The organism is Streptomyces sp. NPDC047453 (genome assembly GCF_040643155.1).
Taxonomy (GTDB): domain Bacteria; phylum Actinomycetota; class Actinomycetes; order Streptomycetales; family Streptomycetaceae; genus Streptomyces.
The window spans coordinates 1-57,671 of the sequence record NZ_JBEYTS010000039.1 but is presented as its reverse complement, the minus strand read 5'-3'; the positions used below and the strand labels follow the sequence as shown (position 1 = coordinate 57,671).

41 protein-coding genes and 12 pseudogenes (1 of these 53 running past the window's edge) are annotated in these 57,671 nt (G+C 70.8%); 26 read left to right on the top strand and 27 right to left on the bottom strand.

Translation table 11 applies throughout. The features are described from left to right. From ABZ818_RS28010 to ABZ818_RS27995, 4 genes and pseudogenes are all read left to right on the top strand, one after another. Positions 1–467 (top strand): annotated as a pseudogene (locus ABZ818_RS28010) (iron ABC transporter permease) (it extends 501 nt beyond the left edge of the window). Further along, entirely contained in the window at positions 464–1,618 is a 1,155-nt protein-coding gene (locus ABZ818_RS28005) for an iron chelate uptake ABC transporter family permease subunit (protein WP_361420239.1), read from the top strand. The pseudogene ABZ818_RS28010 and the gene ABZ818_RS28005 overlap by 4 nt, the downstream one beginning before the upstream one ends. Then, positions 1,615–2,175: pseudogene (locus ABZ818_RS28000) on the top strand (ABC transporter ATP-binding protein); the annotation flags it as partial. The gene ABZ818_RS28005 and the pseudogene ABZ818_RS28000, both read left to right, overlap by 4 nt. Positions 2,176–2,177: 2 nt before the next feature. Next, a pseudogene (locus tag ABZ818_RS27995) lies at positions 2,178–2,588 on the top strand (ABC transporter substrate-binding protein); the annotation flags it as partial. A gap of 134 nt (positions 2,589–2,722) precedes the next feature. On the opposite strand, the gene ABZ818_RS27990 reads toward ABZ818_RS27995, so the two are convergent. After that, positions 2,723–4,423 carry a kelch repeat-containing protein gene (locus tag ABZ818_RS27990; protein ID WP_361420236.1) on the bottom strand — a complete coding sequence of 567 codons (1,701 nt, stop codon included), beginning with the start codon at positions 4,421–4,423 and terminating at the stop codon, positions 2,723–2,725. A gap of 35 nt (positions 4,424–4,458) precedes the next feature. After that, positions 4,459–8,946: a S8 family serine peptidase gene (locus ABZ818_RS27985; protein WP_361420233.1), complete on the bottom strand. Its 4,488-nt coding sequence runs from the start codon at positions 8,944–8,946 to the stop codon at positions 4,459–4,461. A gap of 177 nt (positions 8,947–9,123) precedes the next feature. Here ABZ818_RS27985 and ABZ818_RS27980 point away from each other — a divergent pair, with 177 nt between their 5' ends. Beyond that, a complete protein-coding gene (locus ABZ818_RS27980; RefSeq protein WP_361420230.1) occupies positions 9,124–9,654 on the top strand; it encodes an adenylate kinase in 531 nt (176 codons plus the stop codon). A gap of 31 nt (positions 9,655–9,685) precedes the next feature. On the opposite strand, the gene ABZ818_RS27975 is transcribed toward ABZ818_RS27980, so the two are convergent. The 4 genes from ABZ818_RS27975 to ABZ818_RS27960 form a co-directional block, all read right to left on the bottom strand. Continuing rightward, entirely contained in the window at positions 9,686–10,102 is a 417-nt protein-coding gene (locus ABZ818_RS27975; protein ID WP_361420227.1) for an SsgA family sporulation/cell division regulator, read from the bottom strand. A gap of 232 nt (positions 10,103–10,334) precedes the next feature. Beyond that, positions 10,335–10,676, bottom strand: a complete 342-nt coding sequence (locus ABZ818_RS27970) for a hypothetical protein (protein WP_361420224.1) — start codon at positions 10,674–10,676, stop codon at positions 10,335–10,337. A gap of 481 nt (positions 10,677–11,157) precedes the next feature. Further along, the gene (locus ABZ818_RS27965; protein WP_361420221.1) at positions 11,158–11,760 is read right to left on the bottom strand and encodes a hypothetical protein; all 603 of its coding nucleotides are present in this window, start codon (positions 11,758–11,760) and stop codon (positions 11,158–11,160) included. A gap of 279 nt (positions 11,761–12,039) precedes the next feature. Next, positions 12,040–12,414 (bottom strand): nuclear transport factor 2 family protein, encoded by a 375-nt coding sequence (locus ABZ818_RS27960; RefSeq protein WP_361420218.1) that lies wholly within the window; start codon positions 12,412–12,414, stop codon positions 12,040–12,042. Positions 12,415–12,626: 212 nt separating this feature from the next. On the opposite strand from ABZ818_RS27960, the pseudogene ABZ818_RS27955 reads away from it, so the two are divergent. Then, positions 12,627–12,971, top strand: a pseudogene (locus ABZ818_RS27955) (ATP-binding protein); the annotation flags it as partial. Positions 12,972–13,092: 121 nt separating this feature from the next. Here ABZ818_RS27955 and ABZ818_RS27950 read toward each other — a convergent pair. After that, complete coding sequence (locus tag ABZ818_RS27950; protein ID WP_361420215.1) at positions 13,093–13,575, bottom strand: GNAT family N-acetyltransferase; 483 nt, start codon at positions 13,573–13,575, stop codon at positions 13,093–13,095. A 343-nt stretch (positions 13,576–13,918) separates the two neighbouring features. On the opposite strand from ABZ818_RS27950, the pseudogene ABZ818_RS27945 reads away from it, so the two are divergent. Next, positions 13,919–15,122, top strand: a pseudogene (locus ABZ818_RS27945) (globin domain-containing protein). A 79-nt stretch (positions 15,123–15,201) separates the two neighbouring features. Here the strand turns inward: ABZ818_RS27945 and ABZ818_RS27940 are convergent. From ABZ818_RS27940 to ABZ818_RS27925, 4 genes and pseudogenes are all read right to left on the bottom strand, one after another. Beyond that, positions 15,202–15,804 carry a vitamin K epoxide reductase family protein gene (locus ABZ818_RS27940; RefSeq protein ID WP_361420212.1) on the bottom strand — a complete coding sequence of 201 codons (603 nt, stop codon included), beginning with the start codon at positions 15,802–15,804 and terminating at the stop codon, positions 15,202–15,204. Continuing rightward, positions 15,801–15,986, bottom strand: a pseudogene (locus ABZ818_RS27935) (respiratory nitrate reductase subunit gamma); the annotation flags it as partial. The pseudogene ABZ818_RS27935 and the gene ABZ818_RS27940, both read right to left, overlap by 4 nt. A gap of 2 nt (positions 15,987–15,988) precedes the next feature. Further along, positions 15,989–16,358 (bottom strand): annotated as a pseudogene (gene narJ / locus ABZ818_RS27930) (nitrate reductase molybdenum cofactor assembly chaperone); the annotation flags it as partial. Positions 16,359–16,378: 20 nt separating this feature from the next. Continuing rightward, positions 16,379–17,529: pseudogene (locus ABZ818_RS27925) on the bottom strand (molybdopterin-dependent oxidoreductase); the annotation flags it as partial. A 473-nt stretch (positions 17,530–18,002) separates the two neighbouring features. On the opposite strand from ABZ818_RS27925, the gene ABZ818_RS27920 reads away from it, so the two are divergent. The 12 genes and pseudogenes from ABZ818_RS27920 (at position 18,003) to ABZ818_RS27865 (ending at position 27,601) form a co-directional block, all read left to right on the top strand. After that, a complete protein-coding gene (locus ABZ818_RS27920) occupies positions 18,003–18,788 on the top strand; it encodes a DUF2249 domain-containing protein (protein ID WP_361420210.1) in 786 nt (261 codons plus the stop codon). A gap of 789 nt (positions 18,789–19,577) precedes the next feature. Next, on the top strand, positions 19,578–20,798 hold the full coding sequence (locus ABZ818_RS27915) for an MFS transporter (RefSeq protein ID WP_361420207.1): 1,221 nt from the start codon (positions 19,578–19,580) through the stop codon (positions 20,796–20,798). Positions 20,799–20,818: 20 nt separating this feature from the next. Further along, the gene (locus ABZ818_RS27910; protein ID WP_361420204.1) at positions 20,819–21,292 is read left to right on the top strand and encodes a hemerythrin domain-containing protein; all 474 of its coding nucleotides are present in this window, start codon (positions 20,819–20,821) and stop codon (positions 21,290–21,292) included. Between the two features lie 176 nt (positions 21,293–21,468). Then, positions 21,469–21,630 carry a hypothetical protein gene (locus ABZ818_RS27905; protein ID WP_361420201.1) on the top strand — a complete coding sequence of 54 codons (162 nt, stop codon included), beginning with the start codon at positions 21,469–21,471 and terminating at the stop codon, positions 21,628–21,630. Positions 21,631–21,752: 122 nt separating this feature from the next. Then, positions 21,753–22,382: a class I SAM-dependent methyltransferase gene (locus ABZ818_RS27900; RefSeq protein ID WP_361420198.1), complete on the top strand. Its 630-nt coding sequence runs from the start codon at positions 21,753–21,755 to the stop codon at positions 22,380–22,382. A 15-nt stretch (positions 22,383–22,397) separates the two neighbouring features. Next, a pseudogene (locus ABZ818_RS27895) lies at positions 22,398–22,613 on the top strand (transposase); the annotation flags it as partial. A gap of 327 nt (positions 22,614–22,940) precedes the next feature. Continuing rightward, complete coding sequence (locus ABZ818_RS27890; protein ID WP_361420195.1) at positions 22,941–23,825, top strand: glycoside hydrolase family 19 protein; 885 nt, start codon at positions 22,941–22,943, stop codon at positions 23,823–23,825. A gap of 371 nt (positions 23,826–24,196) precedes the next feature. Continuing rightward, positions 24,197–25,132, top strand: coding sequence for a DUF4232 domain-containing protein (locus ABZ818_RS27885; protein WP_361420192.1), 936 nt, complete (start codon positions 24,197–24,199; stop codon positions 25,130–25,132). A 368-nt stretch (positions 25,133–25,500) separates the two neighbouring features. After that, entirely contained in the window at positions 25,501–26,007 is a 507-nt protein-coding gene (locus tag ABZ818_RS27880) for a suppressor of fused domain protein (RefSeq protein WP_361420189.1), read from the top strand. Positions 26,008–26,116: 109 nt separating this feature from the next. After that, positions 26,117–26,284, top strand: a pseudogene (locus tag ABZ818_RS27875) (IS630 family transposase); the annotation flags it as partial. 21 nt (positions 26,285–26,305) lie between these two features. Further along, positions 26,306–26,743, top strand: a complete 438-nt coding sequence (locus ABZ818_RS27870; protein WP_361420186.1) for a cytidine deaminase — start codon at positions 26,306–26,308, stop codon at positions 26,741–26,743. Between the two features lie 183 nt (positions 26,744–26,926). Next, positions 26,927–27,601 (top strand): SUMF1/EgtB/PvdO family nonheme iron enzyme, encoded by a 675-nt coding sequence (locus tag ABZ818_RS27865; protein WP_361420183.1) that lies wholly within the window; start codon positions 26,927–26,929, stop codon positions 27,599–27,601. Positions 27,602–27,821: 220 nt separating this feature from the next. Here the strand turns inward: ABZ818_RS27865 and ABZ818_RS27860 are convergent, their stop codons facing one another. The 5 genes from ABZ818_RS27860 to xylB all read right to left on the bottom strand — a co-directional run bounded on the left by ABZ818_RS27860 (position 27,822) and on the right by xylB (position 34,747). Continuing rightward, positions 27,822–29,345, bottom strand: a complete 1,524-nt coding sequence (locus ABZ818_RS27860; protein ID WP_361420180.1) for an aldehyde dehydrogenase family protein — start codon at positions 29,343–29,345, stop codon at positions 27,822–27,824. A gap of 134 nt (positions 29,346–29,479) precedes the next feature. Then, positions 29,480–30,793, bottom strand: a complete 1,314-nt coding sequence (locus ABZ818_RS27855; RefSeq protein WP_361420177.1) for a GAF domain-containing protein — start codon at positions 30,791–30,793, stop codon at positions 29,480–29,482. 48 nt (positions 30,794–30,841) lie between these two features. Then, positions 30,842–31,441: an N-acetylmuramoyl-L-alanine amidase gene (locus ABZ818_RS27850; protein ID WP_361420174.1), complete on the bottom strand. Its 600-nt coding sequence runs from the start codon at positions 31,439–31,441 to the stop codon at positions 30,842–30,844. Positions 31,442–31,995: 554 nt separating this feature from the next. Further along, the gene (locus ABZ818_RS27845; RefSeq protein ID WP_361420171.1) at positions 31,996–33,204 is read right to left on the bottom strand and encodes an ROK family transcriptional regulator; all 1,209 of its coding nucleotides are present in this window, start codon (positions 33,202–33,204) and stop codon (positions 31,996–31,998) included. Between the two features lie 97 nt (positions 33,205–33,301). After that, positions 33,302–34,747, bottom strand: a complete 1,446-nt coding sequence (gene xylB, locus ABZ818_RS27840; RefSeq protein ID WP_361420168.1) for a xylulokinase — start codon at positions 34,745–34,747, stop codon at positions 33,302–33,304. A gap of 179 nt (positions 34,748–34,926) precedes the next feature. On the opposite strand from xylB, the gene xylA reads away from it, so the two are divergent. Continuing rightward, positions 34,927–36,093 carry a xylose isomerase gene (xylA, locus tag ABZ818_RS27835; RefSeq protein ID WP_361420165.1) on the top strand — a complete coding sequence of 389 codons (1,167 nt, stop codon included), beginning with the start codon at positions 34,927–34,929 and terminating at the stop codon, positions 36,091–36,093. Between the two features lie 242 nt (positions 36,094–36,335). Continuing rightward, a complete protein-coding gene (locus tag ABZ818_RS27830) occupies positions 36,336–36,662 on the top strand; it encodes a hypothetical protein (protein ID WP_361420163.1) in 327 nt (108 codons plus the stop codon). A gap of 103 nt (positions 36,663–36,765) precedes the next feature. On the opposite strand, the gene ABZ818_RS27825 is transcribed toward ABZ818_RS27830, so the two are convergent. Continuing rightward, positions 36,766–38,031 (bottom strand): SWF or SNF family helicase, encoded by a 1,266-nt coding sequence (locus ABZ818_RS27825; protein WP_361420160.1) that lies wholly within the window; start codon positions 38,029–38,031, stop codon positions 36,766–36,768. Continuing rightward, positions 38,028–40,901 (bottom strand): DEAD/DEAH box helicase, encoded by a 2,874-nt coding sequence (locus ABZ818_RS27820; protein ID WP_361420267.1) that lies wholly within the window; start codon positions 40,899–40,901, stop codon positions 38,028–38,030. Before ABZ818_RS27820 ends, ABZ818_RS27825 begins: the two co-directional genes overlap by 4 nt. Before the next feature lie 285 nt (positions 40,902–41,186). Between ABZ818_RS27820 and ABZ818_RS27815 the strand changes: the two genes are divergently transcribed. Next, positions 41,187–41,369 carry a hypothetical protein gene (locus ABZ818_RS27815; RefSeq protein ID WP_361420157.1) on the top strand — a complete coding sequence of 61 codons (183 nt, stop codon included), beginning with the start codon at positions 41,187–41,189 and terminating at the stop codon, positions 41,367–41,369. 4 nt (positions 41,370–41,373) lie between these two features. On the opposite strand, the gene ABZ818_RS27810 is transcribed toward ABZ818_RS27815, so the two are convergent. The 4 genes from ABZ818_RS27810 to ABZ818_RS27795 form a co-directional block, all read right to left on the bottom strand. Further along, complete coding sequence (locus tag ABZ818_RS27810; RefSeq protein WP_361420154.1) at positions 41,374–42,762, bottom strand: tannase/feruloyl esterase family alpha/beta hydrolase; 1,389 nt, start codon at positions 42,760–42,762, stop codon at positions 41,374–41,376. Between the two features lie 180 nt (positions 42,763–42,942). Continuing rightward, on the bottom strand, positions 42,943–43,827 hold the full coding sequence (locus tag ABZ818_RS27805; RefSeq protein WP_361420151.1) for a hypothetical protein: 885 nt from the start codon (positions 43,825–43,827) through the stop codon (positions 42,943–42,945). A 127-nt stretch (positions 43,828–43,954) separates the two neighbouring features. Next, positions 43,955–44,554, bottom strand: coding sequence for a class I SAM-dependent methyltransferase (locus ABZ818_RS27800; protein ID WP_361420148.1), 600 nt, complete (start codon positions 44,552–44,554; stop codon positions 43,955–43,957). A 170-nt stretch (positions 44,555–44,724) separates the two neighbouring features. Continuing rightward, a complete protein-coding gene (locus tag ABZ818_RS27795) occupies positions 44,725–45,153 on the bottom strand; it encodes a PPOX class F420-dependent oxidoreductase (RefSeq protein WP_361420145.1) in 429 nt (142 codons plus the stop codon). Between the two features lie 93 nt (positions 45,154–45,246). Between ABZ818_RS27795 and ABZ818_RS27790 the strand changes: the two genes are divergently transcribed. Both ABZ818_RS27790 and ABZ818_RS27785 read left to right on the top strand, forming a co-directional pair. Further along, on the top strand, positions 45,247–45,660 hold the full coding sequence (locus ABZ818_RS27790; RefSeq protein WP_361420142.1) for a roadblock/LC7 domain-containing protein: 414 nt from the start codon (positions 45,247–45,249) through the stop codon (positions 45,658–45,660). Positions 45,661–45,787: 127 nt separating this feature from the next. Then, positions 45,788–46,798: a DUF6397 family protein gene (locus ABZ818_RS27785; protein ID WP_361420139.1), complete on the top strand. Its 1,011-nt coding sequence runs from the start codon at positions 45,788–45,790 to the stop codon at positions 46,796–46,798. 87 nt (positions 46,799–46,885) lie between these two features. Here ABZ818_RS27785 and ABZ818_RS27780 read toward each other — a convergent pair whose 3' ends face one another. Together ABZ818_RS27780 and ABZ818_RS27775 are read right to left on the bottom strand one after the other, a co-directional pair. After that, positions 46,886–47,170, bottom strand: coding sequence for a hypothetical protein (locus tag ABZ818_RS27780; RefSeq protein ID WP_361420136.1), 285 nt, complete (start codon positions 47,168–47,170; stop codon positions 46,886–46,888). Positions 47,171–47,352: 182 nt separating this feature from the next. Continuing rightward, positions 47,353–48,030: pseudogene (locus ABZ818_RS27775) on the bottom strand (ISAzo13 family transposase); the annotation flags it as partial. 296 nt (positions 48,031–48,326) lie between these two features. Here ABZ818_RS27775 and ABZ818_RS27770 point away from each other — a divergent pair. Then, the gene (locus tag ABZ818_RS27770) at positions 48,327–49,571 is read left to right on the top strand and encodes an IS110 family transposase (RefSeq protein ID WP_361420133.1); all 1,245 of its coding nucleotides are present in this window, start codon (positions 48,327–48,329) and stop codon (positions 49,569–49,571) included. A 36-nt stretch (positions 49,572–49,607) separates the two neighbouring features. Here ABZ818_RS27770 and ABZ818_RS27765 read toward each other — a convergent pair. The 3 genes and pseudogenes from ABZ818_RS27765 to ABZ818_RS27755 form a co-directional block, all read right to left on the bottom strand. Then, positions 49,608–50,615, bottom strand: a pseudogene (locus ABZ818_RS27765) (ISAzo13 family transposase); the annotation flags it as partial. Positions 50,616–50,710: 95 nt separating this feature from the next. Then, positions 50,711–55,666 carry an ATP-binding protein gene (locus tag ABZ818_RS27760; RefSeq protein ID WP_361420130.1) on the bottom strand — a complete coding sequence of 1,652 codons (4,956 nt, stop codon included), beginning with the start codon at positions 55,664–55,666 and terminating at the stop codon, positions 50,711–50,713. 62 nt (positions 55,667–55,728) lie between these two features. Continuing rightward, on the bottom strand, positions 55,729–56,637 hold the full coding sequence (locus tag ABZ818_RS27755; RefSeq protein WP_361420128.1) for an S-4TM family putative pore-forming effector: 909 nt from the start codon (positions 56,635–56,637) through the stop codon (positions 55,729–55,731). An 849-nt stretch (positions 56,638–57,486) separates the two neighbouring features. Here ABZ818_RS27755 and ABZ818_RS27750 point away from each other — a divergent pair. Further along, positions 57,487–57,671, top strand: a 185-nt coding sequence (locus ABZ818_RS27750; RefSeq protein WP_361420264.1) for a transposase, incomplete at its 3' end; no start/stop codon positions are given.

The following is a 57,671-nucleotide window of genomic DNA, read 5'->3' as shown; positions in this document are numbered from 1 at the left end:
TTCCGGTTCTGGGACGTCGGTTCGATCAGCGGCCGGGACGCCACGATCGCCGGGCAGGTCTGGCCGTTCCTCCTCGCCGGCCTGCTGCTGGTGCTGGCCATGGCGCGAGGCCTCGACGCGCTCGCGCTCGGCGACGACATCGCCCGGGGCCTTGGCCGCAACGTCGCGCTGCTGCGAGCAAACGGCGCCCTGGGCGCGACCGTTCTGACCGGCGCCGCGGTCGCGGCGGCGGTCCCATCGCCTTCATCGGCCTCGCCGTGCCGCACCTGGCCTGTGCCCTCGTCGGACCGGGCCACCGCTGGCTGCTGCCGGTGGCCGCGCTGCTCGGGCCGGTGATGCTGCTGCTGGCGGACGTGCTCGGACGGGTCGTGGTGCGGCCCGCGGAGGTGCCCGGGGCCGTGATGACCGCGCTGGCCGGTGTGCCGTTCCTGATCGTGCTGGTCCGGCGGAAGGCGGTGACGGCATGACGCGGTTGAGTCACGGGGAGCGCGCGGCGCACCTGGAGCAGACAGAGCACGCGGGGCACGGCGCACACGATGCCGTCGGCGGCAACGGCGGCGGGCGTCCGCCCGGCCGGCCCGCCGGACATGCCGTGCTGCGGGCCGGGCGGGGCAGTTTCCTGGTGCACCGCAGGGCCCTGGTGGTGGGTGCCGTCCTCACCGTGCTGCTCGCGGCTGCCGTGGTGACGTCGCTGTGCGTCGGCGAGTCGTTCGTCGCGCCGAGCGAGGTGGTCCGCGTTCTGCTGGGACTGCCGAGCCCCGACCGGCTGGTGGTCGGCACACTGCGGTTGCCGCGCCTGATGACGGGCCTTCTGGTGGGCATCGCCTTCGGCCTGTCCGGCGCGCTGATCCAGACCATGGCCCGCAACCCGCTCGCCAGCCCGGACGTCATCGGCGTGACGCACGGCGCGGGAGCGGCGACGGTCGCCGCGATGACGTTCGGCCTCACCTCGTACGCCGTTCTGCCGTACGTGTCCGTGGCGGGCGGTCTGCTCGCCGCACTGCTCGTCTACCTGTTCGCCTGGCGGGGCGGGCTGGCCGCCTCCCGCTTCGTCCTGATCGGCATCGGCATCTCGGTCGCGCTCGGTTCGCTGACCCGGCTGTGGGTGACCAAGGGCGACTATCTGGTCGCGCAGCAGGCCAAGACCTGGCTCACCGGATCGCTCAACGGCCGCGGCTACGACCAGGCGGCACCGCTCGCGACGGTCCTGGTGCTGCTGGTGCCGTTCCTGCCGTGGGCGGCCCGCGCGCAGCGCGGCTCGGCCTTCGACGACGACACGGCCGTCGCCCTGGGTGTCCGGCTCGGCCGCGTCCGGGTCGGGCTCAGTGTCCTCGGTGTCGTGCTGGCGTCCGTCGCGACCGGGGCGGCGGGGCCTGTCGACTTCGTGGCCCTGCTCGCCCCGCAGATCGCCCGCCGGCTCACCCGTGCCCCGCACATTCCGCTGGTGTGCTCCGCGCTGACGGGCGCGCTGATCGTGGTCGTCGGAGATCTGCTGGCCCGCAGGCTCTTCTCGCCGCTGGAGCTTCCGGTCGGCGTGTTCACCGCCCTGGTGGGCGCCCCCTATCTGATGTGGCTGATCGTCCGTACCCGTAGCAGCCGTTCCGGAGGAACCGCGTGACCGGCAACCATCCCACCGCCCCGGGGACTTCCCGTCTTGCCGCGCGGGGGCTCACCCTCGCCTACGAGGACCGAACGGTCGTCGAGGAGCTGGACCTGGACGTCCCGGACGGCAGGGTCACCGTCATCGTGGGCCCCAACGCCTGCGGCAAGTCCACCCTGTTGCGCGCCCTGGGCCGACTGCTGAAGCCGCGGCGCGGGGCCGTCCTGCTGGACGGAACCGAACTGGCCCGCCTGCCCACCAAGCGGATCGCCCAGGCGGTCGGGCTGTTGCCGCAGACCCCGGTGCCGCCGGAGGGGATCACGGTCGGGGATCTGATCGCGCGCGGGCGCCAGCCGCACCAGAAGTGGTGGCAGCAGTGGTCCGAGACGGACGAGGCATCCGTCTCGCAGGCCATGGAACGCACCGGGACGGCCGATCTCGCCGAGCGTCCGGTCGACGAACTGTCGGGCGGGCAGCGCCAACGGGTGTGGATCGCCATGGCCCTTGCCCAGGACACCGATCTGCTGCTGCTCGACGAGCCGACGACGTATCTGGACATCGCCCACCAGGTGGAAAGAGGGCCGGGGCCCTCGGCGAGAAGCTCGGTACCGACAAGCCGACCGTCTCGATGGTCCGTTACCTGCCCGACGGCGTCATCCGCCTGTACGCCAACGCCTCGTTCATCGGCACGATCCTCAAGGACGCCGGCATCCCCCGGCCGAAGAACCAGGACATCGACGACCTCGCCGCCGAGGTCAGCGCCGAGAACATCGACCAGGCCGACGCCGACTACATCTTCACCGGCGTCTACGGCGACGTGAAGGCGACCGACAAGTCCAAGGCGCAGAGCAACCCGCTCTGGAAGGGCCTCGGCGCCGTCAAGGCGGGGCACGCCTACGACGTTCCGGACGAGACCTGGTACCTCGGCCTCGGCGTGACGGCCGCCCAGGAGGTGCTCGGCGACCTGGAGACGCACCTCACCAAGTAGGCCCCGGCCGCGAGGGCCGAAGGCGAACGGCGTGTGGACCCTCGGCGGCGGTCTCGCGCCCATGATCGCCCTGGCCCCCGGCCGGGCGGTTGGGGAAGGAACCCGCGCGGCCGGGGGTGTCGGTGCGGTGGCGACTACCCCTTCGGGCAGAAGGGGTACGGCTCCAGGGCGAAGGAGACGTCGCTGGTCTCGCCACCCTTGAGACGGACGTCGGTGGTCCGCGCCCGCCACTGGTCCTTGGCGACGATGACCGTCAACGGCCCGGAGTGCTCACCGATCCACAGGGCGTACGTACCGTCGCGACCGGTGCGCAGGACCCGGTGGAACCCGTCCGCCGAGAGCGTCACCGTGGCCGCGCCGATCGCTCCGGCGCCGCCGTCGGCGCAGGTGGCGCTGGTGACGGTGCCCTTGACCTTGCCCCACTGACCGGGCGCGGTCACCTTGAAGATCACCCGCACCGGGTCGACGCGGTCGCCCCGGTCGGTGCCGACGGTGAGCGAGGCGGTGTAGCTGCCGGGCTGGGCGAGGTTCGCGCTGTCCATGGTGACGGTGACCGCGCGCTCCTGGCCGGGTTCGAGCACGAACTCGGCCGGGTCCGGCGTCAGCCAGTCGACACCGCTGCCGCAGGAGTCGTGACCGGGCAGGAGCTCGGCGTACGTCGTCCCCGCGAAGCCGCCCGTGGAGCCGCCGATCCGGTAGAGGCCGCAGGCGCTGCCGCCCCGGTAGGAGGCCTGCCCGGAGTTGGGCAGCGCGCTCCAGGCATCGGCCGCCGGGTCGTACTGGTAGCCCGCGTTGGTGTACACCTCGCCACTGGAGCCGCCGGAGACCAGCAGCCTGCCGCCCGCGGCCGTGAACCCGGAGGCCCACAGCGACTCGGGCATGTCCCTCAGCTTCGCCCAGCTGTCGGTGCCCGGGTCGTAGGTGTACGTGCCGGCGGTGGCCCCGCCCGCGTCGGTGAAGCCGCCCGCGCAGTACAGCCGTCCCGCGATGGCGCCGCAGGACGTCCAGGACACCGGCTCCGGGTAGGGGGCGTGGGCGCTCCAGGTGCCGGCGGCCGGGTCGTAGGACTGGACGGTGGTGTGCCCGCAGACGTTCTTGTCGCAGCCGCCGACGGTGTACAGCTTGCCGTCGAGCACGGCGGACGCGGCGGCGGCCAGCGGCTCGGGGTTGGCCGCGGCCTTGCTCCAGGTGTCCTGCTGCGGGTCGTAGACCTCGGTGGTCTCGACCGGGGAACCGGAGTTGGTCCAGCCGCCGGTGACATAGAGCTTGCCGTCGACGAATCCCCCGGTGGGCTTCTCACGGACCGTGCTCATCGGCGCGACGGTGTTCCAGACGCCGCTGACGGGGTCGTAGGCGCGCACGGTCGCCACCATGGCGGCGTTGCTGACGCCGCCCGCCGAGTAGACCTTTCCGCCCGGTCCCACGGACACCAGGTTGTCCATGACGGGTTCGGGGTGGGCGGTGATCGACTCCCAGGGTGCTTCGGCGAGTTGAGCCTCGGTTCCCTTGTCGGCGGTGCCGTCGCCCCGGTCGGTGCCGGCGGTGAGGCGGTGCGGGTTCGCGGCGCCCTTCACGTCCTTGCGGGCGGCGCCCGCCCGCTGCATGGTGAAGTCGCCGGCGGACTCGCCGAGGATCACCTTGCGGGCCTCGGTCCCGTGGTTGGCGAAGGTCAGGGCGGCCTCGGCGGAGCCGCCCAGCTCCGCGGTGGCCGTCAGCTCCGAGGTGCTGACGGTGACATCGGGCGCCTCGTCGGCCTGGGCCGAGGCACCGGTGACAAGCCCGGCGGCGAGTACGACGACCGCCGCCGAGATGCCGAGGAGGGATCTGCGGCGCATGGGAATCTCCCTGCTGTGTGCGTCGTGGAGTGGTGTCACTGTCCCGGGCACCCGCCCGCCGGCTTGAGGGTCAGCGTGATGTGCGCGGACCCGGACCGCTTGACGGTGGACACGTCGGTGGCAGAACTGAGGCCGTCCTTGGACGCGATGACGGTGATCCGTTCGCTCTGCCCGTCGACGGGCAGCCACACGGCGGCCTTTCCGCCGCGGTCGGACTTGCGGGCCAGCGGGACACCGCTGCCGCCGACCTCCAGATAGGCCCCCTTGAGCGGGTCGCTGCCGCCGGTGCACGCGGCCTGCTCGACGTCCACGGTGACCTTCGCCCAGCCGGGCGGCGGGGTGACCTGGGCGTTCAGCGGTATGGAGAGGGAGGCGTACGGGCTGTCGGTGCGCAGTTGGACGGCGGCGGAGTAGGCGCCGGGCTGGGTCAGCCTGCTGGTGTCCAGGTGCACGGGCAGCGTGGTCCGCTCGCCGGGCTTGAGAGTGACGGTGTCCTTCCCGGTGGACGCCCAGCCGAGGTCGGCGGTGCCGCAGTCGTCGTATCCGGTCAGGGTCTGCACCCTCGGCATGCCGGGCCAGCCCTGCCCGGCGCCGCCGACGACGGTCAGGCCGCAGGTCGAACCGGCCCGGTACAAGGGATACTTGGTGTCGGGCAGGGGAGACCAGGCGTTGCCGGCGGGGTCGTAGGCGAAGCCCTTCGCGGTGGTGCGGCCGTCGTCGCCGATGCCTCCGGTGACCAGGAGCTTTCCGCCGCCGGTGTAGTAGGAGGCGGCCCAGGTGCCGGCCGGCACGTCGGCGATGCGCGACCAGTGGTCGTAGGCCGGGTCGTAGACGAAGGCGTCGGTGCGGATGCCGGTGCGTACGTCGATGCCGCCCGCGCAGTAGAGCTTGCCGGCCAGGGCGCCGCAGGACGACCAGGAGACGGGCACCGGGTAGTCGGCCGCGGTGCCCCAGAGGTCCTGCTGCGGGTCGTAGACCTGGACGTCGGTGCGGCCGCAGTCGCCCTGCAGGGTGCCGTTGTCGACGCAGCCGCCGATCACGTAGAGCTTGCCCTGGAGCACGGCTCGGGACATGCCGCCGTACGCCTTGGGCAGTGTGGCCGCCTGGGTCCAGGTGTTCTTCCCCGGGTCGTAGATCTCGGTGGAGGGCAGCTCCCGGACACCGGCCGACCAGCCGCCGGTGACGATGAACTTCCCGTCGATGAACGCGGACGCGCCGGCCTGCCGGGCGGTGTTCAGCGGGGCGAGTGCGGTCCAGGTCCGCGCGACGGGGTCATAGCGGTAGGCCTTGGCGGTCGTACCGGACCCGTCGTAACCGCCGGCCGTGTAGATCTCGCCCCGGTACATACCGGTCGCGGGGTCCATGATGCCGGTCGGGTACGGGGCGAGGGTGGTCCAATCACCGTTGGCGGCAACGGAGTTGTCCGGCGTCGCCGTGGGCTGCGGCCCTGCGGCCGCCCGTCCGGCGGTGTCGGCGGACAGGAACCCGGAGACGGGCTTGCCGCCGGGGACGGCGCGCGCCGAGGCGGCGGAGTCGCCGGCGGCGCCGGCGGCCTTGGTGACCTTCGTGGCGGCCTTGGGCTGGGCGGGCTCGGCCTGGCCGCCACCGCCGGTGGCGGTCGCGGTGAGCCCGTCGCCGGACAGGCCGGTGCGCACGGTCAGCGGCGCCTTGCCGGTGTTGGTGAGCGTCAGGGTCTCGCCGGTGCTGCTGCCCAGGCGCACGGTCGGGTCGAGCGAGGACTGCTTGACGTCGAGCCGTCCGGCCTGGAGCGTGAAGTCGGCCGTGGACACCTGGTCCTTGTGCACGGTGACGGTCTTCTCGGCCGAGGCGTAACGGTCGTGCCCGGCCGAGACCTGGTGTGTGCCCGCGGGCAGGAACGCGGTGTACAGGCCGTCGCCGGTCTTCGGGTCCTCGGTGGTGGGCACCGAGCGGGCGTCGCCCGCGCCGGGCGCGGTGACGGTGGCGGCGGCGAGAGGCCCGCCAGTATTGCCGTCCTGCACCTGGCCCACAAGGAGGCCGCCGTCGACGGCGGCGCAGGCCGGGTCACCGACGAGCACGTCGTCGATCATCCACCACTGGTCGAAGGAGCCCTTGTAGTTGAAGCGCACCCGGACCTTGTCGTGGCCGGCGGCCTGCGGCAGCGGGAGGCTGACCGAGGCGACCAGATTGGACTTCTGCCGGGTCCACAGCTGCGTCCAGGTGGTGCCGTCGTCGGTCGACAGGTGGATGGTGGCGACGGAGCGGGTCCAGGAGGGGCCCTGGTACTGGGTCTCGAACTGCAGGACCGGCTTGTCGACCTGGGTCAGGTCGACCGCCGGGGTGATCAGGTCGGAGTCCTGGGTGCGCTGGTAGCCGTAGAACTCGCTGTTGACGGAGGCGAAGTTGCCCTCGCCCTTGGGGGTGCGGTTGCCCAGCGGGTCGGGGTCGTCGAACTCCCAGCCGCCGCCGTCGGCGTGCTGGACCACCGTCCAGCCCTTGGGCTTCTCACTGGAGTCGAACGGTTCGAAGAGGCCGCCGACGGAGTAGCCGGGCGCCACACAGCGCTCGGCGACCACGGCGAGTGCGAGGTCCACGGTGTCGTCGGCCGTGAACGGCACCTCGCGGGTCAGGGACCGATAACCGGCCGACCGGGCGTCGACGCGCAGCGTGTACCGCGCGGTGGCCGGCAGCGTGATCTTGTACGCGCCGGTCGCCGGGTCGCTGAACCAGGGGCCCGCGCCGGTGACACCGACCGCGCTGATCTTGGCGTAGAGGCCCCAGCCGTGCCCGGAGGCGTCGCTGACCTTGCCGTGGATGGTGGTGGTCGGTGCGGCCTTCAGGGCGATGTTCTCGGTCACCGTCCTGTCGGCGACGGCGGTGACGGTGCGCTGGACGTCCTGGTAGCCGAAGGCGGTGACGGCGACGGTGTACTCGCCGGCCTGGAGGCGCAGCCGGTAGCCGCCGTCGGCGTCGGTGATCAGCCGTCGGTCGTTGATGTGCAGCTCGGCGCCGGCGACGGGTTCTCCGGTCGCGGCGTCGGTGACCTTGCCGGTGACGATGCCGGTGCCCTCGCGGGGCGCGGCGGTGATGGCGGCCAGGGCGTCGAGCTTGCCCTCGCCCCAGACGTTGTTGTTGCCCGCGGTGCCGCCGCAGCTGGTGTCGTTGACGTCGACGGCGGTGGAGTCCAGCAGCTCACGCGTGGCGGTGATGTCCCCGGCCAGGGCGGGCGCCGCCGACCAGAGCAGCGCGACCGCGCCCGCGGTGTGCGGGGCCGCCATGGAGGTGCCGTTCATGTACGCGTACGAGTTGCCGGGAGTGGCCGAGCGGATGCTGACACCGGGCGCGGCGATGTCGGGCTTGATCGCGCCGTTCTCGCCCTGGCCGCGGGAGGAGAAGGAGGCGATGACGCCCTTGGAGTCGAAGGCGCCGACGGCGTACGAGATGGCGTAGTCGCCGGGGCTGCCCGCGGTGTTGCAGGCGGGTCCGGCGTTGCCGCCTGCGAACACGGGGAAGATGCCGGCGGCGATCCACGCCTTCACGGAGTCCTGGTACCAGTCCTCGACGGCGATGCCGTTGTCGTTGCCCCAGGAGTTGTTGATGATGTCGGGCCGCAGCTCGGGGCGCGGATTGTTGCCGCTCAGGTCCGTGGGGGCGAGCATCCACTGCGCGGAGGCGAGCAGCGCGGACTCGGAGCAGGTCCGGCCCTCGCAGCCCTTGGCGGAGATCCACTTGGCGCCCGGGGCGACACCGATACGGGCGCTGCCGGCCAGACCGCCGGTCATGGTGCCGATGGTGTGGGTGCCGTGTCCGGCGTTGTCGCACGGCGCGAGCGAGGGGGTGCCGCAGACGCCGCTCGGGTCGAACCAGTTGTAGTTGTGGTCGTAGCTGCCGTCGGCGCGGGCGCCGCGGTAGGAGTCGCGCAGCGCCGGGTGGTCGTACTGGGCTCCGGAGTCGATGGAGCCGATGACCACGCCGTCGCCGCGGCTGCCGAACTCGGCCCAGGCCTTGTCGGCGCCGATCGCGTCGATGCCCCACTCGACCGGCTCGGCGTCGTCGGCCGCCGCGACGACCTTGACCTTCGGGCCCTCGGTCGTGTCGGGCAGTTCGTAGACATGATCGCTACGCAGCCGTACGACATTGCCGTCCTCGGCGAGCGACTTCGCGAGTTCGGCTGAACCGCGGGCCACGTAGACGGTGTTGGAGGCCCAGAACGTCCGGTACTCGGCGCCGGACTTCTTCAGCTTGGCAAGAACGCCGGACTGCTGGTCGCGGGCCGTCCCGCGCAGCGCGTCGACGACGTTCCGGCCCTGTTTCTCGCGTCCCTTGGCGGAGCGGGCCGCGCTCAGGTCGGCCTTCTCGCCGAAGCGGATCCAGAACGGGGTGGCCGGGTCCTTCTGCAGAGCGGCGGCGAGATCACTGTCGATCTTGTCGGTCGCGTCGGCCTGCTGGGTCCCCAGGGTGGCGAGCAGCGCGACCATGAGGGCCACGACGAGGGCGAGGGCGGGACCGGTTCGCCACCGGCCCGTGAGGTGCGCTCTGGGCATTGCTTTGTCAACTCCCGTTCATCACAGAGCAGCTGCATGCACAAAAAAGCGCTGCTGACGCTCGCAGTACGGTGACGGACAGGCAATGTGCGCCCTGATACGGGTTTACGCCTTGGCGTGTATCCGCCATAGATAATGAAGGACGCTCCTCATCGGGTGCCGGGATAAGGTGCACCCGTGGAACGGATCTTGGTGGTGGGCGTCACCGGCGCGGGCAAATCCACGCTCGCCCATGCCCTGAGCGGTCGACTTGGCCTGCCCTACCACGAGATGGACGCGCTGTACTTCAACGGTCCCGACTGGGCCGTCAACGACCAGCTGACCGAAGACGTTTCACGGCTCACCAAGGAGCCTTGCTGGATCATCGACTCGCTCGGCTATCCGGAAGTCCGCGACCTGCTGTGGGACCGGGCCGATACCGTGATATGGCTGGACTATCCCAAACGCGTCATCATGCCCCGCGTCCAGCGCCGGTCCTTCCGGCGCACCGTGACACGCGAGGTTCTGTTCGGCGGCAACAGGGAGACCTGGAGGGACTGGCTGAGCAGGGAGCACCCGGCCTGGTGGCCATGGTCCCAACACGGGCCCCGCCGCCGTGAGATCGAGCGCCGTGCCGGCGATCCCCGCTTCGCCCCTCTCGACACTCTCCGCTTCGGCCACCCCAACGACACGGCGGCCTGGCTGGCATCCCTCCTGCGCGGGAAATGAGGCGTCGCGGGAGTTCCAGCGGCGGGCACCTTCAGGGTGACTCGTTCAGAAGCCGTTCGAGGTGGCTTTCGAGGTCCAGTGCCTCGGTCTCATGGGCGGCCGGCACCATCTGGTAGGTGCGGTACAGCCAGTGCGTGAGGGTCGGGAGCGCGGCGATGAGGTGGGCGGAGCCGCCCGGTGGACTGAGGAGAATGTGCAGGAGGGCTTCCGGGCCAGTTCCGGTCGGCCACACCCTCACGTCGCCCTCTCCGCTGTCCGCCAGCATCCCTCGGGCAAGCAGCTCGCGTGAGATGACCCAGGACACGGGGCTCAGGGCGAGGCCCTGGAAGAGGAACTCCACCACGAGTGGGTCCTGCGACCTGTAGAGCAGGTGGGTCGGTACCGGGAGCCGTGTGCCCTGGGGTGACACGAGCTCCATGCCGAGCATGTGGTCTACGCAAGTGATCATGGCTCTGTGTGCGTCTGGTCGACGGAAGGGGCGGCGGTGGCCGCCGAACCTTCGCTTGGGGCGCGTGGGAGGCATTCGGTCCCGTGGTCGCCGCTGTCCCTTGAGCGACCCCGAACGCCGCCCCCGCCGTTCTGTGACATCGGCCCGCAACGGGCCGGGGTGGCTCGAGCTGCGTCACTTGCCCGCAGACGTACGGCAGCCCGAGCGGTGGCGGTCCTGGTGGCCGCGGTCCTCAGCGGTGTGAAGCGTCGTGGTGCTTCAGGCCGCCCCGGTAGGTGTGCCCGTGGCCGTCGGCCCAGCGGAGCTGGTCGAGAACCCACTGCCGACGGCCTTCGTCGATGTGCGCCCGGTCACCGTCATGCTTGTCGTGCCGGATCCAGTGGCGGCCACCGTGGTGGTTGTGCCGGTCCTCTTTGTGGTGGTCGGAGATGCGGACCGCCGAGACGACACCCGACCGGCTGCTGCTCGGGTACGTCGCAGCCGATGCGGAGCCGCCGGTGGCGAGAAGCCCGGCTGCCGCGACGACGGTCGAGATGATCGCGACGACAACCCCACGAACAGTCCTGCTTGCCATGGTGTTTCCTCTCTTTCCTCGCTCCACGATGCGAACGGGAAAATTGGTGCTTATCTGCCTCACTGGGCACTGAAGACCCTAACCCTGACTTGTTGAACGGTGAACTAAGTCTGGCGTGAGGTGCACCACGCGCCGAGGAGTCGTCGCGCCGGAATATTGCTACGGCCCCCGCTGTTTTGAGCCGTTTCTCGGCCGGCGGCCGGCGGCCCGCTGCCTTCGGCGCCTTGTGCCACGTCATGGCGAGCAACTCGCCGAATCCACGGGCGCATTGGAATACCGCGCAAAACCAGGCCCTGCCGTGAGCGTGGTCGCACAAGAGGCGCCTGACGGTCGAAAGACCAGGTCAGGCGCCGTTTTCTGGTGTCTGGAAGAATCCGGGCTCCGGGACGGCTCGGAGCCTCGTGTCAGACCTGGAGCGGTTCGGGGAGTGTCGGCCCGATTACGGCGGGCCGGGATCCTCCCTGTGCTCCGGGTGGCGCTGTCACCAATCGTCGCCGTCGTCGGTGAGCACCAGGAAGCTGCCCACGACGCCATCGTCACCGAACAGGCCGCCTTCGACGGTGCGGGTCACAACGCCATTGGTGGCGCCGTGGGGACCCACGGTGGCGACCGGAGCGCCGTTGTCACAGGTGAAGCCACGGAAGACCTCGATGGTCCTCCGGCTGTCGTTGAAGACGTTGAAGCTGCTGGAACCCAGTCCGCTGGCCGTGGTGATGCAGCCCTCGGCGGCAGCGGAGTACACGCGGTCGTTGAAGTAGATCCTTCCCTCTCCCTTGCGGCCGAAGTCGCGTCCGCCCCCCTCGCGTCCGCCGCCCTCGCGGTCGCCCCCCTCGCGGCCGCGGCCCCCGTCCTTCTCTCCGCCTGGGCCGCCGCCGCTCTCGGGAGCGGCGGCAGGGGCGGCCCGCTGGTCGGGCTGGGCGGCTGGTTGCTGAGGCTTGGCCGCCCGTTGGACAGCTGCGGCCGGCTGGTGGACAGATGGGGACGCCGGGGAGGATCCGGAGGTCGCGGCGTAGGTGATACCGGTGGCTGCAAGGACCGCCGCGCCTACGCCGGCAGCGGCCACAGCAAAGGTACGCGTGGGCATGTCACTTCTCTCTGTCTCACGGACGTCGGTCGAGTGACCGACCTGAGATGAACGTAATGACACCCCTCGTAACTGTCATTTCGGACATGTTCAATGCGTGACATCATGAGCCCAGCCGGGGGAAAACGCGGCCCTCACCGCATAGAGGAAGACGCCGAACGCTCGTTGTCCTTCTCGGCACCCACGTGCCGCTCCGCGGTCGACGACGTACGTGCCCGTCGGTACCGGCTTCTCCGCGACGCCGACGATGCCCCCGGTGGGGGTGCCGGGGGAGGAAGTTCAGGAAGAAGGCTTGATCTCTCCTGCGAAGACGATGATCTGATCGATGAGGTTTCGCCGCAGGTGGACGACGTCCGTCCCCGCCAGGCGAGGGCCATCGTCCGGTGTGGTGAAGACCCACCGGTACCGGGCCCACTCATCGGGCATATCCACCCCCGAGCAGCGGACCATCGTGCCACTTCCTGCCGGGTGGCGCCGGATGTCCAGCACAAAGCGCTCGACGGACTCGATCCCCTCGCTGCGCCCCAATGGTCCCCAAAAGATCACATCCGAGGTCAGGGACTGGGACAGCAGAGCCGTCACATAGCTGTCGTCCGCGGCGTTGAAAGCGGAGATGAACGTATCGATCGCGGACTGAGCGGTCTCTTCGTGCATGCATCAGTCATACCAGGTGGTTCACGCAACGGGGCCTTTCACGAGCGTATTTGGGGACCATCCGCCGGGCCGGCGTGAGCTCGCATTCCTCACGCCGGTTCCGTGCTCCGCCCGTCAGCGCCGGACCGTCCGTCAGCGGGTTGTGCCGCCGAAGGCCACGTCGCCCGCGCGGATGATGGCCACCATGCCGGCCGAGGTGACGTGGAGCGAAGCGCCAGATCGTGGGCAACCTGGTGTCCAACGCCTTCCGCCACACCTCCGCGGGCGGCACGATCACCCTCACCGCAGAGCAGACCGACGACCACGTCCTGCTCATGGTGCGCGACACCGGAAGCGGCATCGCCCCGGAGGATCTCCCGCACATCTTCGACCGATTCTGGCGGGCGGAGAAGTCACGCAGCCGGCGGACGGGCGGCAGCGGCCTGGGGCTGGCCATCGTGCGGCAACTCGTCACCGCCCACGGCGGCACCGTCACGGCAACGAGTGACCCCGGCGTCGAAACGGTGTTCACGCTGCACCTGCCGAACCCGCGGCGAGCGGAGCGGCCCCGAGCGTGAACCAGGCACCGCACATCGCGTCCTCGTCCGGCACGGCCTGCCCGCACTGGCCGCCTGCGACCGGGCCACCCGCGAACCTTCGGGGCTCTGCGCCACTGTCTGTTCGAGCCCGCCTGCTGCGTCACGTGTCCCCGGGGTGCGCGGACAAGGTGAGCCGCAAGACGATCTCGCCGTCGTAGATCTCCCCGGTGGGCTCGAACCCGAGCTTCTGGTAGAAGGGCAACGGTTCGCCGTCGCCGGTCTCGTAGCTGGTCAGCAGCTCGGTGCCGCCGTCCGCGCGCACCAGGTCGGCGATCTGCGTGAGCGCGTCCCGGCCGATCCCTCGCCCCTGGTACCGCTTGTCGACGAGGAGGCGCCAGATGAAGTGCCGTCCTTCGAAAGGACCGGTCGGCGGCTTCCAGGACAGCATCACGAAGCCGACGGGCTCGTCACCGCGGTACACGGCCCGGTACCAGGGATTCGCCTCCGCGCCCTTTGTCGCGTCCTTGAGCGACCTGGACACGGAGGCGACGAACTGCTTCTGGTCACGGCGGACGCGCAGGGCGCGAACGGCATCCCGGTTGTCGTCGGTGATCTCCCGTAGGTGCACGCCTGGGGACCTCATGCCACACCCCTTCCTGGATCCGGCAACCGCGCCGTCCGGGCCGATGTGAAGAACCGCCGCCGCAGCGTATGCGACACAGGCGATCCGGAGCGCGACCGGCGCGCCGGGCTGTGTTCGGCATGGTGGCGTTCCCGGCCCAGTCGCATGGCAGTACCTCTGACGCGGCAGGAGTGACAGGGCTCACACCAACCCTGCCCAACAGGCCCAGACATCGGGGAAGTTCAGCCCTACTTGAGCTCCGGGAGGACCGGCACGATCGATGTGCCGGCCGTGTCCGCACGGCGGACCACCGGCTGCGACGGCGTGTGCCGTCCCCTGTCTGCCCGCACTGCAAAGGAGAGCCATGCTTTCGCCCGAGTCGGCCGCCGTCGTCCGTGCCACCCTGCCCGCCGTCGGCAGTGCACTGGACGAGATCACGACCCGCTTCTACGGCACCATGTTCTCCGATCAGCCCGAATTGCTGGATGGCCTGTTCAACCGCGGCAACCAGGCAAGCGGCGAGCAGCGTCAGGCGCTGGCCGGGTCCATCGCGGGCTTCGCCACGGCGCTGCTGGCCGACCCCGACACCCCCGGACGCCCTGCTTGCCCGGATCGCCCACAAGCACGCCGCTCTCGGCGTCACCGAGGACCAGTACACGATCGTCCACAAGTACCTGTTCCGCGCGATCGGTGACGTATTGGGTGAGGCGGTCACCTCGGAGGTGGCCGCGGCCTGGGACGAGGTGTACTGGCTGATGGCCGGCGCCCTCATCGCCCGGGAGGCCCGCCTCTATCAGGAAGCGCAGGTCGACCCGCGCAAGCCGTGGCGTCAGTGGACCGTCGTGGAGCGGCGGGAGGAGACCCCGGACGTGGTGTCCTTCCTGCTGCGCCCGGCCGATGGCGGCCCGCTCCCCGCGGCCCGCGCCGGCCAGTACGTCAGTGTCCGGGTGCTCATGCCCGACGGCATCCACCAGACCCGCCAGTACACCCTGTCCAACGCCCCCGGCGACCGCCTGCGGCGCATCACCGTCAAGCGGGTGGCGAGCGTCGCCGACGCCCCCGAGGGCGAGGTCTCCAACCAACTGCACCGTGATGTCCGGGCAGGCGCCGAACTCACCCTGTCGGCCCCGTTCGGCGACGTGGTCCTCGACGACGCCGACACCCCGCTCGTGCTGGTCTCCGCCGGAATCGGCTGCACCCCCATGGTCGCCATGCTCGAACACCTCGCCGCCACGGGTTCGGCTCGACCGGTTCATGTCCTGCACGCCGATCTCACCGCGGCCGCTCACGCCCTGTGCGCCGAGACCCTGCGCCTCGTGGACCAACTTTCCGACGCGCGAACGGAGTTCTGGTACGAACGGGACACCGCCGAGGAAGCCGGTTTCCGCGCGGGTCTGATGGACCTCGCCGGTCTGGACCTCCCCGCCGACGCGGACGTGTACCTGTGCGGCTCCCTCCCCTTCATGCGCGCCGTCCGCACCCAGCTCCTCCAGGCCGGCATCCCCGCCCGCAGCATTCGCTACGAGGTCTTCGGCCCCGACCTGTGGCTGGCTGACGCCGAAGGCTGAGAGCCGGACCGCCGTACGCCGCACGACAGCATGGCGCCCCGGGCCGCCAGGTCCTGGCCTCAGGGACGTGGCGGCCCGCTCACAGCAGGCTGCTCCAGTAGGGACCGAACCGGGTGAGGATCAGGACGGTGATCACGCCGTACCAGGCCGCGAGGAGTATCCAGTGCGTCTCCAGGACCAGGGTGAGCGCGCTCCGGCCGGCCGCCGGAACCGGGATGACTCCGTGTCTGAGGTTGCGCAGGGTGACGTACCAGAACAGGGCGATGGTGACGACCCAGACCACGGCGCAGTAGGGGCAGAGCCGGCCCAGGCCGAACAGTGACCGGTGAATCAGCCAGTGCACGAACACGACGCCGGCGAGAGCGCCGGTGTTCAGGGCCAGCCACAGCGCCCGGTGCAGACGGGCCCCGGTGAGCACGGCCACGCCGAGAACGGCGACCGCGGCGAAGGCGCCCAGGCCGAGCAGCATGTTGGGGAAGCCGAACACGCTGCCCTCCGGGCTGGACATGACGCTGCCGCAACTGACGATCGGACTGTTGCACGGCGGCTCATAGCCCGGATCCTTGAGCAGGCGCCAGTCGTCCACCGTGAGCGCGAAGGAGGCGAGCCAGCCGACGACGCCGGTCAGGGTCAGCAGCCAGCCGATGCGGCAACCCGGCCGTCCTGGGCGGGCCGGACTCACGAGGCGCGCCGGGAACGCGACTCGGAGGCCGGGACGCCGCTTACCACGGGTGCCGCAGTGGCCGCCCGCCGCCGGTAGACCAAGGGGCGGACAAGGTAACCGATCGGGGCGCTCCACACGTGGACCAGGCGAGTGAACGGCCAGGCGGCGAAGAGCAGGCAGGCGCTCAGTGCGTGCAACTGGTCACCGCCTCCTCGTCGGCCTTGGTCGGCGGCGGCAGGAGGGCGAGCAGCGCGGCCAGGTGGTGCCGGTACAGCGAGTCGGCGGCCTCCAGCGCCCGGTGGATCAGGTCGAGGCCGCGGCGGTGCCGGCGCAGCGGCGCCTCGCCCGCGCCGGTGCCGGCCAGAGCGGCGAACTCCAGGACGACCGGCAGGTGGTCGGCAGTTCGCCGCCGCTCATGTCCCATCCCGCGGCCTGGTAGTAGCGGGCCAGAGTGAGCAGGCCATGCCGCGGCGGCGGGTGTCGCCGTGCAGGTAGTAGGTGAGGTAGAGGCTGCTCTTGCGGCGCAGGTCGAATGTCTCGACGTAGTGCCGCTCGAGTGCCTGGGGGTCCTGCTCGGCGCGGTCTCTGCGGTCTCTGCGTTCTCACCGGACTCGCGCCCGAGGTCCGCGGCGGTCAGGAACCCGTCCGGGACGAGCCCATGGGGGCTGTCCCGCAGCGTCACGAGGAACGGTGCGTCCGTGTACGTCCGCAGGTAGTCGCGGAAGTAGGGCACCTCGCGGTCGACGAGGAACTCGCGCAGGATCACGTGCCCCATGGCCATCGCGAGCGCCCCGTCCGTGCCGGGATGCGGGGCGAGCCACTCGTCGGCGAACTTGACGTTGTCCGCGTAGTCGGGGCTGACCGCGACGACCTTGGTGCCGTTGTAGCGGGTCTCGGTGAGGAAGTGGGCGTCCGGGGTCCGGGTGACGGGGATGTTGGAGCCCCACATGATCAGGTAGCCCGCGTTCCACCAGTCCGCCGCCTCGGGGACGTCGGTCTGGTCGCCGAAGACCTGCGGGGACGCGACGGGGAGATCGGCGTACCAGTCGTAGAACGACAGCAGCGCGCCGCCGATCAGCGACATGAACCGGGATCCGGCCGCGAACGACGCCCTGGACATCGCCGGGATCGGGGAGAAGCCGGCCACGCGATCGGGACCGTAGGTCTTGATCGCGTGGACGTGGGCGCGGCGACGAGCTCTGTGACCTCGTCCCAGTCCGCGCGCACCAGGCCGCCCTTGCCGCGGGCCCGCTTGTAGGCGCGCGCCTTGGCCGGATCGCCGGTGATCTCCGCCCAGGCCGCGACGGGATCACCGAGCCTGCGCCGGGCCTCGCGCCACAGCTTCAGCAGAGCACCCCGGACGTACGGGTAGCGGACCCGGCTGGGCGAGTAGGTGTACCAGGAGAACGACGCACCGCGCGGGCAACCGCGCGGCTCGTACTCCGGGCAGTCCGTGCCGATCGACGGGTAGTCGGTGGCCTGGTGCTCCCAGGTGATGATGCCGTCCTTGACGTACACCATCCAGGAACACGATCCGGTGCAGTTCACGCCGTGCGTGGAGCGCACCACCCTGTCGTGCGCCCAGCGGTCCCGGTAGAACCCCTCCCACTGGGGGTCGCCTTCACCGAAGACAGCGCGTCCGTCGGCCGACACCTCGCGACGGGTCAGCAGCCGACGGGCTGCCAACGGCCAGTCCTGCCCTGCGCGCCGCTGTGACGGACGCGCGATCTCGTCGTTCTCCATGGCCACGAACGCTAGGCGCCGGGCTCTGCTCCGGGCCTGGGGCCGAACGGCCCTACCGGGATACCTACCGGCCCGGTCCTCACCTCCGTCCCGCCTGAACTTGCCCTCCGGCCGAGGGCCGTTCGGAGCCATGACAGGGGCCACGGGGCAGTGCCCCCGAGGGTCGGTCGGCTCAGGCGCCGACCGCCGCGGCACGGCGATCCTGGCCTGTGACCGGCCCGGGAATGGCCACGGACCGTCAGGTCCGGCTGTCCGGCCACGTCTTCTCGTGTCCACGGGCTGAGGCAGCCGCGGCGCGCTCCTGGTCCGGTCGCCGTCCGGCCCGGTGCCATCGGCCGGGCGGTGGTCCGCCATGTCGCCGTACCTGTGCCCGGCCGCCTGGTGCGCTGTGTCGGGGATGTGGCGGACGGCCCGTTTCCCGGCCGGCCGCGGACACACCCGCAGAAGGCGCTTCCGGATCACATCGCCCTGAGATGGTGGAGGACATATCGGGTGGCGAGGCGGAAGAGGGCGGTGGCTGTGGCGGCGTGTGCGGCTGCGGTGGTGCGGAGAAGGAGGCCGTGCCCGAACGGGACGTGCGGTCCGTACCCCATGCCCTGCGTCATGTCACGGTCTTCGGCGCGCGCGACGCGGTCCCGGCCGGCGGTGCCCTGGTGCCCGTCGCGCCGCTCGACCCGCTGTCGCTCAGCGCCCTCGTACACGCCGAGTCCACCACCAGGAAAACCAGGCCGACGAAGAAAAACACAGGAGGGCATGTCATGGATGTTGTGCACCGCCGGACCGGCGCACTGGTCGGGATGGCCGGCGCGGCCCTGATGGCCGCCGGACCCGTCATGGTTCTGCGCGGCCGTATGGGCCGCAAGGAGATCCGTACCGAACTGGCCGCGCAGCGGATCACGTTCCCGGACCACGGGCTGCCCGCCCACCTCGCCGCTCTCGCCGGCCAGAGCGTGGAGACCGGCGCCCAGGCCCACGCCTACGCCGAGCTGATCAAGGAGCATGTCGTCAAAGCGACCGGCGGCCGTACCTATGCCGAGATCACCGACGAGCTGTACGCCGCGGGGAACGACGACGAGAAGCTCGCCGAACTGCGCCAGACCGCCTTCATGGGCGAAACGCTGCGCGGCTCGCTGTTGTCCGCCTACCAGGCCTGGCACCTCACCACGCTGGTCATGGGCCTGGGCGGCGTGCTGACCGGTCTCGGCGCGGCACTGGTGGCCGCGGCGGACGCCTTGGGTGCGGACCCGCACCGTCGTTGACGGACTGACCCGTCTCCGGGCAGGCGGCCGCCGCCATCGCCGACCAGGACGGCGGCCGCCCCTTGAGTCGTGATCACTGGAACCAGGGACAGTCGGCCCATGTCCGTGGGCTCTTCGGCCGCTGCCCCAGGGCCGCCTGATGCCGGATGCTGGCTGTCGACCGATCCGGAGGTATCCCGTGTACGACCGTGCAAAGCGCCCGCGCGGCCGTCTCCATCGCCGTCCCCCGTGGCGGGAGCCGCGCACGGGCCGGACCGGTCACCGTCCGGCCGCCCGCCACGTCTGCCCTGACTCGCGGGCTGCCGGACGCACGATGCGTACCCATCCTGTACGGAGGCCGCGGTGAGCGGCATACGAGCGATCCGCCGACAGCTCGCCGCGGCCCTGCCCGTCACGTGAACCGTCCTCCGCTTCGAACCCCACGCCCAGGTGGCCCCGTTGTGGACCCCCCGCACCGTCAGTCCGGGCTTCCCGCGTCTGTGATGTGCCGGACGGCCCCCCGTCCACTGTCCGGTGTTCTGCCAGGACGTGTGGGCAACCGGCGTACGCGACCTCGCGTTCCGGCCGGACGCTGAATCGGGGACCGCCGGGCCGGGTGATGAGGCCGGACGGCCCGACCCATGGAGAACTCCGCACACGCATAGTGGCGTTGGACCGACGGCACGCACCACGCCGTCGGATGGCCTGCGCTCCTGGACCCACAGCCGGGGCAACACCACTGCGACGCGAAGGGACGGGCTGACGAGGCTTCAGCCGTCGAGGAAGCAGAACGAGGCAACAGCCGTGCCCATGCCCGTGCCCGTGCCCGTGCCCGTGCCCGGCCGGGCGTGGCTGATGCTGGCACTGGCCACGGTGGGCTTCGCCGTGAACTTCTGGGCGTGGGCCCTGCTCAGCCCGCTCGGCCCGCACTTCAAGGACAGCCTGCGTCTGACCTCGTTCCAGCAGTCGCTGCTGGTGGCGGTGCCGGTGGTGGTCGGCTCACTGGGCCGGATCCCGGTGGGTGCGCTGACCGACCGCTTCGGCGGGCGCGTGATGTTCCCCTTCGTCTCGGCGGCCACCGTCGTGCCGGTGCTCTACCTCGGCCTGGCCGGACACTCCTCGCTCACCGCCCTGCTGACGGGAGGATTCTTCCTCGGCATCGGCGGCACCGCGTTCGCCGTCGGTGTGCCCTTCGTCAACGCCTGGTTCCCGCCCGAGCGGCGCGGGCTCGCCATCGGGATCTTCGGGGCCGGCATGGGCGGCACCGCGATCAGTGCGCTCACCACGGTCAAGCTGGTGAAGGCGCACGGCATGGCCAATCCCTTCCTGATCACCGCCGCCGTGCTGGCGGTCTACGCGGTGGTGGCGGCCCTGGTACTGCGGGACGCGCCCGGCCGCACGGTGCCCACCGAACCGCTGGCCGGCCGGCTGGCCACCACCCTGAGGCTCGGGATCACCTGGCAGGCATCCGCCCTGTACGCGGTGGCCTTCGGCGGCTACGTCGCCTTCTCCGTCTACCTGCCCACCTACCTGAAGGCCGGCTACGGCCTGGCCCAGACGGACGCGGCCAACCGGATGGCCGGCTTCGTCCTGTTCGCGGTCGCACTGCGCCCGATCGGCGGCTGGCTGTCGGACCGCATCGGCCCGGTGCGGGTCCTGGCCATGTCCTTGACCGTGGTCCTCGCCGGAGCCTTCGTCCAGGCGTTCACCCCAGGCCTGGCACCGATCGGCACGATCGCCTTCCTCGCGCTGGCCGCCGCACTCGGCGCGGGCAGCGGCGCTGTCTTCGCCTTGGTCGCGCTCATCGCCCCGGCGAACAAGGTCGGCTCGGTCACCGGCGTCGTCGGCGCGGCCGGCGGCCTCGGCGGTTTCATCCCACCGCTGGTCATGGGCTCGCTGTACGGCGCTTACGGCTCCTACGCCCTCGGCCTGGCCCTGCTCGCGGCGGTGGCGGCCGCGGCGCTCACCCTCACCGGCACCGGCGTGCGCCAGTCGGTCACCCGCCGGGTTCCCGCACCCCATGCGACCTGAGCAGGAAGGACAGCGACACCATGTGCGAGTACTGCGGCTGCCAGGCGCTGGAAGCGATCGACGAGCTGACCCAGGAGCATGAGAGGGTCGTGACGCTCATCAGCCATGTCCGCGACGCCCACGGCGGCGGCAACGTCGCTCGCATGGCGGCGGTCGCCCGCGAGATCGCCGCCCTGCTCGGCCCGCACACCCAGGTCGAGGAGCACGGTCTGTTCCCGGCCCTGGCCGCCGACTTTCCCGAGCAGATGGCCGAACTCCAAGATGAGGACCGGCGCATCGACGCCGTGCTGGCGGAGGCGAACGGACCGTTCCTGGCCGATCCCTCCTGGCCGCGGCGGTTGATCGAGACGCTCGACTTGCTGCGTCACCACATCCTCAAGGAGCAGGACGGCGTCTTCCCGGCCGCCCTGGCCTACCTGACCACCGAGCAGTGGGAAGCCGTCGAGGCGGTCCGCGCCCGCACAGGCACCCGCCTGTCGTCGCCGTCACCGTGACCTGACGCTTCCCCCCTCCGCCGTGCCCCGGCAGCCTCGCCTGGCCGGGGCACGGGTCGAGCTTGTGGCGCCTTCTCATCCCCTTCGATCGCATCGACCACACCGTCGATCCGGACCGGCGCGTCGGGCATTCTGACGGGTGCGGGCGGCATGACGGAAAAGGGGAGCTGGGGTGGGTGACCGCGACCAGGGACCTCGCGATGCCGGGGCGCTGGGTGCTTTGCCGCAACTGCGGGGAGGAAGGCACGATCAAGCAGTTCCTCACCGTCGGTGTCGATGAGGAGACCATCGCGCGGATCGTCACTCCCCGCGAGGCGAGGGCATCCTGGGGCTGCTGATCCGCCACCCGGAGCCGCTGCGCCTGGCCGACCTCGCACGGTATCCCTCAGTCTCCAGGGGCGGGGCTCGGCACGGGGCCCGGAGAAGCTGCGGACGTGCGCGGGTGTTAGCTTCCCTTCCCGTGATGGAGCACCAGGACGAGACCAGGGCGGCCTACGACGGGGTCGTCGAGCTGTATGCGTCGATGTTCGCTGATCGGTTGGAGACCCACCCGTTCTCGCGGAACATGATCGGCACCTTCGCGGAACTGGTGCGCGGGACGGGGAACCCGCGGGCAGCCGACGTCGGGTGCGGGCCGGGACATCTGACGGCCATGCTGCACGACCTGGGGCTGGACGCCTTCGGACTCGACCTCTCCCCGGGCATGGTCGACCACGCGCGGCGGGCCCATCCGGCGCTGCGGTTTGACGAGGCGCGGATGGAGGCCCTGCCGGTCGAGGACGGCGCGCTCGGCGGCGTGCTGGCCCACTACTCGATGATCCATACCCCGCCTGGGGAATTGCCCGCGCTGCTCGCCGAGCAGGTACGTGTCCTGGCACCAGGGGGCCTGCTTCTGGTCTCGTTCTTCGCGACCGACGGACCGGAGCCGGTCCGCTTCGACCACAAGGTGACGCCCGCCTATAGCTGGCCGGTGGACCGGTTCGCCGAGTTGCTGGCCGGGGCCGGGCTCGTCACGTTCGCCCGGCTGCTCCACGATCCGGCCTCCGAGCGGGGCTTCCTCGACGCCCACTTGCTGGCCCGCCTCCACTAGAGCGTGCCCGTGGACTTCCGGACGCGGACGTCCTGTGCGTGGCGGGACCTGCCGGCGTGTGATGGGAAGTGGAAGACGGTCTGCAACCGGCATCGGCGCTGGTCGCTGGACGGGACCTGGGAACGGTTCCTGGACGGATCGTGTGCCGGCTGCGATGAGACTGAGGGCGAGGGCTGGACGGTCAGCGTCGATTCCAAGGTGGTGCGCGCTCACCAGCACGCAGCCGGGGCGCGGCACGCTCTGGCCGCCGACCGTCCTTCAAAGGGGACCGCGCGCCACCGCGCTGTGCGCCCCCATCCCGTTCCCGAGGGGACCGGCTCTCAGCCTCGCCGCCCAACAGGCCACCACCTCAGTCCGGTTGGCCGTGCCTCCCCCCGGCCATTCCTTCGCCGCTGATCGGTCTGCGCCTTGACTGGTACAGACCAATGCGATTGAGTGTGCCTCAACCCCCCACCACGGTCGGCCCCGCGCCCCGTCCGGCTCCGCCGGCACGCGCACAAGGCTCGCTCCGTCCTGCCTGCGCCGGGTACGGCCTTTCTCCGCCAAGGAGTTGATTCCGTGTCGAGGCGTCGAATCTCCGCGGTCGTGGCCGCGCTCGCCCTCTCCGCCGCCGTACCGGTGCTGGTGCCGACCAGCAGCGCGTCCGCCGCCACCTGTTCGAGCTACCCGAGCTGGGTGGCCGGCAAGGCGTATGCCACCGGTGACATCGTCCGCTACACGGACGGCAAGGCGTATATCGCCGAGCACGACAACCCGGGCTACGACCCGGTCATCAGCACCTGGTACTGGGAGCCGTACAACTGTGACAGCGGCACGTCCGTCGGTAACTTCGTTGTCCCCGAAGCCAAGTTCAACCAGATGTTCCCGAACCGCAACGGCTTCTACACCTACAGCGGTCTTGTCGCCGCGCTCAGCGCCTACCCCGGCTTCGCCACCACCGGCGGCGACGAGGCCAAGAAGCAGGAGGCAGCCGCTTTCCTCGCCAACGTCAGCCACGAGACGGGCGGACTGGTTTACGGCGTCGAGCAGAACACCGCCAACTATCCGAACTACTGCGACTGGAGCCAGCCGTACGGCTGCCCGGCAGGCCAGTCGGCCTATTACGGGCGCGGCCCCATCCAGCTCAGCTGGAACTTCAACTACAAGGCCGCGGGTGATGCGCTCGGCATCGACCTGCTCAACAACCCGTCGCTGGTGCAGACCGACGCCGCCGTGGCGTGGAAGACGGGCCTCTGGTACTGGAACACCCAGTCCGGCCCCGGCACCATGACCCCGCACAACGCCATGGTCAACGGCGCGGGCTTCGGCCAGACGATCCGTTCCATCAACGGTTCCCTCGAGTGCGACGGCAGGAACCCCGCCCGGGTGCAGAGCCGTGTGACCACGTACCAGCAGTTCACGCAGATCCTGGGCGTGTCGGCGGGCGCCAACCTGTACTGCTGACCCGGTCCCCGGGTGTGTGCGAATCGTTCCCGGGACATCGGAACGGGAGCACCGCGCACCCACATCCGGACAACCGGTTGACGCGGCCGTGGGCCGCATCGGCTTCGGCGTGATGCGGTCCGCTGGCGGTGCCTTCCCCACCGCGGCACGACGAGCGACCGTGAGCGGTCGATCGCCGTGCCGCACCAGGCGGCCGTGCCGCTGTGTATCGGATCGGGGGTTCCCCGGTGTTCCTGGCCGGGCCACGGCGCGCCGGACGGCCGCGACGTGTCGGGGAGCCGCATCTTTCCGCCCTCACCTGTGACACCCCTGTGACCGGAACTGTGATCGCCATCGCACACGTCTGGTTCGTGCCTTGATGAGATGACCGCATGCCCAGACTCGTTCCCCTCCAACTGGCTCTCGTTGCAACCGCTCTGCTGCTCACGGCCTGCGGTACGGAGCACGCGGGTGCCGGGAACACCGGTGCCGACACGGCCGCGTCTCAAGGCGGCGGCATGCGGATCGACGATCCGGGCAAGGACGGCGTACGGGTCACGTCGCTGACCCTCCCGTCGGCCGCTCCCTCGCCCACTCGCAGCTACTCCGTCTCCGCCGACAGACTCACCACGGGCTCGGCCCCGAGGGTTTCTGCCGCCTATGAGGTCACCAATGAGAGCACCGAGACCCTGACCTACTCGATCGTCTTCACCTTCAAGAGCGGTAACGGCGGAGCAGTGACCAACCGGACCGAGACCGTACGCGACGTCGGCCCCGGAAAGACCGTGAGGGGCATGGTTCGGGCCGGGGAACTGCCGCCCACCGCACCGCGGGTGACGCAGGTCGAGGTGCTCGAAGTGACCAAGGTCCCCGCAGGCGAGGCGCCGGCTGATCCGGGCACGTGCCCCGCCTCCGGGATCCGGGTCAGCGCAGACGAGGGCGACGCGGCCATGGGGCTGCGCCTCGTGGGCCTTCACCTCGACAACTGCGGGACGCGCGCCTACTCCGTCGGGGGCTACCCGCTGCTGGAACTGCTGGACGACGACCTCGAGCCCGTCGACGGCGTCGAGATCCTCGACGGCAGCGGCGAGATCACCACCGGCGCCGGGCCCGAAGAACAGCCCCGGCCTGTCACGCTCGAGCCCGGCGAGTCGGCCACCGCCGGCCTGGTCTGGCGCAACACCAGCGAGTTCGGTACGGCGGTAAACGTGCCCTACGTGCGGGTCCGGGCGAAGGAGAGTGCCGCCCCGGTGACGGTGACCCCGCACCTCGACCTCGGAACCACCGGGAAGCTCGGCGTCAGACCGTGGGAAAAAGCGGAACGCTAGTACTTCAAGGAGACTCCAGCATTCCCGATTCCCCGTTGGTCGGAGGCGCAGTTCCGGGCCTGTCGGGCTGAGAGCACGTCAGGAGCACTTCCTAGTTGCTGCTTCGCGCGGTGGACGGCTCCGGACACCGCACGAAGGAGCACAGCATGCCGATTGGTGAACTCGCGGGCCTCTCCGGGGGTGAGGCTGGAGGGCTCGCATGTTGAGGTGTCACGTATTCGTGGCTGACGCCCGCAGCTCCATGACGCTGAGTGAGCCGGCAGGGGCGATCGATCGCGGTCTGGGATGATCGCGCGGTGAGTGATGCGAGGCTGCCGGCTGCGGAGGCCGTTGAGTCACATGTCCGGGCGTTCTTCGAGGGACACTCTGTGGAGGTCGTCGACTACGACCTCGGGCCGGAACGGCGAGAGGTAGCACCCGATCTGCGAGTTCTCGTTGTGGGGCCCGGTCCCCGCAGCGACAGCTGGGCCTATGTGACCGCCGGGTGCTGGGCCGCGATGGAGAAGGACGGTCATGGACTTGAGTTCGTCATGACCGCTCACGTCCGCGACCAGCGGTTCATCGAGCTCATGGCGATGATCGCCTACTACCACTGCGGAGGACATCAGCTCGACCTGGAGCACAGCATGCCGATGGGTGAACCGTGGGTGCCGGGTTCAACCTGTGATCACCTGCTGATCAGCCTGCCCTATCTCCACGGACCCGACCTTGAACATTGTCCGATTCCCGGGGGCCACGCCCGCATCCTGTGGACCCTGCCCGTGACGACAGCCGAGATCGTGTTCCGCAGGCGTCACGGGCACGAGGCGTTGGAGCAGCTTTTCGACGAGGCAGAGATCATCCCCACCGATCCGTTCAGGGCGTCGGTCGCCTGAGATCCCGGCCTCCGGCGGTCACCACTTGTGACCGCCAGGGGCGTATCGGTCCAGGTTCGCCGGCTTCGGTGACGAGCCGCGTAGCGGCGACCTGCTGGCGCCGCCTGGCCGAGTGGAAGCCCAGTTCACCGTCCTGCGCTACTTCACCCTTGACGGTACCGACCAGGCCACCCACAAAGAGCAGGGCAGCATGATCCGCCGCTACATCATCTGGCGAAACCGTCACGCCGACGACCGGCGCCTACGCTCCGTCGTCGACAGGGCCAACGTCGCCTGACCGTGCAGGAAGGCAGAGAAGATGACCACACAGACCGACCGTGTCGACCACGAGCTGATCCGGGCAGCGGCACACGTCGCGGCCACACGCTGCCGGGGCGACAACCACACCATGGCGGCTGCGGCCCGCGCCCGAGACGGCCGGATCGTCACCGCGGTGAACGCCTATCACTTCACCGGAGGCCCCTGCGCGGAGCTGGTCCTGATCGGCACCGCTGCCGCCCAGGGCGCCTATGACCTGGACACCATCGTCGCCGTGGGTGATCGCGACCGAGGCGTCGTGCCCCCATGTGGCCGCTGCCGCCAGGTCCTTCTTGACTACTTTCCAGCCCTCAAGGTCATCGTCGGGACAAACGACGGCCTCCGGATGGTGCCCGTCACCGACCTGCTCCCCGAAAGCTATATCTGGGCGGACCACCAACTCGACGCTGAGGCCGGCGCACCACCCAGCACGAGCTGACGCCCCAGGCGGTTACAGGGCAAACGTTGCCTGATGCGGCACTGGATCCCCTCCGTCAACCGGAACGCCCAGCTGCTAGCGTCCGGCACCATGTGGGCTCAAGAGATCGTGGCCGGCCGACCGGCTTGGCGGCACACCCCCTCCGGAGTGGTCTTCCGGGCTGTTCCCGGTGGGACGTTCCGGATGGGCTTGTCCGACGCGGAACTGGACGCCGTTCGTGCCATCGAGCGGGCCGACGGCGCCGATGACGACCTCGAGGCGTTCTTTGCTGGTGCTGTCAGAACCCGGCCGGTGCGAGAAGTGCGGGTCGAGCCATTCCTGATCGCCCGGCATCCGCTGACGGTGGCGCAAGTACGGCACTGGCTCCCCGAGTACGAGGACAGCTTCGCCGACTCGGCTTCGAGTACGGCCCGGTTCGAGGACGACGTGGATGACCTGCTTGGGACGTTGCCGTTCCGGCTGCCCAGCGAGGCGGAGTGGGAGTATGCGGCCCGGGCAGGCACGACCACTCTGACCTTCCGCGGGGATGGGAGGCCGGACGAGGATCAGGTGCTCGACGACTTTGCCGACGAGGAGCGCACTGCCGCGGCTGAGAACGCCTTCGGGCTGGCGGCGATGGGATCGGCAAACGAAATCTGCGCTGACGTGTGGATCCCGCATTTCACGGACGCGCCGGTGGACGCACGCCCTCGCACCGGGGACGGACCGCGGGTGGTGCGCGGAGGCGCCGGCGACCTCTATCCGTGGCAGGGCTGCGACGAGTGGCTGCTGTTGCTCTCCGCCACCCGCTGCGAGTTCCAGGACTTCACCGCGGTCCGTCCGGTTGCACCTGTGCCAACCAGTCAGGCGGCACGCTGAGCACAGAGGCGTGCGGCCATGCCGCCAGTTTGGAAGACCGCGCATGCGGATGGGCGCTGACCTCGCCTGCCGTCGGCTGGCGACCGCATCAGGCCCAGCCGTCGGGTGAAGGGTCAGCGGCATGAGTGTCGAGCTGCGGATACAGGGCCCTGCCGTGAGTGGGTCGAGCAAGAGGCGCCTGATGGTTGAAAAGCCGGGTCAGGCGCCCCTTTTCGAGTGTCTAGAAGAAGCCGAGCTTCTTCGGGGAGTACGACACCAGGAGGTTCTTCGTCTGCTGGTAGTGGTCCAGCATCATCTTGTGGGTCTCGCGGCCGATTCCGGACTGCTTGTAGCCGCCGAAGGCGGAGTGCGCGGGGTAGGCGTGGTAGCAGTTCGTCCAGACGCGGCCCGCCTGGATGGCGCGGCCCGCGCGGTAGGCGGTGCCGTTGTCCCGGGTCCACACGCCCGCTCCGAGGCCGTACAGCGTGTCGTTCGCGATCTTGATGGCGTCGTCGAAGTCGTCGAAGGACGTCACCGAGACCACCGGACCGAAGATCTCCTCCTGGAAGATCCGCATCCGGTTGTCGCCCTCGAAGATGGTCGGCTGGACGTAGTAGCCGCCCTTCAACTCGCCGTCGTGCTCGATGCGTTCGCCGCCCGTCAGGACGCGCGCACCCTCCTGCCGGCCGATGTCCAGGTAGGAGAGGATCTTCTCCAGCTGGTCGTTGGACGCCTGGGCGCCGATCATGGTGTCGGTGTCGAGGGGGTGGCCCGTCGTGATGAGCTTGGTGCGGGCGACCGCCGCCTCGACGAACTCGGCGTAGTGACCCCGCTGGATCAGCGCCCGGGACGGGCAGGTGCACACCTCGCCCTGGTTGAGCGCGAACATCGTGAAGCCCTCGAGCGCCTTGTCGCGGAAGTCGTCGTCCGCGGCCGAGACGTCGTCGAAGAAGATGTTCGGCGACTTGCCGCCGAGCTCCAGCGTGACCGGCTTGATGTTCTCGGCGGCGTACTGCATGATCAGCCGCCCCGTCGTCGTCTCGCCCGTGAACGCCACCTTCGCCACCCGCGGGCTGGAGGCGAGCGGCTTGCCCGCCTCCACACCGAAGCCGTTGACGATGTTCAGCACCCCGGGCGGCAGCAGGTCGGAGACCAGGCTCATCCAGTAGTGGATCGAGGCCGGGGTCTGCTCGGCGGGCTTGAGCACCACCGCGTTGCCCGCCGCGAGCGCGGGCGCCAGCTTCCAGGTCGCCATGAGGATGGGGAAGTTCCACGGGATGATCTGCGCGACCACCCCGAGCGGCTCGTGGAAGTGGTACGCCACCGTGTCGTTGTCGATCTCCCCCAGCGATCCTTCCTGCGCCCTGATCGCGCCCGCGAAGTAGCGGAAGTGGTCGATGGCCAGCGGGATGTCGGCCGCCAGCGTCTCGCGGACCGGCTTGCCGTTCTCCCAGCTCTCGGCGACCGCCAGGGATTCGAGGTTGGCCTCCATACGGTCGGCGATCTTCAGCAGGATGTCGGAGCGTTCGGTCACGGACGTGCTGCCCCAGCCCGGGGCGGCAGCGTGCGCCGCGTCCAGTGCCCGCTCGACGTCCTCCGCCGTTCCGCGCGCGACCTCCGTGAACGGCTGCCCGTTCACCGGCGAGGGGTTCTCGAAGTACTGTCCGCGGGCCGGCGGCACGTACTCGCCGCCGATGAAGTGGTCGTAGCGCGTCTGGTAGGAGACGATCGCGCCCTCGGTGCCGGGCGCCGCGTAACGGGTCATCCTGGTCTGCCTCCCTCAGCAGCGCTGCCCGCCGTTGGGCAGCTCTCGGCGCGAGGCTAGACATGCCGACGTTGCAAGTACGTTGCGGCGCGGGCCACCGCGGGCCACCGCGGGCCCGTGCCGGGCCGGAGACGTCAGCGGGGTGCGGTGCGGGACCAGCCCGGTGGCGCCGCCAGCTCCGCCTCCAGCGCGGCGAGCCGGGCCCGGGCCGTCGCGGTCGGCAGCACGGCGACGAGGGCCCGCCACACGTCCAGGTCGTCCTCGCCCCACGGCGCGTGCGCCCAGTCGGCCAGTAGGTCGGGGTCGCGACGGGCGATCAGCGCGCTCCGCATTCCGTCGGCGAGACGCTGCCGCAGCCGCACCACCGAGGGAGCCTGCGAGCCGGGCAGCAGCGGACCGGAGTACGCCGCAGCGGCCGCCGCGACCGCTCCCGTCTCCAGCCGGCGCTGGACGACCGCCACGTCCGAGCCGACCGGAACGGCCAGCCGGTACGGGCGCGAGGAGAGCAGTCCCGGACCGAGCACCCTGCGCAGCCGGGCCAGTTCGGCCCGCAGTGTCACCGGCGTCACCGACTCGTCCTCGTACAGCGCGCACAGGAGCTCGTCCCCGGTCAGACCCTCCGGGTGACGGGCCAGGAGCACCAGGATCTCGCTGTGCCGCCGGCTCAGCCGGACACCACGACCGCCGACCACCAGCCGGGCCTCGTCCCGCCCGAGCGCGGTCAGCTCGGCAGCGTCGGCGGCGGGCCGGCGTGGGGCGAGCAGCGCCAGTTCGGACTCGGCGGCCCGCGCCACCGCCCGCACGAAACCGAGGCTGTGCGGGTGGGCGAGCCCGTCCCCACCGGTGATGTCCACCGCGCCGAGCACCTGTCCCGTGCGCGGATCGTGCACAGGGGCCGCCGCGCACGTCCAGGGCTGGACGCGCCGGATGAAGTGCTCGGCCGCGAACACCTGCACCGGACGGTCCAGGGCGACCGCCGTGCCCGGCGCGTTCGTCCCGACGGCGGACTCCGACCAGCGCGCGCCCGGCACGAAGTTCATCCGGTCCGCCTTGCGTCGCGTGTCCGGATGCCCCTCCACCCACAGCAGTCTGCCGTGCGCGTCGCACACCGCGAGCAGATGCTCCCCGTCGGCGGCGAACGTGCCCAGCAGCTCCCGGAACAGGGGCATCACCCGCGCCAGCGGATGCTCCGCCCGGTAGGTGCCGAGGTCGCTGTCGGCGAGTTCCACGCTCGCGGTGCCGTCCGGCCCGACACCCGCCCGCGCGGACCGCCGCCACGAGTCGGCCACCACCGGACGCACCGGGCGCGGCACCGCGCCCACCGCGGTGAACGTCTCGTGCGCCCTGCGCAGGGCCAGAACACGCTCGGCGGGGTCGGCTCCCGGCTCCAGGGCCACCCACGGATCGGTCAATGCGGCCTCCCCGGACGGCGATGCGGCTGGGGACATCGTCACTCCCGGCGCGCGCCCGGACAACCTCTTCGCCCGGGCTCGCCGTCAGGCGAGATTCACCAGCCTGATGTAACGCACCCAGTCCCAGTTGGGCCCGGGATCGGTGTGGTCCGTGCCCGGTACTTCATAGTGCCCGATGATGTGCGCGCGGTCCTTGGGGATGCGGTATCTGTCGCAGATCGCCGCGGTGAGTCTGGCCGACTCCTTGTACAGGGCGTTGGTGAAGTAGGCGGGCTTGGTCACCCAGCCCTCGTGCTCGATGCCGATGCTGCGCGTGTTGTAGTCCCAGTTCCCGGCGTGCCAGGCGACGTCCGACTCGAGGACGCACTGCGCGACGTGTCCGTCGGCGGACCGGACGACATAGTGCGCGGACACCTCCTTCTTCGGGTTCTGGAAGATCGCCAGGGTGCTGGCATAGGTCTGCTGGGTGACGTGGATGACCACCCGGTCCACTGAGTAGCTCATGGGCCGACTGGAAACCGAGTAGTTGGAGTTGCTCGCCGGCTGCCACTCGGCTTCCGGGTAGTCCACTGCCCGGGGTCGCGCGCCGGCCTGCGCGGCGGGAAGCAGCGCGTAGGGGACGGCGGCCAGAGCGGCGCCCTTGAGCAGGTGTCGTCGGCTGGGGAGAGATCGAGCCCGTTCCATGGGCGGTGGCCTTTCTGTGAGGGAGTGGCGGTGCGAGTGTCCGTGGGGAAGCGGGGCGGGAGGTCGGTGGTGAGGTGGGGCGGGAGCCCGGTGGGGTGGGGAAGTGGTGCGGCCCGCGGTGAGTCTCGCTCACCGACGGCCGCTCCTTGCGGAGCTTGGCCACGCACGCGGAGTCGGTGTCACACGGATCGGTCAACGGGGACTCGTCGGCCCGGGTGGCCAACGGGCCGGGGTGGCCGGGGCTCGGCCTGCCGAACCCGCGGTCGCGCACGAGTCACTTCACCGCAGCGACCCGGGATATCCCGAACGCGTCCACCGGCCGGCGTGCCTCGCTGGCGGACAGGACGTGCGTGTCCGGGACAGTTCCTGTTGCCCCCGTCATGTGAACCCCTTCGTCCACCTGAGATCCGCGGTCGACCCGACTCGACGGCGGCACCTCGCGTGAATCACGTTACGGGGCTCGCGGGTTGGGCAGAGGAGCCCGGCGGGGTTCGGTGGACTCCCGGGGAAATGTGGAAAACTCCGCCACTCGATCGGGTGAAGTGGGCCTGCGATCAGGCGCGTTCGGCCACCGCCGCCGGGTCGTCGAGGACGGCACGTACCACCGCGTGCGCGGCACCCAGCAGCGGCCCCTCGGGGCCCAGCCGGGACACGGACACCGGACAGGCGGGCCCCGCGGTTCGGCTCGCCAACTCGGCCTCCAGGGAGGGCAGCAGCCAGGGCGCGAGTGCGGCCAGGGCCCCGCCCAGCACGACGCTCCGCGGGTCGAGCAGATTGACGGCCCCGGTCAGCGCGACGCCCAGTGCCCTGCCGGCGTCGCGCAGGGCCCGCCGTACGTCCTCGTCGCCCTCGGCGGCGCGGATGGCGAGCAGCCCGACCCGCCCTTCGCCCGGCTCCAGGCCGGCCGTCCGCAGCACGGCTTCCTCTCCCGCGTACTGCTCCAGGCAGCCGCGGCCGCCGCACGGGCATGCGGGCCCCTCCGGCTCGACCGGCACATGCCCCAGCTCGCCCGCGAAACCGCGCGTCCCGCGCAGCAGCCGCCCGTCGACCACCACGGCGGCACCGATGCCGATCTCCGCCGACACGTGCAGGAAGTCACGCGGTGTGCCCTCGCCGAGCCAGAGTTCCGCGAGTCCGCCGAAGTTCGCCTCGTTGTCCACCGTCAGGGGCAGGCCGGGCGGCAGCAGGGTGCCGAGGTCGGTGTCGTTCCAGTCGAGGTTGGGAGCCCGCACGACCGTACGGCCGTCCCGTGCGATCAGTCCGGGCACCGCGACCGAGAGCCCCGCGGGCCACAGGTCCTGCCGCTCCGCCTCGGCGACGACCTGTCGTATCAGCGCGGTGAGTTCGCTCGTCACCGGTTCGGGGGAGCGGCCCCGGTTGGTTCCGTGGCGTACCGCCCGTGCCCGCACCTGACCGCGCAGATCGACCACGCAGGCCGCGAGGTGGTCGACCCCGACCTCCGCGCCGACCCCGGCGGGGCCGTGCCCGCTGACGGCCAGCGCCGAACCGGGGCGGCCGACCCTGCCGGGCCGCTCGGGTCCCAGCTCTTCCAGCAGTCCGGTCCGGACCAGTTCGTCGACGAGGGTCGACACCGCGGCACGGGTCAGTCCGATGCGTGAGGCGACCGCCGCCCGCGACAACTGCCCCTCGGCGCGGACGGTGTGCATGACCCGTGCGAGGTTGCGGCGGCGCATGCCCTGCTGGGTGTCGGGCAGCGCGCGCCCCGTACCGGCCGGGCGGGCCTCGTGCAGCGGTGCGGTCATGCCTCCGTCGTCCTTGGTCGGTGTCCGCCGGCTCCGCGCCGAACGGGTGCGATGCGGGCGGACGGCCGTCGGACGGCCGTCCGTCAGCAGGTGTCCGTCATGGGGTCCGCGTCCCGCGCTCCAGCAGCGGTGCCGCATCGGAGAGTACCCCGGAGATCCTGTTCAAGGTCGCCTCGTCGCGTTCCACCGCGTCCAGCATCGGGCCGTCGGCCGTCCGCCAGCGGCGGGCGACCGCGGCCGGGTCCTCGCCGGTGAGCAGCCCCGCCGCCTGGGCCGCGGCGCCCAGCGCGACCAGCTCTCGGGCCTCGGGGATCTGCACGGGCCGCCCGGACAGGCGCCGTACGGTCTGCTGCCAGGCCGTGCCCCGGGCGCCGCCGCCGATCAGCAGCAGCGGGGTGGTGCGGTCGGCGTCCTGGTCGAGCACCAGGTCCAGGGCGCCGAGCAGGGCGTGCACGGCTCCGTCGTAGGCGGCCTGCAGCAGCTGTCCGGCCGTGGTGTCGTGGCGCAGCCCGTGCAGCAGCCCGGAGGCGTTCGGCAGGTTCGGGGTGCGTTCGCCGTCCAGGTAGGGGAGCAGAGTGACGGACGTACCGGGTTCCACGGCCTCGCGGTCCAGGCCGAGCAGGGCGGCGACCCGGTCGACGGCGAGCGTGCAGTTGAGGGTGCAGGCCAGCGGCAGCCAGTCACCGCGCGCGTCGGCGAAACCCGCCACCGTTCCCGACGGGTCGGCGGTCCGGTGGCGCGACACCGCGTACACCGTGCCGGAGGTGCCGAGACTCAGCACCGGGGTTCCCGGCCGCAGCCCGAGGCCCAGGGCGGCGGCGGCGTTGTCACCGGTGCCGGCCGCCACCAGCGTGCCCTTGGAGAACGGCAGGTCGTGGCTGTCGCGCACGGTTCCCGCCACCTCGCCGGGGCGCACCACCCGGGGCAGCAACGCCGGATCGAGCCCCACATGGGCGAGGATCTCCTCGTCGTAGGCCTCGGTCGTGGACGCCCACCAGCCCGTACCCGAGGCGTCTCCCCGGTCGGTCGTGCCCTCGCCCGTCAGATGCTGGGTGAGGTAGTCGTGTGGCAGGCGCACGGCCGCCGTCGACCGCGCCGCCTCCGGCTCGTGCTCGGCCAGCCAGGCCCACTTCGTGACCGTGAAGGAGGCTCCCGGCACGCTGCCCGTACGCTCCGCCCAGACCTTCGGACCGCCCAGCTCCTCGACGAGACGGCGGGCCTGCGGGGCCGAGCGCACGTCGTTCCACAGCAGGGCCGGCCGCACCGGGGCGCCCTGCGCGTCCAGGGTCACGAGTCCGTGCTGCTGGCCGGCGATCGACACGGCGGCGGCCTCGTGGGCCGCCTCACCACACTGGTGCAGCGCCTCGCACAGCGCGTCCCACCACTGGCGCGGATCGCTCTCGCGGCCGTCACCGGACGAGACGGTGTGCGGCGCCTGGCCGCTCGCCACGACCTGCCCGGTGGCCGCGTCGACGACGAGCACCTTGGTGGACTGCGTGGACGAGTCCACACCGACGACGAGCGGACCCTCGGCTGCTGACATCGGCTCTCCCTCTTTCCGCGGCTCGCGGGATGTGACCTGCAGTTCTCATGGTGTACATGGCCCGGCGACGCGGGTGCCGTCCCGGTCGGGGCCCTCTGTTCCCTTCCCAGGGATGCGTCGGCATACTAATTTGTAAATCGCCATGACGAAATAGTCGCAAGCGAGCAAGGAGCCGCGGCATGAGCTACCAGCCCACCCCCGAGGACAGGTTCACCTTCGGCCTGTGGACCGTCGGCTGGCAGGGACGGGACCCGTTCGGCGACGCCACACGCCGCGCCCTCGACCCGGTCGAGTCGGTGCAGCGCCTGGCCGAACTCGGCGCACACGGCGTGACCTTCCACGACGACGACCTGATCCCCTTCGGGGCCTCCGACACCGAGCGCGAGTCGCACATCAAGCGCTTCCGGCAGGCGCTCGACGCGACCGGCATGACCGTGCCGATGGCCACCACGAACCTCTTCACCCACCCCGTCTTCAAGGACGGCGCGTTCACGGCCAACGACCGCGATGTGCGCCGGTACGCGCTGCGCAAGACGATCCGCAACATCGACCTGGCCGTCGAACTGGGCGCGAAGACGTACGTCGCCTGGGGCGGCCGCGAGGGCGCCGAGTCGGGCGCCGCCAAGGACGTGCGGGCCGCTCTGGACCGCATGAAGGAGGCATTCGACCTCCTCGGCGAGTACGTCACCTCCCAGGGTTACGACATCCGCTTCGCCATCGAGCCCAAGCCGAACGAGCCGCGCGGCGACATCCTGCTGCCCACCGTCGGCCACGCGCTCGCGTTCATCGAGCGCCTGGAGCGCCCCGAGCTGTACGGTGTCAACCCCGAGGTCGGCCACGAGCAGATGGCCGGGCTCAACTTCCCGCACGGCATCGCCCAGGCGCTGTGGGCGGGCAAGCTCTTCCACATCGACCTCAACGGCCAGTCCGGCATCAAGTACGACCAGGACCTGCGCTTCGGCGCCGGTGACCTGCGTGCCGCCTTCTGGCTGGTCGACCTGCTGGAGAGCGCCGGCTACGCGGGCCCGCGCCACTTCGACTTCAAGCCGCCGCGGACCGAGGACCTGGACGGCGTGTGGGCGTCGGCCGCCGGCTGCATGCGCAACTACCTCATCCTCAAGGAGCGTTCGGCCGCCTTCCGGACCGACCCGGAGGTCCAGGAGGCCCTTCGCGCCGCCCGGCTCGACCAGCTGGCGCAGCCCACGGCGGCGGACGGCCTGGAGGCGCTGCTCGCGGACCGCTTGGCCTTCGAGGACTTCGACGTCGAGGCGGCCGCCGCGCGCGGGATGGCCTTCGAGCGGCTCGACCAGCTCGCGATGGACCACCTGCTGGGGGCGCGCGGCTGACACGGAGGCGTCCGGCTCCCGGGGCACACGCGCGTGTGTGCCCCGGAGGGTCCGTACGCGCGTGCGTGCCGAGGGGTCCGCACGTGCGTACGTGCCGTGGACGCCTCGGGCGGCACGCCGTCCGTCCGCCCGTGACCGGTCCCGCGTGGAATGCCGCGGAACCATGCGATCCATGGCATGGGTTCGTATCGACATCCGCGCGGGGCCCGCGCGTTGTCCGGCCGACGGCGACGATGGACGCCATGGCCATCCCGCCCGTACCGCCTCGGCCGCCCGGGCCGCCGAGGCGCAGGAACCCGCTCTTCCTCCTCCTCACCGTGCTGGCCGCCGTCGGTGCGGTCGCCTTGGTGCTGGTGCTCGCTTCCTCGGGGAGCGGCACACGGGACGAGCAGCCGCCCGCGGGCAGCAGCCCGCGTACGAGCCCGTCACCTGCCACGAGCCCGTCACCTGCCCCGACCCTCAGCCTCCCCATCGAGCTGCCGACCCGGCTCCCCAGTTCCCTGCCCTCCGGCTTCCCGAGCGGTCTGCCGAGCGAGATCCCCAGTGATCTCCAATCGCTGCTTCCCTGACCGGACGGCGGCGGCCCGCTGTCACGGCCTGCCGGACCGGGCGGGGCCGCCGGACGCGTATCGGACCGGACAGGGCTGCCGTACGCAGATTCACCCTGCCCCGCTACTCCTCCCAGCCCTCGGCACGGGCCGTCACGGCCAGCGCCGTCGCCGGGTCCTGGGCGGGTGACCCGGCGGGCACCCAGTGGCCCTGCCGCTTCCGGTAGGGCCACCAGCGGCCGTCCCGTCCCAGGCGGAGCTGGCGGTCCTCCCCGTCGACGGTCCAGCGGTTGTTCTCGGCCCGCAGCGACGGCCTCTCGTCCTCCTCCCAGGCCGACTCCACAGCGACGCACGCGCGTGCGTGGTCGTCGCCGGCCGGTGCCCACTCCTCCTCCAGCACGGACAGGCCCGCAACGCCTCCCAGCCGAAAGGCGAGCACGGCCCGTGCCAGCTCCTCCTTGCTGCGGCCCGAGCCTTCGGCCAGCCGGTCCAGCACGGCACTGTCGGTGACGCCCGCGGCCAGGCGTACGGCGTCCTGGGCGACGGTCGGCTCCGGGACCGGCGAGTGCGCCGCCGTCCCGGCGCTCAGCGTCTCGCCGAGCCACTGGTGCGCCGCCACCGCCGTCCGCGCGGCCAGGATCTCCAGCGCGGCGGGATCGACCCCCGGCGCCGGCGGGGTCCCGGAGTCCAGGGTGGGCGGCAGGCCCGGCTCCGCGGGCAGCTCCGGCAGGGGCGGCAGCTCAGGCAGCGCGTACCCCGTCGCGTACGCCTCCGCGGCGTCCACGCCGTCCGGCTCCGACGGCCCTTCGTCGCCTGCCGGGTCACGGCCTTGGAGGTCGGCGGACAGGAGTCGCTCAGCGCGGCCGCGCATCAGCAGCAGCACGAACGGATCCTGGTCCAGCAGCCGCGCCACCACGTGGCACAACGCCGCGGTGTGCCCGCAGTGGTCCCAGGCGCCGCAACCGCACTCGGGTTCCAGATCCCCGATCCCGGGCAGCAGTTCAATCCCCGCAGCCGCGGCGTCCTCGGCGAGGGATGGCGGCAGGTCGCGGTCGAGCAGCGCCGCCAGGTGCCCGGACCGTTCGACGACGACATCCAGGAACCGGTCCCACTCGGCGTCGGACAGTTCCTCCAGCAGCACGTCCGCGCGGTGCGCCGTACGATCGCGGTCGTGCACCACGGCCGTGATGCGGCCCGGGCGCACCGAGACCGCGCCCACCGCGCCGGCGCGGGCGAGCCTGCGGCCGGTCTTCACCTGCTCGCCGTCCAGGGCCGTGTCCTCGAGCGCCTTCAGCCAGGCCTGGCCCCACCACGTGCGGGCGAAACCCCGCCCCCGTGCGGGCGGCAGCGCGGCGAACGTGCGCTCCTGGTCGGCACGGTGCTCCGTCATCGCGATCCTCCTCGCAGCTCCACCAGGTCGGAGAGCTCCGCGTCCGTCAGTTCGGTGAGCGCCCTCTCGCCCGTCCCCAGTACCGCGTCGGCCAGGTCCCGCTTGCGGTGCAGCAGTTCGGCGATACGGTCCTCGATCGTTCCCTCGGCGATGAGCCGGTGCACCTGCACGGGCCGGCTCTGCCCGATGCGGTACGCCCGGTCGGTGGCCTGCGCCTCGACAGCGGGGTTCCACCAGCGGTCGTAGTGCACGACGTGCTCCGCGCGCGTGAGGTTGAGTCCGGTGCCCGCCGCCTTCAACGACAGCAGGAAAACGGGTACTTCGCCGGCCTGGAAGCGTCGGACCATGGCCTCCCGCTCGGCGACGGGTGTTCCGCCGTGCAGGAACTGCGACCGCACACCGCGTGCGGCCAGGTGCCGCTCGATCAGGCGCGCCATCCGCACGTACTGGGTGAACACCAGGACGCTCGCCCCCTCGGCGAGGATGGTGCCGAGCAGTTCGTCCAGCAGTTCCAGTTTCCCGGACCGGTCGGCGATCCTCGGCCGGTCCTCCTTGAGGAACTGCGCCGGATGGTTGCAGATCTGCTTCAGACCGGTCAGCAGCTTCACGATCAGCCCTCGGCGCGCCATGTCGTCGGCGCCGGAGATCGCCGCGAGCGTCTCGCGCACCAGGGCCTCGTACAGGCCCGTCTGTTCCACGGTGAGCGACACCGCGCGGTCGGTCTCGGTCTTCGGCGGCAGTTCGGGCACGATCCCCGGGTCGGACTTGCGGCGCCGCAGCAGGAACGGGCCGACGAGCCGGGCGAGGCGCTCGGCGGCGGCCGGGTCCCGGCCGCTCTCGATGGCCGCCGCGTAGCGGGTGCGGAAGGTGCCGAGCCGGCCCAGCAGTCCGGGCGTCGCCCAGTCGAGGATCGCCCACAGTTCGGACAGGTTGTTCTCCACGGGGGTGCCGGTGAGCGCCACGCGTGCGCGTGCGCCGATGGAGCGCAGCCGCCGGGCCGTCGCCGAGTAGGGGTTCTTCACATGCTGGGCCTCGTCCGCCACGACCATGCCCCACGCCACCTCGGCCAGGCGCGGCGCGTCCAGGCGCATGGTGCCGTACGTGGTGAGGACGAACTCGCCGTCACCCAGGGCTTCCAGATCGCGCCGGGAGCCGTGGAAGCGTCGTACGGGCGTGCCGGGCGCGAACTTCTCGATCTCCCGCTGCCAGTTGCCCATCAGCGACGCGGGACACACCACGAGGGTCGGTCCGGCGGACGCCGGGTCGCTCTGGCGGTGCAGATGCAGCGCGATCAGCGTGATCGTCTTGCCGAGCCCCATGTCGTCGGCCAGGCAGCAGCCCAGTCCCAGGGACGTCATCCGGACCAGCCAGTCGAGCCCGCGCAGCTGGTAGTCGCGCAGACGGGCGGCGAGCGCGGCCGGCTGTCCGACCGGTTCCCCGGCCTCAGGGTCCGCCAGCCGGTCCCGCAGGGCCGCCAGCCATCCCGTGGGGCGGACCTCGACCTGGCGGCCGTCGACCTCCGCCGAGCCCGTCAGGGCGGCGCCCAGCGCTTCCACGGGGCTGATCTTCCGGTCCTGTCGGTCCCGGGCGCGGCGCAACTCGGCGGGGTCGACGAGGATCCACTGGTCGCGCAGCCGCACGAGGGGCCGGTTGGCCTCCGCCAGGCGGTCCAGCTCCTCGCGAGTGAGCCGTTGGCCGCCCAGTGCGAACCACCAGTCGAAGGCGAGCAGGGCGTCCGCGGACAGGGCCGTTCGGGGATCCGGCAGTGTGCCGCCGGTGCTGCCGGAGCCGCCGTCCTCGTCCACGGGGCCGACCGTGAGACCGGAGACCAGTCCGCGGGCCTGCTGCGCGGGCCACTGCACGTCCACGCCTGCGGAGGCCAAGGTCCGGGCGCCCTCGCCGAGGAGTTCGGCGACCTCCTCGGCGACGAGTTCGACGGCGTCCGGCACTGATGCCGACAGCAGCGGCGTCAGCGCCGGCCACGAACGGGCCGCGCGGCGCAGGGCGAGCAGGACGTCCGTCCGCACCCCGTGGCCGAACGCGTGGCCCGTGCGGCCCGATCCGGCCCACACGTCGGCGGCGTCGGCGACCTGCGCGAGATCGTCGACGTCGTGCACCTGAAGGACCGCGCGGAACCGTGGCTCGGCGCCGTGCCGCCCGGCGGACTCGAGCCCAAGCACCTCGACGCGCAGCGAGATCCTCGCGCCCGCTTCGTGACCCGCGGCGACGTCGGTGGTCCACGCCCGCAACTCCGGAACGCGCCGCGGTTCCCTGGCGGCATAGGCGGGGCCGCCCGTGAGGAGGGGCGCGGCAGGGGAGCGGGGCAGTGTGTCGGCCACCGCGTCCAGGAAGCCGCGCAGCAGCTGCTCGGGGTCGGGCAGTCGTGGCCGCTCGGTGCCGTCGAGGGGGACGGCGTGCGCCTCGGGCGGCATCGAGGCGGCCAGCGCCCGGACGTGCTCGGCGTCCCGGCCGTGCAGCGGTGCCGCGCGCCAGGCGTCGTGGTCGCCGGCGGACAGGCCGGGCAGCAGCAGGCCACGTGCCACGAGGTGCAGGCCCAGGACGGAGGCCGCGCCCCAGAACACGGTGGCCCGGTGCCCGTGTCCGGTGACACGCGCGTGCGTGAGGACCGGCAGGGCCGTACGCACGGGAAGCAGGACGGCCGGCACGGTCACCGCCCCCACACCACCGCTGAGGGGGAGGACGACGGTCACCTCTTCGACGGGTGCCGGGACCGCGGCCGGCGGAGTACGGCCGTCGGGGTGCCAGAAGGCGACCCGGCCCGCGCGGGCGGGGTCCGAGGGTACGAACACCGCACAGCAGCGGGCCAGTTCGGAGATCTCGGATGGTGATGCCGCGGGAGTTCTCTGCACAGCCAAGCCGATTCCTCAAATTTGACTACTTGGAGTTGGGTCGCCGAGGGTACAGCACAGCGGCGGCCTACCGGGAACGATTGGTGCGGTGGTGTGGGCCACCGGAACGAGGGGTGGTCCCAGGGCGCAGTGGACCAGGGTGTCGTGCGGGGCCGAGGAGAGCGGGCCCCGCACGACCAGTAGGGGTGCGCCTCAGGGACGTCTCAGGGTCGCGGTCCGGAACCGCCGGGAGCGCGGGCCCGTTCTCACGACAGAGAGCGGCAGTGGCCGCGAAGGAGGCGACAGATGTCGAAGAACGCGAAGATCGCCGCAGGAGGAGTGGCGGTCGGACTCGTCCTGCTGATCTGGCTGCCCTGGTGGGCCGCCGTCCTGATAGTGCTCGGAGTCCCGGCCGCCGCGTACCTCGCCCTGGACCCCTCGCAGCGACGCCGGCTGCGCCGCGTCACCCGCAAGGAGCTCGGCCGCTGAAGCGCTACCGCCCCCGCGCGTTTGCGTTTAGGGCGCAGGAGTCGACCACATCGCCGCTCGCGGGCCTGCTGACGGTCCGGTCCGCGGGCGGTCGGACACCGCGCTCCACCCACGCCACCAGCGTGTCGAACGCCGACCGGTAGCACGGCAGGATCGGCCGCAGCCGGTCGGGATGGGCGTCGTACAGTCCGTCGACGTGCGTGCCGCCCTGGATGGTGTAGTACCGGTGCAGCCCGCCCCGTCCGCTCGCGTCGACCATGCGCGCGTACACGTCCGAGTCCGCCGCACGGGGCAGCAGCGCGTCGAGATCGCCGTGCAGCGTGATCAGGGGTTTGCCGATCCGTCCGGTCAGGGCCACACGGGCCACGGCGCGGTGCACGGAGGCGGGACGGGCCGCGTAGTCGTACACCGCGTCCGAGGCGCAGGGCGCCAGGATCCGCTCCGGCGTGGTCCCGGCGGACGGTCCGGGACAGGCAGGGTCGTAGGCCGGGTCGAACGCGGCTCGGTAGGTCTTCTGCGTCACGCCCCAGTACGCCTGCCCGTGGTACGGCCACAGGAACTCCGAGCCCCGCGCGAAGCCCACCGTGTACAGGTCCGCGTCGCTTGCCGAGCCCAGGGTTCGGGCGACCGCCGTCGGCAGTGAGGTGAGCAGATTCGGGCCGTCGGCCGTCCACAGCGCCCCTTCCCAGTCCACGCCGCCGTCGTACAGCTCCGGGTGGTGCTCGAGCTGCCAGCGCGTGAGGTAGCCGCCGTTGGAGATGCCCGTCATGTACGTACGGCGTGGCGCGTGGCCGTAGCGCTGGGCAACCGCGCGCCTGGCCGCCCGCGTGAGCTGGGTGGTGCGTGCGTTCCACTCGGCGACCGCGTCGCCGGGACGGCTGCCGTCGCGGTAGAAGTCGGCTCCGCTGTTCCCCTTGTCGGTCGCGGCGTAGGCGAAGCCCTGCGCCAGCACCTGGTCCGAGATCGCCTTGTCCGTCGCGTACTGCTTGCGTGTGCCGGGCGCCCCGGTGACCACGAGGCCGCCGTTCCAGCGGTCCGGCAGCCTGATCACGAACTGGGCGTCGTGGTCCCAGCCGTGCGTGGTGTTGAAGTGGGAGGAGTCCGGGAAGTAGCCGTCGATCTGCGTCCCGGGCACCCCGGACGGTGTGCGCGTCGCCCGGGCCGTGAGCCCCGCCTGGTCGTTCGGATCGGTGTACGGGGTACCGGTCAGCCCGGTGGTGGTCAGATCGGGCAGACAGGCGGTCTGCTGGAAGGCCGCGCCCGGCACCCGCACACGCTCCTGGTGCGCACAATGCCCGCCGGTGCCGGAGGCGGCCGTGGCGGGAACGGACGATGTGACGGCCGCCGCCATCAGAGCGGCGGCGACGAGCGGAAATCCTCGGGACAGACGCATGGCGGCCTCCAGCGGCACGACGGGTCGGCGGGTACAGCGCGGGCGTATGGAGCGCCCAGGGCTGCCCCATCGTGCGGACCGGTCGCCCCGTCATCCATGGATTGGCACCACATGGAGCCGGGGCTCGTCATGGAGAGGCAGGACATGTGCCAGGAGGCTTCTCCCTCTGAGCACCGGACCTCAGAGGGGGCGTACCGCCAGCTTGTCGAGGGCTTCCAGCAGACCCGGAAGCTCCGGCCCCCGGCCAACGGGCAGGACTTCACCGGGCTCGTCGTCGAGGAGCACGAAGGCGATGTCGTCGGTGCGAGCCACCATCGACCAGCCGGGACCGTCGGCCCGCAGGGTGCGCGCGTCGCCCGGCGCGAAGGACGACCGGACCCGGCCCAGCGGTGGCGGCGCGTCCACGTACGCGCGTGCCTGCGCCAGAACGCTACGGATGCCGCTGTGGCTCGGGGAAGCCTTGCCACCCGTCCCGTCCTGCGGTTCGCCGCTCTCTTCGGTCGACGCGCTCGACGGACCGTCATCGTTCCCGGTCAGGGACCCGGCCCGGTCTGCGGGAGCGAGGAATTCCGCGTCGTTGATCTGCTCGCGCCACACCGCCCACTGCAGCGCGATCTCGTCGGCGCCCAGACGGCGCTGGGCCGGTCCCCAGACGCTGGTGTCGGGCGGGGTCAGCGCGGGCCCGCCCGAAGACTCCGGGTCCGGGTCGTGCGGTGCGGGCACGCCCGGAGCCGCCACGGCGAGGGCCAAGGGCCAGCCCGGCAGGGCGGCGACTACGCTGCGCTCGTCGGGCGACAGGTCGTACTCCATGCCGCAATCCCAGGACGCGATGGCCACGGCGACCAGCGACACGTCGTCGACGACGACCGTCCACCGCGCCCCGTCGCCGTCCTGACCGAGCACCAGACCGTACCCGTCGGCGAGCGGTGCGAGGCCGAGTGCCGCGCAGGCCTCCGGATAGTCGTCGCCCAGAACGCTCGGGAACTGTGCGGGCGTCAGCAGTACCGCCGTGAGCACATAGAGAGCGTCGTCCGCGGCGGCGACCTCCTCGTCCGTCTCGGCCATCTCAGCCTCCCCATCGGTTCGTCCAACGGCGCGCACCCTAGTGCCATTGGAAGGCCGTTGTCACGACTCCCGTGCACAGCCGGACCTGCGGTTCTCCACTGTGGGGCCCGTACGGTCGGACGGGGGGTCAGTCCTCGCGTACGGCCAGCGCCAGGAAGCGGGCGTCCTCGTCGACGTAGGAGGTCATGCGCCATCCCGAACGGGAGAGCAGAGACCGGAGGTTGGGTTCGGAGCGCAGGTCGTCCGGCGTGATCTGCCGACCCTGGCGCGCGGCGAGCGCCGCACGGCCGATCGGATGGAACAGCGCCAGGGTGCCGCCAGGACGTACGACGCGCCGCAACTCGCTCAGGTTCTCCGAGGGATGAGGCAGGTGCGCGATGAGGCCGGCGGCGAACACGGCGTCGAACGACCCTGACACGAGTGGGAGCGCGCCGACATCGGCGAGCAGCAGCAGACCCTCTTGGTCCCGCCCGGCCCGTACGGCGGCTTCCAGCATGGCCCACGTGAGATCGGCGCCCACGACGATGCCCGGCGCCCCCACCGCGGCGCGCAGTGGGGGCAGGGCGCGCCCGGTGCCGCATCCCGCGTCGAGGACTCGGTCGCCCTCGCGCAGCCCGAGTTCGGCGATCGCGGCCGCGTAGGCGGGGCCGTCGTCCGGGAACCTGCTGTCCCAATCGGCGGCGCGGGCGGTGAAGAACTCCTGGACGTGCGTGTGGTCGTCGCTCATGTTCCGCATGATCCCTCACCGGGGCCGACGGGCGCCCGGGAAGCGGATGCTCGTCCGGCGCGTGAAGTGTGCCGGGTGGATCGCCGGCGCACCACCCGGCTCCGCGACTCCGCGGGCCGAACGGAACCGGCCGCGTACGGCCGGACGGGCGGGAGCCCACCGGCGGTGGGTCAGTCCGCGACATCCTTCACCGCCAACACCTTGTCGATCCTGACCCGGACCAGGAGTTCGCCCGGTACGCCGTTGCGTGCTCCGAACTCCTCGCCGCGCTCCTCGCCCATGTAACGGCCGCCGATGCGGGTGGCCCACTGCCGGAGCTCGTCGAGGTCCTCCGACAGCCGGGCGCGGCCCTGCAGCACCACGAACGTGAACGGCGGCCGTTCGTCGTCCACGCACAGGGCAACCCTGTCGTCTCGGGCCAGATTGCGCCCTTTCACGGTCTCCTTCCCGGTGTTGAACACCACGTCGTCGCCGTCGAGCAGGAACCAGATCGGCGCGACATGAGGGCTTCCGTCGGTCCGTACGGTCGACAGCTTTCCGGTGCGGGTGCCGTACGAGACGAACGCCCGCCATTCCTCGTCGGTCATCTTGTCTGCCATGCGCCCATCCTCCTTGCCGGGACAGCGGCGGTGGGGAAGGCTGGCGGCAGATCCTCCGGCCAGGGGGAAGAGATCACACGGGGAGACCGCATCATGGCGCAGAACCAGACACTGAGCTGGCTGCTCGACGATCTGACCCAACGCGTGGAACACGTACGCCACGCCTTAGTCCTGTCCACCGATGGGCTGGTGACGGGGACGAGCACGGGACTGCGACGCGAGGACGCGGAACATCTCGCGGCCGTCTCGTCCGGTCTGCACAGCCTGGCCAAGGGCTCGGGACGCCATTTCGGCGCGGGCGGGGTGCGCCAGACGATGGTCGAGTTCGACGACGCGGTGCTGTTCGTCACGGCCGCAGGCGCGGGCAGCTGCCTGTGCGTCCTCAGCGGAGCGGAGGCCGACATCGGGCAGATCGCCTACGAGATGACTCTTCTCGTCAACCGGGTCGGCGAGCACCTCGACGTGGACGCCCGCCGGCCTGAAGGGACATCGTCGACAGACCTCTGACCTGCATCTTTCGTCATCCTTTGCGGAGTTGTCCACAGGCTCGCGCCGTAGATTCCCGTCACCCGCTACCGTTTTTCGCAGGTGAGCGCAAACGGCGCGATCCCGACACTCCACGGGGGAGACGAGTATGTCCGGCAACACCGCCACACACGAGGTCACGCCAACCGCCCGGACGGCCGCCACCAGGGTCCGAGCGCCCTTCTCGCAGAGCCGGGCGGCCCGCGAACTGGGGCTCAAACGCAGCGAGTTCGACCTGGCCGTGCACCTCGGCCACATCCGCGCCCGTCCCGCTGAGGCAGGAGGTGGCCGGCATGTCGACCGCGCCGAGGTCGAACGGCTGCGCGGGCAGGAGGGCTTCCCGGAGGCGCTGCGGCAGCGGGTGGCGACCGTGGGCACCAGGGAGGGCTCGGCGATCATGGAGGTGACCGCCGCCCGGTTCACCCGTCTTGCCAGACTGGGCCTCCTGGTTCCGGTCACGTTCCATCTCAACCGGTACCGGGCCGTGGTCTGGCGGTATCTGTCCGCCGAACTAAGGGAGTTCGCCTCCGACGCGAAGAACGCCTCGCTGCTGAACCGGCCCCTGCCGGAGACACTGCGGGGCCAACTGGACACCGGCCTGGACCTGCGCCCCCGCCACTGGCGCGGACGGCACCTCGGCTTCCTGCTGCGTCAGGCCGGGGATCCATGGGAGCGGGCGGGCGTCGTGGCCTCGCTGCTCGACCCGGTCCAGATCTCCGAGATCGTCACGGATCCCTACGAGCGTTCCCATCTGAGCCGCTTCCGGCCGCCGTCACCCGCCCACGGCGCACCCGGCTCGCCGGCCGCCCACCTCACCGAGCGGATCACGACGGCGCAGGACCCCGACGAGATCGACCTGCTCCGCGCGGACCTGGCACGGGCGGTGCGGGAGGCGCGAACCCACTGGCCCGCGCCCCGCCCGGCCTCGCGGCACCCTGACCCACACCCGGGCCAGGACCCACACCGGCACCCGGACTCACACCCGCACTCGGCACGGCACCGGCGTACGCCCGCGCCCAGGCGCTGCGATCGACCCCGGTCATCCGAGAACCTCCGGCCGTCCGAGAACCCCCGGCGGTCACGCGGCCTGGTGGGCAGGCTCTTCCGCAGAGCCACCTGAACCACACACGCCAGTCCTGGACTGGACCGGACCGCCCGACTGACCACCGCGGAGAGCCCGACGGACCACCGCGGAGGGAGTGTCCGCCTACACCGCGCGGAACAGCCCTTCCTGGACGACCGACACGAGCAGGCGCCCCTGAAGGTCGTAGATGCGCCCGTGGGCCAGACCACGGCCGCCTGTCGCGATCGGAGACTCCTGGTCGTACAGGAACCACTCGTCCGCACGGAACGGCCGGTGGAACCACATGGCGTGGGCGGAGATAGAAGCCGCGAATGCTTGGTGACTTGCATGTTTCCGGTGTAGAGAGCGTTTGGACGCATGCTCAGCACACCATGCGCACAATCGTGCGATGGGTGGTAGCCAGCCCATCTGACAATTTCTGGAGGCACGCTGAGCGAATGCCGCAGGTTTCCTGCGCGGAGGGGCGCCAGCAGGTTCTTCGTCTGCTGGTGGTACACGACTGCGGTCCCTTTGACCTGCGGATATGGGCGTCAGGGCGAGCTACGGTTGGCGGCTGGTCCGGGAATGGTCCGGGCCTTAGAACCTGCCGATCAATAACTCGCAGTCTTGATCTCCGGTTTGGGGATGCCGAGGTGTGCGGTGAGGTCGGTGAGATCGTCGAGGGTGGCCAGTTGCGTCTCGGCGGGTTCGATGGCGTGTCCGATGTCTCGGAGGAGCCGGCGGGTTTGGCTGATGGCCCGGTTGAGGGTCACGGGTGTCACGGTGAAGAGCGGGGCGATGACGACCTGGGGGAGCTTGAACCTCTGGTAGAGGATGGTGGCCAGGAGCCGGTCGACGAGGGTGAGGCCGGGGCGCCGGCCGGTGTAGAGGCCAGCGGCTGGGGTCCTCTGCCGGTCGCCGCCGCGTCGCTGATGGAGGTCTGCTTCCCGCTGAGCCGCGCGGGCCGCTGCCAGCTCGGTGACCAGCGAGTCCCACTGCTCGTGCGGGATGCCGGTGAGGGCGGGATGGGTCAGCCAGTCGCGGCCGGGGCCGGCTTCGTTCTGGGGCGGGATCGGAAGGACGCCGTCCCGGCGGTGTTCCTGGGGGTGGAGGGTGTAGTTCCAGTCGCCGTGCCAGTCATGGCGGCTCAGTGGCAGGGCGTTCAGCTGCCCGTCACTGATGCGGACGCCGGTCTCGTAGCTGGCGGTGTCGAGCTCTGCGCGGACTGTCAGTCCCGCGCGGGTGGTGGTCGCCGCGATGCTGTTCACGATGACTTCATGGCTGGTCAGCAGTCCAGCGCACCTTCGGTGCGCGCCGGGGGCGTGGTAAATGCTGTGGCGCGCGCCGGAGATGCTTCTGTCTGCCCTGTCGAGGGACGGGCCCCGTTCGGGATCATGAAGTGTTCGTTCCGGCCGAAACCGATGCCTCTGTGATGCTGTGCAGCTCGCTGGTCAGCATGGTGCTGAGGGCCGACCACGGGGACCGTGGAGCGTTGCTGTGAGCACGTGCGTCAGAATTCCTGATTCACCCTGGCCCTCCCGGGACGGCGTTCCTCCTGGCCCTTCATGGATGGAAGGAGCGGGCCGTGGACGTGCTGCACGAACGCTGCGCGGGGATGGACATCAGCAAGAAGGACGCCAAGGTGTGCATCCGTACGCCGAATACCCGGCGCCGGGGGTCGTTCACGACCGAGACCACGACCTGGGGCGCCACGACCAACGCGGTCCTCGCCCTGCGGGATCATCTGCTTGCCGCGCAGGTGACCCTGGTGGTGATCGAGGCCACCTCGGACTACTGGAAGCCCTACTACTACGTGCTGGCCGAGGACCTGAACGTCATTTTGGTCAACGCGCGACAGGTTAAGAACCTGCCCGGCCGCAAGACCGACGTCTCGGATGCCGCCTGGCTGGCTCAGCTCGGCGCCCACGGGCTGGTCCGCCCCTCCTTCGTCCCGCCACAGCCGGTGCGTGAGCTGCGGGATCTGACCCGAGCCCGCACCGTCACCACTCGCGAACGCGGCCGCGTGGTCCAGCGCCTGGAGAAGCTGCTGGAGGACACCGGGATCAAACTGTCCGCGGTTGCTTCCGACATCATGGGCGTCTCCGGCCGGGCCATGCTCGAAGCCCTCATCCGTGGAGAACGCGACCCGCAGATGCTCGCCGACCTGGCCAAAAGCAAGCTCCGCAGCAAGATCCCCGAGCTCACCGAGGCGCTCACGGGACGCTTCCGCGAACACCACGCGTTCCTGGCCCGGCTGTATCTGGACCAGTACGACCAGCTCACCGCGATGATCGACCAGCTCACGGGGCGGATCGAGGAGGCGATGGCCCCCTTTCGTCCCGCACTGGACCTGCTCGACACCATCCCCGGAATCAACCGGGGAGTCGCCGACGTGATCATCGCGGAGACCGGTGGGGACATGGCCCGGTTCGCCTCGGCCAAGCACCTCGCCTCCTGGGCCGGGGTCTGCCCGGGCCACCATGAGTCCGCCGGCCGCACCAAGAGCACCAAGGTCCGGCCCGGCAACCCCTACCTCAAAGGCGCTCTCGGACTCGCGGCGTTCAGCGCGGCGAGAACCAAGAACTGCTATCTGCAGGCCCGCTACAAGCGGCTGGCCGCACGTCGCGGCCCGCTGAAAGCCCTGGTCGCCGTCGAACACTCAATCATCACCGCGGTCTGGCACATGCTCACCGATCACAAGCCGTACCACGAGCTCGGCGGCGCCTACTTCACCCAGCGCGACCCTGAACGCGCCACTCGTCGAGCGATCACCGCGTTGAACCAGCTCGGCTACACCGTCACGCTCAACCCCATGGAAGCCCCAGCCTGACCGCCCCGACCCCGGATACCCGACGGCCTCCACGGCGCCCCGCCAGTTCATCGTGATGTGGGAGAACAGTCGGTGCTCGATTCGGTTCCACTTAGATGTGCCTGGAGGAAAGTGACACACGGTGATCTCCAGGCCGGTCTCGACAGCCAGCGCGGCCAGCTCGAACTTCCAGGCCCGGGTGCGGTAGCCGTTGGAACCGCCGGCGTCCGCAGTGATCAGCAGACGGTGCGCGCGCGGGTAAGTATTGCGCCCAACCGCGTGCCACCAGCGGCGGACGGAGGCGACGGCGAAGGCTGCGGTGTCGTGGTCGGTGCCGACGTTGACCCAGCCCGTGTCCGCGGTCAGGTCGTAGATCCCGTATGGGATCGCCTTGCCCAGATCGGCATCGGGAAAGTCGTGGGTGTGAACCCGGACAGGATCACCTTGGCGACGCCACTCGTGGCCGGCGTTTTTGTAGTTGCCGACCAGCTCCTTCTTTTTGGTGTCCACGCTGATCACCGGGTCTCCGGCGGCCTGGAAGTCTTTGGCCTGGTCGTTGATATAGCGGAACTGCGCATCGCGGTCAGGGTGTTGGGCGCCCTCGATGGTCTTGGCGTTGCCTTGGAGGCTGAAGCCTTCCTCGCGCAGCACGGCCGCCACGGTGTCCGCCGAGACCCGGTGCCCCTGCCTGGTCAGCTCGGCAGCCAGGTGCCGGGTCGACTTCGTCGTCCAGCGCGGCGACATCGGGTCCCCGCGTACATCCGGTTCCACCAAAGCCAGCAACGCGGGCCGAAGGCCCGGATCCAGGTCCACCGCACGCTTGCGGCCCCCACCGGACCGGCGCACCCGCCCCAACGGCGCCTCGCCGGACTCCAGTTCCGTCACACCGCACGACACGGTACCCTCCCGGACTCCGGCCGCACGAGCAACGAGCCTGATGCCTCCATGGCCCAGCGACCGTGCTTCTGCTCCTATGGCCAGCCGCCGCTGCCGCTCGTCGAGATGCGGGAACAGCGTCGCGAACTTCGCGGCCAGGGCCGCCTCGATCCCCTCCGAACTCCCCATACCACAACAACGAGCCTCGGAGCCGGAAGCAACGGCTTGTTTCCCGGCAAGCCCTTAGTGATGGGCCTTGGGCCAAGGCCCCCGGTTGATGGCCATCACTTCTGCGCGTTCGACGGAGTTTCCAGGGCCGGCAGCCAGCGCTGCGGACTGCCCTCGCTGCGCAGGAGGGTGCCGATCCGGACCGTCTCCCTCACCACGCCCGACCATGGGCTGCTGTCGGCGATCGTGAGAAGGTACCGCGCTGTGTCGTCGGTGCGGTGGCGGATGCCACTGCGGATCAGCACGCGCAGGAGTTCCACCGGGCCGTCCCACACACCCTCGACGAGTTCCCTCCACTGCTCCGGGCCGGCCCGTTCGGCAAGGCGCGAGAGGGGTCTCTGCCAGCGCTGCGCCAGCGTCGTCACCTTGCCCGTGGACAGCGTGCGCAGTTTCCTGGCAGCCGCGTTGACCACCGTCACCGCCTCCTGCGGCGCGGCGTCGGCCAGGCGTTCGAGGAGTCGCCCGAGCACCGTCACGTCGCCGACCTGCGTGGCCGTCGCCAGGTGGCGCAACGCCCCGTTGCGTGCCCGGCCGACCTGCGCCTGCGTGGTGAGCGGGTAGTGGCGGCACAGCAGGCCCGTCATACACCGGCGGGCCGCGGCCTGCACCAGCTCACGCTCGCCCTGGCCGGTACGCCCCTCGACGTAGTCAGCGGCCGCGAAGTGACGCAGGTCCTCTTCCTCCAGTTGCTGCCACTCCGGAGTGTTTAGAGAGCCGTTCGGACTGTGCTCGACCACGGTCTCCACCAGCTGCAGCGCGGCGCCGACATGGCGTGGATGACCGCGCCTGCCCAGCATCTCCCGGAGCCGGGCCGGGGCAGGGGGGCCGAGGACGCCCAGGGCGATGAGCCTGCCGCGTACGTGCAAGGCGGTCCTGGCGTTGTCCGCGCCGTATTCACGCGTAACGGCGAGATCGCACACCTCCTCGAGTGCGGTGCGATGCCGACGTAGGGCGGCCGCCAGCCGGCGGTCGATGTCCGTCCCGGCTTGAGGCAGCACCGCGTTCAGCCACGCCGGATCGAGCCGGGGATCCACGGCCCCTCCGGCGAACAACTCGTCCAGCAGCTCGGGATGCTCCGCTACCAGCACCTGCAGCGAGCCGGAGATCTTCTTGTCCGTCTGGGTCACACCGGTGCCCCTGCCAGGCCCCGTGACGTGGCCCTTGCCCGCCCGTTCGGTGCGCCACAGCCGCAGGGCCGTCCGAGCCTGCGCCTGTCCCGCCGCGGCGGCGGCGACCAGCAGAATGGCCACGTCTGGATCGGTCAGCCAGATCCGGTGCAACTCCGCTTCCGCACCGCAGCTGCCTCCGCTATCAGGCTGCTGGCCCGCGGCGCCCTCCGGCCACGCTTCGCCGACCAGCCGGGCCGTGGTGGCCACGTCCAGGCTGCGTTTCCAGGTTTCTGCCGCCAACTGGTGGGTGGCGTCGGCGAGAGCGGCCCGATTCTGGGTCCGCAGTCTCAGCGCCAGCCAACTGCGCACGGCTTTGGTGGCGGCCGGCTCCGGTCCGCGGGCACGGCTCGGCGGGGTGTCGCCGCCGAGCGTGTCCGGGGCGCGGGTGGCGGTCAGCAACGGCAGCAGCAGGCAGGTCGACAGCAGAGTCAGCGACGTCGGCGCGGTGACCTCCTCCAGCACGTCGAGCAGGTGGCCGACCTCCTCGGGGGACGCCTGCCGCGCCATCCGCGCCACGGCGTGTACTTGCACGTACGACGTGAATTCCTTGGGATGCCGGGCAGCGGCCCTCAGGACGGAGTCCAGCGGCGGCTGTCGGCCGCTGGACAGCCAGTTGCCGGCGATCAATTGTCCCAGTGCCGCCTGGACCTGTACATCGCTGTTGTTGAACCTGGTGCCGTGGCCCCATCGGTGGCGCACGATATGCCGGACCGCGGAGAACGGCCGTTCCGGCCATTCGAGCGGCCGGGCCACCAGCCGCAGGCAGCGGGCCACCGTCAGTAGGTCGCGCCGCGGATCCGTCACCACCATGCGCAGCCGATGCCATACCCAGCCGGCGTTCTCCAGCGCGAGCGCCTCGAGAACCCCGAGGAACTTGTGCATCTCGGAGTTATGCAGAGTCAGCAACCAGGCCCACACGCAGTTCCGGGGATCACAGCGCGGGCCTTTGCAGGCGCCCCCTCGGGACCCGTTGGACGGGCAGCTCCGGTCGAAGACGGTGATCACGCTCTTGGGCAGCGTCTCCGCGAACCACTTCAGAGCGATGAGCACCGGCTGCCTCAACTCCTCGGAGTCGCTGCGCCACAAGGCCAGCAACTCATTGACGATTCGGTCACCGTCCTTGTGCAGGGTTGTCGGCAGTGTCCCTAGGTAGACCCGCGCCAGGTCGGGATCCAGCGTGGCGATCAGCGACGTGAAATGACAACGCAGGGCGGCATCGGGCTGTGGCAGTCTGGCGTAAACCCGCAGCTGCATCGCGCGCAGCGGGTGTGTGTCCGCCGTGCCGGCGTCCCAGGTGTCGGCGAGCGTGCCGGTCAGCAGCGCTGTGCACGCCTCGGCGGCCTGGTTGCCGCCCCTGCCGGCCTGGACGAGCGCCTGCTCGGCGACCGCGACCCGGAACTGGTCCCCGGGATGCTCCTTCAGCCAGCCCAGCAGCTCACCCAGCAGTGACGGGACGTCGGACGCGGCAGTCCGGGAGAGCCGGCGGCCCGCCGCGTACTCGAACAGTGTCTGGTGGAAGTAGGTGTAGCGCTCCGTGGTGCCGGCACCCTGGCGTTCGACCACGCCCCGCGCCACGAGCCCTTGGAGGCCGCGTTCCAGTCCAGGGCGGCCGGAGGGTGAGCGATCGGCGAGCACCTCCGCGCCCGAGATGTCGAGCCTGCCTTCCCCCAGCATTAACTGGGCCAGTTCCTCACCGGCCCCGGTGAGATCGGGCAGCGGCCCCGTGCCGGTCGCGGGGGCGTCTCCTGCTCGCTGGTCCTGGCTGACACGGTGGCTCCAGTACCGGTCGTACAGGATCGCGGTGTCGATGTCCTGCACTTGGGGCGGTTGGGGGGCGAACGTCTCGAACAGCATGCGCAGTGTCAGGGGAGCCTCGCAGACCTTACGCATCGGCAGCCCCTGCACCGCCGCGTTGGCGATGTCCCGGCACACCTTGTCCACGGAGACCTCGGCCTCCCCCTCGTAGAAGTACCGCGCGTGCGACCGGATGGCCGCTTCCTGCTCCCGCGGGCTGTAGGGGCCCAGCACGCGCTGCTGGACGCCGAAGTCCTCCACCTGCGACTGCACGACGTTCCACTCCTCCTTCCTGCACGTCATGAGGACCCGTACGGAGTTGTCCGCGGCGATCGTGAGCAGTTCCTGTAGCACGTGGAAGCCCGTTGCATCCGACACCAGCAGGTCCGCGGTGTCGAAGAGGAAGACCGCGGGATCCGTCAGGGAACGACAGGCGGCGCGCAGCGTCTCCAGGGCGAGTCCGGCACCGGACGCCGTGTTCCGGAGGTCGCCGGCCCGCAGGAAGTACGGCCGGGGGCCCAACGGGTCAGCCGAGAGCTCATGGTGCAGCCGCCACAGCAGCGTCGTCTTCCCGCTCCCCGGATCCCCGACGACGCAGATCGGCTGCCCCATGTCGAGCAACTTGAGCAGGTCTCTCTCCAGATCCCGGGGGACAGCGAGCGCCGTGAGGTCCAGGCGCTGCGCCTGCATGCCGGACGCACCCTGGTGGCCCGCCGCAGCGACGGCGGTGTGGCTGTACGCTTCCAGTTCGCGGAGCTCCTCCGACCGATCCGTGGTCGCTCCCCGGGACACGGACGCGGCCCGCGCCGCGCGGTCCGCCGCTGCGGCGGCGCCGGTCCACCGCTCCGGCGGAACCGCTGTACCGCACGTCACGTACCGCCCGGCCGGTTCCGGTCCCGTGATCGTCACGCCCGGCGGAATCGGGGTGCCCAACCGCTCCAGCAGCTCACCACCGGCGCGCGCCGCCAGCCTGAAACACCACCACCGGCCGCCGTCGCCCATGTTCTCGTAGGTGCTGCCCCGCAGACCGGTCACGATCAGGGAGAGCAGGAACTGGCGGTGCCACAGGTCGTACTGGCCGCCCGCGAAGATCTCCTCGCAGATGTCGCGCACTGTCTGCACGATGTCTTTCGTCGCCGGCTTGATCTGGCGCAGGGAATCCTCGTGGGGTCGCACCAGATAGTGCAGCAGGGCATCGCCTTCCTCCGTCGGCTGTTCCCGGACGGTCGGTTCCACGGCGGACAGGAGCAGCGTGGCTACGTCCCGCGACAACGGGGCGTTCTGCGAGAACGTCGCCAGGTCGATGAGTTGGAACTTCTCGAACCGGGCCCTGCCTTCCCGGACGGGCACCAGGACGTTGTGCAGGTGCAGGTCGCCGTGCGCCCGTCCCCGCATGACGTCCAGCTTCGGGTGCCCGGCGTCCGCCCGGGCCAGCGCCAGAGGGTTCGGCAGGTCCAGGCCGTTGATTTTGATCCACGGCGTGTCCGCCTCCAGGCCCCCGATCCGTGACCCGTAGGCGAGTGCCGAGCCACCGCGGGAGACAAGCGCTCCGAGTTCCTGGCGCAGCAGCTCACCGACAGGCAGGTGGTCGGACGTGCCGCCCCCCGGGCCGTTGTTCCATTCCGTCAGCAGCCACCTCGTGAGGTACGCGCAACCGGCCGGCAGGTCATTCCCCAGGGACGCCATGGCGCACAAGTCGTCCAGGCTGCCGGTCGCGGGGGACTGGAACGTCAGTACGCGCCCGTCCTCCACCGGCCATGAACCGTGCAACGTGGGCACATGGTTCTGAGCCGTCTTGCGGGCCTCCGCGTGGGGATGCCCCTCGCCTCCCTGGCCGTGGGGGGACACCTTGACCACCATGACCCCCGGTCCCCGGCTGGCCACCACGGCCGTCAGCCCGGCACCGCTGGCACCCTGGCCCAACGGTCGCCACCGGGGCACGTAGGGCCGAACCAGGCCCCGATGCACCTCGTGGGCCCAGGCGACCAGCGCCTTGGACGCCAGCTCGTCGTTCTCGAACAGAGAGGCGAGGCTGTCCGCGTTCTCCACCGTGCTTTCCCCTGATCCATGTCCCGTTCACGCGCGATCCACTCCAGCCGGACGCCGGCCGGTCAGCCAGGCTGGGGCGTCCGGCGGGCGACGAGACGTTCCACGTCGTCCATGGCGGCCTGGAAATCGGCCCGGTCCGTGCTCTTGAAGCGGCGGAAGAACCAGTCCGGCACGCGCGTGTACCGCTGCCGCGAATGGAAGATCACGTCCTGCACCTGCCGGGCGAAACCCATCAGTGCGCCGGTGTCACCGCCTGCGGCGACCCTGGCCTCCAGTAGCTCCATCACCCGCTCCCGTTCTGCGGCGACCTGCCACTGGGTGCGGCACACCTCCAGACCCATCATCGCCGCGCCGAGCGACGGCACGTACCACAGCAGCACCAGGTCGAGCACCTCCATACGCGTCGTCAGGCCGACGACGAGACCGCCACCCAGCCAGAGCAGGACCGCTGCCAGCACCGTCCGCGCGTAACGGCGGCGGACCCGCGCGCCCCACCCGAGATTTTGCAATTGGCAGGCGACCACGTCATAAGGGTGCGGCAGTTCGGGGATCTCGTAGTAGTCACGTAGCTCCGCCTCCTCACCCGAGTAACGCCGGCTGAGACTGCTGATCAGGTGTGACGCGGGCGGGGAGCCCACCATGGCACTGTTCCACTCCAGGTGGAACAGCCGAACGTCGAACGACTCCTGCAACAACGCCGCGCGACGGGCCTCGCTGCTCTCCCACTGTGTGAGCCCGACCGAGTGCGCCACCGCCCACACCCCGCCCACCACCGTGACGGACGCGCTGACATGCGGCACGAAGACGGTGACGAGGCCGGACACGGCCAGGAGAACCGATACCCCCATGCGCGCATTGGCCAGGCGCTGGGCCCTGCGGTGGGACACCGTCATGGCCCGCAGCCGGTGCAGTGCCGCCTCTCCGTTCTGTTCCGACAGGATGCGGGAGCCTCCGAGCGGCTCGCTGCCCATGACGTTCCCCCTCGTCCTCGCCGTGCCCATACTCTGCCCGCCGGCCCCAACCCCGTACACAGGCGCCACAGTTCACGTCTCGCCGTCGGTCAGCGCTTCCGCTGCTTTTCGCCATGCGCCGGCAGAGCTTCGCTCGGCGTGACCGGAGCTGTTTCCGCAGGTGATAGACGGGTGGTCACGCGTCGCGTGAGGGCTGGCGGAGAGGGCCACGGTGAACGGCTTGGGAGCTTGGAAGGGTGTTCGCCCAGCTGAGTCGCCTCAGGCTCGCTGTACCGTGATCGGCCTGACGGTGTGGGCCTTCCTGGCCTGATGGCGACTCGGTCCTTCAGGGCTCCTCCCCCCTCAGTAGGATCACCGGCAGCGTAGGGCGGGAGGCGCACGGGGTGGGGAGCAGCGGTATGGCAGCGGGGGGCTGGCGACCGTCTCACCGGACTTGAAATCTTCCGGGCAGCTTCTCTCGCCGGGCGGACAGTTGGCGGTGTCCCCGAATCGGCCGCCGCCCCCGTCAGCCATGCCGGAACCCGATGTGGAGCCCCATGAACTCCACGACGAGGTCGCGCGGGGGCGGCTCGGCCGTTGTCTCGAGCCGGTCCCAGGAAGTCCTGGACTCGCGGCGCTCATGAGCGGGCGGCTCGTGGGGTGATGTCCCACGGCGCCGTTTGGTCCACGACTGGTCCGGGCGAGACTCCCTTGGGTGTCAGAAAGTAGCGCGAAGACTCCAGCTCATCACAGTGTGTAGCCGTTATTTCGGGTTGCCTGGAGCGCAACGATACTTCCAGGCAACCGACTTCAGGCTCTAGTAGGGCTCCGTTAGGTCTTCTCGGCCCTGTTTGGGGCATGTTGGACGTTGTGGACTTACATGAAGTGAACCGTGCTCGGGCGAAGTTGGCGTTATTCGTAGCGGATGTCTTCGCATCGGTGCCACGCAAGGATCAGCGGGCGAAGGGTGACTGCTACCTGCGAGGGCTGATGCTGGATGGGCGGCGCAAGTCGATCCAGCCGATGGCGGAGCGACTGCCGGACGGCAACGAGCA

Coding starts and splice junctions, on each gene's coding strand:
- ABZ818_RS27870 (WP_361420186.1), top strand. CDS start 26,306: ATGACCACACAGACCGACCGTGTCGACCACGAGCTGATCCGGGCAGCG.
- ABZ818_RS27815 (WP_361420157.1), top strand. CDS start 41,187: ATGTCGAAGAACGCGAAGATCGCCGCAGGAGGAGTGGCGGTCGGACTC.
- ABZ818_RS27970 (WP_361420224.1), bottom strand. CDS start 10,676: ATGGCAAGCAGGACTGTTCGTGGGGTTGTCGTCGCGATCATCTCGACC.
- ABZ818_RS27975 (WP_361420227.1), bottom strand. CDS start 10,102: ATGATCACTTGCGTAGACCACATGCTCGGCATGGAGCTCGTGTCACCC.
- xylA (WP_361420165.1), top strand. CDS start 34,927: ATGAGCTACCAGCCCACCCCCGAGGACAGGTTCACCTTCGGCCTGTGG.
- ABZ818_RS27785 (WP_361420139.1), top strand. CDS start 45,788: ATGTCCGGCAACACCGCCACACACGAGGTCACGCCAACCGCCCGGACG.
- ABZ818_RS27810 (WP_361420154.1), bottom strand. CDS start 42,762: ATGCGTCTGTCCCGAGGATTTCCGCTCGTCGCCGCCGCTCTGATGGCG.
- ABZ818_RS27850 (WP_361420174.1), bottom strand. CDS start 31,441: ATGGAACGGGCTCGATCTCTCCCCAGCCGACGACACCTGCTCAAGGGC.
- ABZ818_RS27825 (WP_361420160.1), bottom strand. CDS start 38,031: ATGACGGAGCACCGTGCCGACCAGGAGCGCACGTTCGCCGCGCTGCCG.
- ABZ818_RS27780 (WP_361420136.1), bottom strand. CDS start 47,170: ATGGGCTGGCTACCACCCATCGCACGATTGTGCGCATGGTGTGCTGAG.
- ABZ818_RS28005 (WP_361420239.1), top strand. CDS start 464: ATGACGCGGTTGAGTCACGGGGAGCGCGCGGCGCACCTGGAGCAGACA.
- ABZ818_RS27755 (WP_361420128.1), bottom strand. CDS start 56,637: ATGGGCAGCGAGCCGCTCGGAGGCTCCCGCATCCTGTCGGAACAGAAC.
- ABZ818_RS27790 (WP_361420142.1), top strand. CDS start 45,247: ATGGCGCAGAACCAGACACTGAGCTGGCTGCTCGACGATCTGACCCAA.
- ABZ818_RS27885 (WP_361420192.1), top strand. CDS start 24,197: ATGCCCAGACTCGTTCCCCTCCAACTGGCTCTCGTTGCAACCGCTCTG.
- ABZ818_RS27845 (WP_361420171.1), bottom strand. CDS start 33,204: ATGACCGCACCGCTGCACGAGGCCCGCCCGGCCGGTACGGGGCGCGCG.
- ABZ818_RS27795 (WP_361420145.1), bottom strand. CDS start 45,153: ATGGCAGACAAGATGACCGACGAGGAATGGCGGGCGTTCGTCTCGTAC.
- ABZ818_RS27990 (WP_361420236.1), bottom strand. CDS start 4,423: ATGCGCCGCAGATCCCTCCTCGGCATCTCGGCGGCGGTCGTCGTACTC.
- ABZ818_RS27910 (WP_361420204.1), top strand. CDS start 20,819: ATGTGCGAGTACTGCGGCTGCCAGGCGCTGGAAGCGATCGACGAGCTG.
- ABZ818_RS27985 (WP_361420233.1), bottom strand. CDS start 8,946: ATGCCCAGAGCGCACCTCACGGGCCGGTGGCGAACCGGTCCCGCCCTC.
- ABZ818_RS27855 (WP_361420177.1), bottom strand. CDS start 30,793: ATGTCCCCAGCCGCATCGCCGTCCGGGGAGGCCGCATTGACCGATCCG.
- ABZ818_RS27800 (WP_361420148.1), bottom strand. CDS start 44,554: ATGAGCGACGACCACACGCACGTCCAGGAGTTCTTCACCGCCCGCGCC.
- xylB (WP_361420168.1), bottom strand. CDS start 34,747: ATGTCAGCAGCCGAGGGTCCGCTCGTCGTCGGTGTGGACTCGTCCACG.
- ABZ818_RS27865 (WP_361420183.1), top strand. CDS start 26,927: ATGGGCTTGTCCGACGCGGAACTGGACGCCGTTCGTGCCATCGAGCGG.
- ABZ818_RS27950 (WP_361420215.1), bottom strand. CDS start 13,575: ATGAGGTCCCCAGGCGTGCACCTACGGGAGATCACCGACGACAACCGG.
- ABZ818_RS27920 (WP_361420210.1), top strand. CDS start 18,003: ATGGTGGAGGACATATCGGGTGGCGAGGCGGAAGAGGGCGGTGGCTGT.
- ABZ818_RS27915 (WP_361420207.1), top strand. CDS start 19,578: ATGCCCGTGCCCGTGCCCGTGCCCGTGCCCGGCCGGGCGTGGCTGATG.
- ABZ818_RS27805 (WP_361420151.1), bottom strand. CDS start 43,827: ATGGCCGAGACGGACGAGGAGGTCGCCGCCGCGGACGACGCTCTCTAT.
- ABZ818_RS27830 (WP_361420163.1), top strand. CDS start 36,336: ATGGCCATCCCGCCCGTACCGCCTCGGCCGCCCGGGCCGCCGAGGCGC.
- ABZ818_RS27965 (WP_361420221.1), bottom strand. CDS start 11,760: ATGCCCACGCGTACCTTTGCTGTGGCCGCTGCCGGCGTAGGCGCGGCG.
- ABZ818_RS27860 (WP_361420180.1), bottom strand. CDS start 29,345: ATGACCCGTTACGCGGCGCCCGGCACCGAGGGCGCGATCGTCTCCTAC.
- ABZ818_RS27960 (WP_361420218.1), bottom strand. CDS start 12,414: ATGCACGAAGAGACCGCTCAGTCCGCGATCGATACGTTCATCTCCGCT.